The organism is Anoxybacteroides voinovskiense, assembly GCF_014196205.1.
Taxonomy (GTDB): domain Bacteria; phylum Bacillota; class Bacilli; order Bacillales; family Anoxybacillaceae; genus Anoxybacteroides; species Anoxybacteroides voinovskiense.
Map to the genome: position 1 here is coordinate 1 of NZ_JACIDE010000024.1, position 45,162 is coordinate 45,162.

Annotated in this window: 49 protein-coding genes; 33 read left to right on the top strand and 16 right to left on the bottom strand. The window is 45.9% G+C overall.

Translation table 11 applies throughout. The features are described from left to right. Positions 1-123 precede the first annotated feature (123 nt). From GGR02_RS13760 to GGR02_RS13770, 3 genes are all read left to right on the top strand, one after another. The gene (locus GGR02_RS13760) at positions 124-420 is read left to right on the top strand and encodes a hypothetical protein (RefSeq protein ID WP_229706230.1); all 297 of its coding nucleotides are present in this window, start codon (positions 124-126) and stop codon (positions 418-420) included. Continuing rightward, positions 411-797 carry a pepsin/retropepsin-like aspartic protease family protein gene (locus GGR02_RS13765; RefSeq protein WP_183185573.1) on the top strand — a complete coding sequence of 129 codons (387 nt, stop codon included), beginning with the start codon at positions 411-413 and terminating at the stop codon, positions 795-797. The genes GGR02_RS13760 and GGR02_RS13765 overlap by 10 nt, the downstream gene beginning before the upstream one ends. 132 nt (positions 798-929) lie before the next feature. Next, positions 930-1,712, top strand: coding sequence for an EAL domain-containing protein (locus GGR02_RS13770; protein WP_183185574.1), 783 nt, complete (start codon positions 930-932; stop codon positions 1,710-1,712). 23 nt (positions 1,713-1,735) lie between these two features. Here GGR02_RS13770 and GGR02_RS13775 read toward each other — a convergent pair whose 3' ends face one another. Beyond that, on the bottom strand, positions 1,736-2,962 hold the full coding sequence (locus GGR02_RS13775) for a Fic family protein (RefSeq protein ID WP_183185575.1): 1,227 nt from the start codon (positions 2,960-2,962) through the stop codon (positions 1,736-1,738). A gap of 139 nt (positions 2,963-3,101) precedes the next feature. Between GGR02_RS13775 and GGR02_RS13780 the strand changes: the two genes are divergently transcribed. The 4 genes from GGR02_RS13780 (at position 3,102) to GGR02_RS13795 (ending at position 6,675) form a co-directional block, all read left to right on the top strand. Further along, positions 3,102-3,320: a TMEM14 family protein gene (locus GGR02_RS13780; protein ID WP_183185576.1), complete on the top strand. Its 219-nt coding sequence runs from the start codon at positions 3,102-3,104 to the stop codon at positions 3,318-3,320. Between the two features lie 186 nt (positions 3,321-3,506). Next, complete coding sequence (locus GGR02_RS13785) at positions 3,507-4,823, top strand: radical SAM/SPASM domain-containing protein (RefSeq protein ID WP_183185577.1); 1,317 nt, start codon at positions 3,507-3,509, stop codon at positions 4,821-4,823. Positions 4,824-5,011: 188 nt separating this feature from the next. Then, entirely contained in the window at positions 5,012-5,974 is a 963-nt protein-coding gene (manA, locus tag GGR02_RS13790; protein WP_183185578.1) for a mannose-6-phosphate isomerase, class I, read from the top strand. A gap of 257 nt (positions 5,975-6,231) precedes the next feature. After that, positions 6,232-6,675, top strand: a complete 444-nt coding sequence (locus GGR02_RS13795; protein ID WP_183185579.1) for a VanZ family protein — start codon at positions 6,232-6,234, stop codon at positions 6,673-6,675. Between the two features lie 34 nt (positions 6,676-6,709). Here the strand turns inward: GGR02_RS13795 and GGR02_RS13800 are convergent, their stop codons facing one another. The 5 genes from GGR02_RS13800 to GGR02_RS13820 are packed head-to-tail and all read right to left on the bottom strand — an operon-like array spanning position 6,710 to position 9,660. Further along, a complete protein-coding gene (locus GGR02_RS13800) occupies positions 6,710-7,693 on the bottom strand; it encodes a Gfo/Idh/MocA family protein (RefSeq protein ID WP_183185580.1) in 984 nt (327 codons plus the stop codon). Further along, positions 7,693-8,088, bottom strand: a complete 396-nt coding sequence (gene gloA2, locus GGR02_RS13805; RefSeq protein WP_183185581.1) for an SMU1112c/YaeR family gloxylase I-like metalloprotein — start codon at positions 8,086-8,088, stop codon at positions 7,693-7,695. Before gloA2 ends, GGR02_RS13800 begins: the two co-directional genes overlap by 1 nt. Beyond that, entirely contained in the window at positions 8,085-8,279 is a 195-nt protein-coding gene (locus GGR02_RS13810) for a hypothetical protein (RefSeq protein ID WP_183185582.1), read from the bottom strand. The genes gloA2 and GGR02_RS13810 overlap by 4 nt, the downstream gene beginning before the upstream one ends. Then, a complete protein-coding gene (locus GGR02_RS13815) occupies positions 8,233-8,892 on the bottom strand; it encodes an NYN domain-containing protein (protein ID WP_183185583.1) in 660 nt (219 codons plus the stop codon). Before GGR02_RS13815 ends, GGR02_RS13810 begins: the two co-directional genes overlap by 47 nt. Positions 8,893-8,916: 24 nt before the next feature. Then, positions 8,917-9,660, bottom strand: coding sequence for a plasmid pRiA4b ORF-3 family protein (locus tag GGR02_RS13820; protein ID WP_229706231.1), 744 nt, complete (start codon positions 9,658-9,660; stop codon positions 8,917-8,919). A gap of 141 nt (positions 9,661-9,801) precedes the next feature. Between GGR02_RS13820 and GGR02_RS13825 the strand changes: the two genes are divergently transcribed. From GGR02_RS13825 to GGR02_RS17315, 5 genes are all read left to right on the top strand, one after another. Further along, positions 9,802-10,677 carry an ROK family protein gene (locus tag GGR02_RS13825; RefSeq protein WP_183185618.1) on the top strand — a complete coding sequence of 292 codons (876 nt, stop codon included), beginning with the start codon at positions 9,802-9,804 and terminating at the stop codon, positions 10,675-10,677. Between the two features lie 164 nt (positions 10,678-10,841). Beyond that, the gene (locus GGR02_RS13830) at positions 10,842-10,979 is read left to right on the top strand and encodes a hypothetical protein (RefSeq protein WP_183185584.1); all 138 of its coding nucleotides are present in this window, start codon (positions 10,842-10,844) and stop codon (positions 10,977-10,979) included. Between the two features lie 13 nt (positions 10,980-10,992). Then, positions 10,993-11,898, top strand: a complete 906-nt coding sequence (locus GGR02_RS13835; protein ID WP_183185585.1) for a TetR/AcrR family transcriptional regulator — start codon at positions 10,993-10,995, stop codon at positions 11,896-11,898. A gap of 10 nt (positions 11,899-11,908) precedes the next feature. After that, positions 11,909-13,486: an MDR family MFS transporter gene (locus GGR02_RS13840; RefSeq protein WP_221210866.1), complete on the top strand. Its 1,578-nt coding sequence runs from the start codon at positions 11,909-11,911 to the stop codon at positions 13,484-13,486. Positions 13,487-13,617: 131 nt separating this feature from the next. Then, the gene (locus GGR02_RS17315) at positions 13,618-13,722 is read left to right on the top strand and encodes a putative holin-like toxin (protein WP_221210867.1); all 105 of its coding nucleotides are present in this window, start codon (positions 13,618-13,620) and stop codon (positions 13,720-13,722) included. Positions 13,723-13,953: 231 nt separating this feature from the next. On the opposite strand, the gene GGR02_RS13845 is transcribed toward GGR02_RS17315, so the two are convergent. The 3 genes from GGR02_RS13845 to GGR02_RS13855 all read right to left on the bottom strand — a co-directional run bounded on the left by GGR02_RS13845 (position 13,954) and on the right by GGR02_RS13855 (position 16,935). Further along, a complete protein-coding gene (locus GGR02_RS13845; RefSeq protein WP_183185587.1) occupies positions 13,954-14,283 on the bottom strand; it encodes a DUF779 domain-containing protein in 330 nt (109 codons plus the stop codon). A gap of 55 nt (positions 14,284-14,338) precedes the next feature. Then, positions 14,339-15,859, bottom strand: coding sequence for an aldehyde dehydrogenase (gene adh, locus GGR02_RS13850; RefSeq protein ID WP_183185588.1), 1,521 nt, complete (start codon positions 15,857-15,859; stop codon positions 14,339-14,341). Between the two features lie 506 nt (positions 15,860-16,365). Further along, on the bottom strand, positions 16,366-16,935 hold the full coding sequence (locus GGR02_RS13855; RefSeq protein ID WP_183185589.1) for a hypothetical protein: 570 nt from the start codon (positions 16,933-16,935) through the stop codon (positions 16,366-16,368). A gap of 226 nt (positions 16,936-17,161) precedes the next feature. Between GGR02_RS13855 and GGR02_RS13860 the strand changes: the two genes are divergently transcribed. From GGR02_RS13860 to GGR02_RS13880, 5 genes are all read left to right on the top strand, one after another. After that, a complete protein-coding gene (locus GGR02_RS13860) occupies positions 17,162-17,656 on the top strand; it encodes a competence protein ComK (RefSeq protein WP_229706232.1) in 495 nt (164 codons plus the stop codon). A 71-nt stretch (positions 17,657-17,727) separates the two neighbouring features. Then, positions 17,728-18,153, top strand: a complete 426-nt coding sequence (locus GGR02_RS13865; protein ID WP_183185619.1) for a DUF1284 domain-containing protein — start codon at positions 17,728-17,730, stop codon at positions 18,151-18,153. Between the two features lie 86 nt (positions 18,154-18,239). Further along, positions 18,240-19,607 carry an aspartate kinase gene (locus GGR02_RS13870; protein ID WP_183185590.1) on the top strand — a complete coding sequence of 456 codons (1,368 nt, stop codon included), beginning with the start codon at positions 18,240-18,242 and terminating at the stop codon, positions 19,605-19,607. 178 nt (positions 19,608-19,785) lie between these two features. Next, positions 19,786-20,700 (top strand): processed acidic surface protein, encoded by a 915-nt coding sequence (locus GGR02_RS13875; RefSeq protein ID WP_183185591.1) that lies wholly within the window; start codon positions 19,786-19,788, stop codon positions 20,698-20,700. Further along, positions 20,697-21,212, top strand: coding sequence for a class D sortase (locus GGR02_RS13880; RefSeq protein WP_183185592.1), 516 nt, complete (start codon positions 20,697-20,699; stop codon positions 21,210-21,212). Before GGR02_RS13875 ends, GGR02_RS13880 begins: the two co-directional genes overlap by 4 nt. On the opposite strand, the gene GGR02_RS13885 is transcribed toward GGR02_RS13880, so the two are convergent. Continuing rightward, positions 21,192-21,632, bottom strand: coding sequence for a YwpF-like family protein (locus tag GGR02_RS13885; RefSeq protein WP_183185593.1), 441 nt, complete (start codon positions 21,630-21,632; stop codon positions 21,192-21,194). The genes GGR02_RS13880 and GGR02_RS13885 overlap by 21 nt on opposite strands. A 262-nt stretch (positions 21,633-21,894) precedes the next feature. On the opposite strand from GGR02_RS13885, the gene ssb reads away from it, so the two are divergent. Continuing rightward, positions 21,895-22,239, top strand: a complete 345-nt coding sequence (gene ssb / locus GGR02_RS13890; protein ID WP_183185594.1) for a single-stranded DNA-binding protein — start codon at positions 21,895-21,897, stop codon at positions 22,237-22,239. Between the two features lie 475 nt (positions 22,240-22,714). On the opposite strand, the gene GGR02_RS13895 is transcribed toward ssb, so the two are convergent. Then, entirely contained in the window at positions 22,715-23,125 is a 411-nt protein-coding gene (locus GGR02_RS13895; protein ID WP_183185595.1) for a helix-turn-helix domain-containing protein, read from the bottom strand. 192 nt (positions 23,126-23,317) lie between these two features. Between GGR02_RS13895 and GGR02_RS13900 the strand changes: the two genes are divergently transcribed. After that, on the top strand, positions 23,318-23,803 hold the full coding sequence (locus GGR02_RS13900) for a hypothetical protein (RefSeq protein WP_183185596.1): 486 nt from the start codon (positions 23,318-23,320) through the stop codon (positions 23,801-23,803). 145 nt (positions 23,804-23,948) lie between these two features. On the opposite strand, the gene GGR02_RS13905 is transcribed toward GGR02_RS13900, so the two are convergent. Both GGR02_RS13905 and GGR02_RS13910 read right to left on the bottom strand, forming a co-directional pair. Further along, positions 23,949-26,696, bottom strand: coding sequence for a DEAD/DEAH box helicase (locus tag GGR02_RS13905; RefSeq protein ID WP_183185597.1), 2,748 nt, complete (start codon positions 26,694-26,696; stop codon positions 23,949-23,951). Beyond that, positions 26,689-28,257 (bottom strand): hypothetical protein, encoded by a 1,569-nt coding sequence (locus tag GGR02_RS13910; RefSeq protein ID WP_183185598.1) that lies wholly within the window; start codon positions 28,255-28,257, stop codon positions 26,689-26,691. Before GGR02_RS13910 ends, GGR02_RS13905 begins: the two co-directional genes overlap by 8 nt. A 132-nt stretch (positions 28,258-28,389) precedes the next feature. Between GGR02_RS13910 and GGR02_RS13915 the strand changes: the two genes are divergently transcribed. Then, positions 28,390-29,535, top strand: coding sequence for a C40 family peptidase (locus tag GGR02_RS13915; protein ID WP_183185599.1), 1,146 nt, complete (start codon positions 28,390-28,392; stop codon positions 29,533-29,535). A 14-nt stretch (positions 29,536-29,549) separates the two neighbouring features. Here the strand turns inward: GGR02_RS13915 and GGR02_RS13920 are convergent, their stop codons facing one another. Further along, positions 29,550-30,494, bottom strand: coding sequence for an LCP family glycopolymer transferase (locus GGR02_RS13920; RefSeq protein ID WP_229706233.1), 945 nt, complete (start codon positions 30,492-30,494; stop codon positions 29,550-29,552). A gap of 141 nt (positions 30,495-30,635) precedes the next feature. Between GGR02_RS13920 and GGR02_RS13925 the strand changes: the two genes are divergently transcribed. The 9 genes from GGR02_RS13925 to GGR02_RS13965 all read left to right on the top strand — a co-directional run bounded on the left by GGR02_RS13925 (position 30,636) and on the right by GGR02_RS13965 (position 39,992). After that, positions 30,636-31,976, top strand: coding sequence for a UDP-glucose dehydrogenase family protein (locus GGR02_RS13925; RefSeq protein WP_183185601.1), 1,341 nt, complete (start codon positions 30,636-30,638; stop codon positions 31,974-31,976). Positions 31,977-32,049: 73 nt separating this feature from the next. Then, complete coding sequence (locus GGR02_RS13930) at positions 32,050-32,826, top strand: hypothetical protein (protein ID WP_183185602.1); 777 nt, start codon at positions 32,050-32,052, stop codon at positions 32,824-32,826. A 411-nt stretch (positions 32,827-33,237) separates the two neighbouring features. Then, positions 33,238-36,708, top strand: coding sequence for a hypothetical protein (locus tag GGR02_RS13935; RefSeq protein ID WP_183185603.1), 3,471 nt, complete (start codon positions 33,238-33,240; stop codon positions 36,706-36,708). 186 nt (positions 36,709-36,894) lie between these two features. Further along, positions 36,895-37,404: a JAB domain-containing protein gene (locus GGR02_RS13940; protein WP_183185604.1), complete on the top strand. Its 510-nt coding sequence runs from the start codon at positions 36,895-36,897 to the stop codon at positions 37,402-37,404. 12 nt (positions 37,405-37,416) lie between these two features. Further along, positions 37,417-37,710 carry a hypothetical protein gene (locus GGR02_RS13945; protein WP_183185605.1) on the top strand — a complete coding sequence of 98 codons (294 nt, stop codon included), beginning with the start codon at positions 37,417-37,419 and terminating at the stop codon, positions 37,708-37,710. A gap of 39 nt (positions 37,711-37,749) precedes the next feature. Further along, positions 37,750-38,001 carry a hypothetical protein gene (locus GGR02_RS13950; protein ID WP_183185606.1) on the top strand — a complete coding sequence of 84 codons (252 nt, stop codon included), beginning with the start codon at positions 37,750-37,752 and terminating at the stop codon, positions 37,999-38,001. Positions 38,002-38,408: 407 nt separating this feature from the next. Further along, positions 38,409-39,287, top strand: coding sequence for a tyrosine-type recombinase/integrase (locus GGR02_RS13955; RefSeq protein WP_183185607.1), 879 nt, complete (start codon positions 38,409-38,411; stop codon positions 39,285-39,287). 17 nt (positions 39,288-39,304) lie between these two features. Then, positions 39,305-39,700 carry a hypothetical protein gene (locus tag GGR02_RS13960; RefSeq protein ID WP_183185608.1) on the top strand — a complete coding sequence of 132 codons (396 nt, stop codon included), beginning with the start codon at positions 39,305-39,307 and terminating at the stop codon, positions 39,698-39,700. Further along, positions 39,693-39,992 carry a DUF960 family protein gene (locus GGR02_RS13965; RefSeq protein ID WP_183185609.1) on the top strand — a complete coding sequence of 100 codons (300 nt, stop codon included), beginning with the start codon at positions 39,693-39,695 and terminating at the stop codon, positions 39,990-39,992. The genes GGR02_RS13960 and GGR02_RS13965 overlap by 8 nt, the downstream gene beginning before the upstream one ends. 104 nt (positions 39,993-40,096) lie before the next feature. On the opposite strand, the gene GGR02_RS13970 is transcribed toward GGR02_RS13965, so the two are convergent. Next, complete coding sequence (locus GGR02_RS13970) at positions 40,097-40,525, bottom strand: hypothetical protein (protein ID WP_183185610.1); 429 nt, start codon at positions 40,523-40,525, stop codon at positions 40,097-40,099. Between the two features lie 501 nt (positions 40,526-41,026). Here GGR02_RS13970 and GGR02_RS13975 point away from each other — a divergent pair. Further along, the gene (locus tag GGR02_RS13975) at positions 41,027-41,455 is read left to right on the top strand and encodes a hypothetical protein (protein WP_183185611.1); all 429 of its coding nucleotides are present in this window, start codon (positions 41,027-41,029) and stop codon (positions 41,453-41,455) included. A 47-nt stretch (positions 41,456-41,502) separates the two neighbouring features. On the opposite strand, the gene GGR02_RS13980 is transcribed toward GGR02_RS13975, so the two are convergent. After that, positions 41,503-41,997: an arginine repressor gene (locus tag GGR02_RS13980; protein ID WP_183185612.1), complete on the bottom strand. Its 495-nt coding sequence runs from the start codon at positions 41,995-41,997 to the stop codon at positions 41,503-41,505. Positions 41,998-42,372: 375 nt separating this feature from the next. Here GGR02_RS13980 and GGR02_RS13985 point away from each other — a divergent pair, with 375 nt between their 5' ends. The 3 genes from GGR02_RS13985 to GGR02_RS13995 form a co-directional block, all read left to right on the top strand. Continuing rightward, positions 42,373-42,939: a hypothetical protein gene (locus GGR02_RS13985; protein ID WP_183185613.1), complete on the top strand. Its 567-nt coding sequence runs from the start codon at positions 42,373-42,375 to the stop codon at positions 42,937-42,939. A gap of 44 nt (positions 42,940-42,983) precedes the next feature. Beyond that, positions 42,984-43,520, top strand: coding sequence for a hypothetical protein (locus GGR02_RS13990; RefSeq protein WP_183185614.1), 537 nt, complete (start codon positions 42,984-42,986; stop codon positions 43,518-43,520). Positions 43,521-43,522: 2 nt separating this feature from the next. Further along, the coding region (locus GGR02_RS13995; RefSeq protein WP_183185615.1) for a DUF927 domain-containing protein at positions 43,523-45,162 on the top strand (1,640 nt) is incomplete at its 3' end.

Sequence of the window (45,162 nt, forward strand, 5' to 3'; positions counted from 1 at the left end):
CTTTTTTGCTCATCCCCCTTCTGTTCAAGGAATCCTCCCCTTGAAACATATGGAAGAGGATTTAGCTTCCTCCCACAAACATTTTACTCATACGAATTGGGAAGATGGGGGGTAGGTGATATAATGAAAAGAAAAAGGAAAGGAGACGAGCGAATGAAATGGGCGGAACTGAGGGAACGATATCCGAATCAGTTTGTGTTAGTAGAGGCGATGGCAGCTTATTCGAAAGATAAGAAACGGATGATTGAAGATGTGTCATTAATTGGACAATATGAGAGCGTGTCTTCTGCGTGGGAAAAATATAAAGAAATTCATCGAGCATTCCCAGAAAGAGAATTGTACATTTTTCATACGAGCAAAGAACAGATGGAAGTGGAAGAGCAATATTTTACAGGTATTCGGGGGAGCGTATGCAGATAAGAATGGAAAATGGTCTGCCTATTGTTTCTGTAGAAATGAAGCATGGTGGAAAATCTGTTTTTTTCACAAATGTATTATTGGATACCGGCTGTGCAACGACTATTTTTGATACAGATGCACTTTCACAAATTGGTATAGAATTGGATATTATTAACGGAAAAACAAAGAGGATGTATGGGGTAGGCGGGTATAGTGAGCTTTGTTATGAGCAAAATGTGAATCACCTCACGATTGACGGGAAGGAATTAGCATCGTTTTCTTTACAATTAGGAATGATTAGGGAATGGTATGGGTTCGATGGGATTTTAGGTAGTGATTTCATGCTTCGAGCGGGATTGATAATTCGGTTTAAAAATCTAACCGTTGAATATGAATAGGGAAAACGACGTTATCTAAAAGAAGCAAGGCGTTGTACACTTGCCACCTTTACTTTTCTTTTACCTTTTGTTTACGTTTGTATAATGTTGCTATGGTACAATAGTGCAACAAAGTGAGGGGAGCGTGGCAAGTTGACGCAGCAAGAAGAGTTTTATTCCATTTTAGCCGCAGGGAAGCTGACGGCATATTATCAACCGATTGTATCGCTTTCCGACGGGCGCATTTATGGCTACGAAGCGTTGGCGCGCGGTCCAGCGTCCAGTCAGTTGGCGATGCCAGACCAATTATGGGCAGTGGCGGAAAAAGAACAGCGGCTGTATGCGCTCGAAACGTTGGCACGGAAGCGGGCGGTAGAAGGGTTTGCGCGGGCGAATCCCGCGTGGAAGCTATTTATTAATTTGAACGCAAATGTTATTTATGATCCGCAGTTCACGCCTGGACAGACGTTAGCGTTATTGAAAAAACACGGGTTAACTCCAGAGCAAATCGTCTTTGAAATTACCGAGCGCCAGTCGATTTCGGACTTTACCGCATTTAAACAGGCGCTCAGCCATTACCGTTACCAAGGGTATAAAATCGCGATTGATGATGCGGGGGCGGGCTATTCATCGCTGCAAGCGATCGCTGAATTGCGCCCAGATTATATTAAAATCGACCGTTCGATTATTCGCGGAGTTGACCGTGATGACATAAAAGCGATTTTGCTCGAAACGATGGCAGTATTTGCGGGAAAAATTGGCTGCCAATTAGTCGCCGAAGGAATCGAAACATTGGCGGAATTAGAGGTCGTCACCGCACTTGGCGTACCGCTCGGTCAAGGATATGTCTTTGCTCGGCCGCAGCCGGGGCTGCCTTCCATTTCGGCGGACACGTTGCGCTGGTGGATAGGAAAGAGGATGGAGGCAAGCGGATAACCCTCCATCCTGCATAGATTTTTCTAATATTGGCTCGCGAGCGTTTCGCTAAGGGTAATTTCCATCGGTTTTCGCTTACGGAACGAAATCCAGCCGGCCTGATGAAGTTCATCTAACGCTTTTCGCACAAGATATTCCGTTTTCCCGGTCAAGGAGAGAAGTTCTTTTTTCGTCAGCCCTTTTCCGGCGATGCCGAAAATATCGCTTTGTCCTAAGAAGAATACGATGTTTTTTTTCGTTTCGTCTTCCATCTTCAGTTTTTCCATTAACGCATATAATTTCGTCATTTTTTTCTCTTTTTCTGCTAAGTCTTCTAGTACTTCATGTTGTGCTCGGTCGATAATGTGAAAAAACACTTCGCAAAAAAAGGTAAGCTCTCCTCGATTGTGCGGGTGATTGGCTTCGGAAAAAGCATCATAATACAACTGTTTTCGTTGATTTGTTGCGTACGAGAGTGTGAGCGCCGTTAAAAAATCTAATTCTTGCATTAAATACATACTGCTTATATAGCGGGCGGTTCGTCCGTTTCCATCATAAAAAGGATGGATGTAGCCGAAATAATAATGCGAGATAGCAATTTTGTATAACATCGGGGACGGGTGTTCACGGAGGAAGCGAATAAGCTGTTGGAGCTTTGTTTGAATGGCTTTCTCTGGGTACACGCCCCGATGAATGATTTTCCCGGTAGCGGTGACGACATCAACAGCCTGTTTACGGAACAATTCGCCATCGAGCGCGTCTCCCGGCTTTATTTCCTCGCGAACGAGGCGATCGTAAATGGTTCGAATGTCTTTTACCGTCTCGAGTGCGGGGACATCGCCCGACAGCAAGTGAAAATAAGCGTTCATTAAACTAAGGTGACGGACGTTTCGTTTTTTGGCTGTTTCTTTTCGTACGATAATTTCAATGACCGTTTCCATCTCTCGTCTTGTGCTGCGAATGCCTTCGATTTCGTTTGTGCTTAATAGTTCGTCAATGAGTTTTGTTTGAATATATTGTTGGATCGCAATCGGTGGAAGGCGGTGCACAATCGTTTGAATTTGCTTGCTCTGTTTCGTCAGTTGTTCGTGCAATACGTCTAGTTGTTGATGGTTGACGTAAAAGCATGAAAATTCGTCATTGCTTTTATAAGGTTTAATCGAAAGCGGCAAATGAACCGTCCCGTAGCTGTTTACACGTTTTTCCCATTCAGCAAAGTAGCGCTCCGGTGCTTTATAATATAATTTAGAAAGCAGTTCATACATATACATTCCCTCCCCCTTTCATAATGATTCCCGTTTATCTCTTATAATATAATTAAAAAATAGCGATATTTTTTTATTTATGCAAGAATGTTAAAATAATATAATGAAAAATGCACCGTTTTTTAAAAATATAGGGGGAGAGTATGTGGAGAAAGTGTTAATGATTGCGATTGCGCTTTTGTTGGTTATTGGCATGGTTCGTGGATTTATTGGTCATCATTCGACGGCAAGTCTGATGCTTTTATTGTCGCTTATTACGATGATGAACAGCATTCGGATGCGAGAACAAAACAAAACGAGGAGCTATGTCTATTTTTCTTGCAGTTTGGCATTGGCGGTTGTAGCAATCATATGGTTCAAATGACAAAAGCTTCGTGCAATATGCGCGAAGCTTTTTGCATGTCAAATTTTTTTCGAAAAAACGCCACCTAATCGTCACGAACTTTAAGCAAGGAAAGCGAATGCATTTTTTACAATGAAGGTTGTGACCGATGTAACAGAAGGACAATGGGTGTTTTGCGTATGATGAGAAAAAAGGAGAGTAAGCAACATGAATTGGGTTCCATCGCGATTTAATGCAATCGCAGAAACGGAAGAAGGGGAACTAGTCGTTTACAATAGCTATACTGGCGCGATCGGGACGGTGGCGCTAGAGGAAAAACAAGCGGTGTTAGCAGCGTTAAGAAAAGGAGTTCGTGGGGAATTAGGAGAAGTCGAGCAGACGCTTGTCGATTGCGGGTTTCTCGTTCCGGAACAGACGGATGAAAAAAGGCGTGCGCAGTTTTTGCATCAAACGCTGCATCGAACGGATACGATGCATGTCATTATTTTGCCGACAGAAGCGTGCAATTTTCGCTGTACATACTGCTATCAAGATTTTGCACACGGCAAGATGAGCCGAGAAATAGTCGATGGGGTGAAGCAGTTTTTGCATAAAAAAATGCCGAAGCTGGAACATTTGACGGTCAGCTGGTTTGGCGGCGAGCCGTTATTAGCGCTTGATGTCATCAAAGACATAAGCGGGGAAATCATTGAATGGGCAGTTGCGTACGGGGTGACGTATCAAGCGGAAATATCGACAAACGGCTATTATTTATCAAAAGAGACGATGCGGACGTTATTAGCATACGGCGTCAACCGGGTAATGGTGACGCTTGACGGAACGAAAGAGGTGCACGATACGCGCCGCATATTGGCGACGGGTGGTCCGACATATGAAACGATTTTGCACAACTTGCGAGCTATTCAGACGCTTGCCGAGCCGTTTGAGATCTATATTCGCGTCAATTTTGATGAAGATAATCTGGCGCAAATTCCGCCATTTTTAACAGAACTCTCGCATTATTTTGCCGGTGATGCTCGCTTTCAGCTGTTTTGCCGCCCGGTCGGAAAATGGGGCGGGAAAAACGACGATCTTTTGCCAATTTGCGACCATCGCACAGCGGAGCGGAAAATTTGGGAGTTTACCGAGCAAGGGATCAAGCAAGGGCTAGCGATGAGCGCGGTGATTGAATCGATGCTTATGCCGTCTGGGGCAGTGTGCTATGCAGCAAAGCCTCATTCGTTTGTCATTGGGGCGAACGGCCGAGTGTATAAATGTACGTGTTTTTTAAACGAAGAGTATAACCATGTCGGCTGGCTGCAAGCGGACGGCACGATGGCACTTGATTACGACAAGCTAGCGCTATGGGTGACGTCAGGCGAAGAGCAAGATGAAACGTGCCAAGCATGTTTCTTCCGCCCAGCTTGCCAAGGCAACCATTGTCCGCAATACCGCCTTCGAAAGAAAGAACGTCCATGTCCGTACGAAAAGCGAAAAATTAAGCAAGTATTGCGCACGATCGCGCAGAAGGAGGTGAACCAATGAAAATTTTACGTCCGGCAGTATCTCCAGTCGCTGCTTCTAACACAGGCAGACTATCCAAATCTGTCCCAGGGAACTTAAAATAAGCAACGAAAGGAACCAGCAACACGGCTGGTTCTTTTTTCTAGCCTTTTCCGCCATTTTTCTAGTAAAATAAGAAAAAAGTTCCGTTATTTGAAAGGAGACTATTCATGAACCACACACCGCTTTTTCTTACTCCGGTGTTTCAAGAACGGATTTGGGGAGGGATCCGTCTTGCGGAGCAGTTTGGTTACCGCATTCCGTCAGAGCGGACGGGGGAATGTTGGGCGATTTCGGCGCATCCGAACGGGCCGACGATGGTCAAAAACGGCCCGTTTCAAGGGAAGACGTTAAGTGAACTATGGGGGGAACATCCCGAGTTATTCGGCCATTTTCCGTCTGACCGCTTTCCGCTATTGACGAAAATTTTAGATGCGAACGCGGACTTATCAGTGCAAGTGCACCCGGACGATAATTATGCGCGTACATACGAAAACGGCGAATTAGGGAAAACGGAATGTTGGTACATTATTGACTGTAAAGAAGGCGCTGAACTTGTCTATGGGCATCAGGCGAAAACAAAAGAAGAGTTGCGGGAAATGATGGAAGAAGGGCGATGGAGCGATTTGCTTCGCAAAGTGCCGATTCGCCCAGGGGATTTCTTTTACGTACCAAGCGGAACGGTGCATGCCCTTTGCGAGGGGACGCTTGTTTTGGAAACGCAGCAAAGCTCGGATACGACGTATCGCATCTATGACTACGATCGCACCGATGAACATGGCAAAAAACGCGAACTGCATCTTGCGAAAGCGCTTGATGTCATTACCGTCCCGCATGTAGACGTCCAATGCGAGCGCCAAGTAACAAAAACAGACGGGGCAGAAATTACGACATTTATTGACAACGAATATTTTCTCGTGCAAAAGTGGGATATTACAAACGAATGGGCAGTAGAACACACGACAAGCTTTTTATTAGCGAGCGTTCTTGCTGGAGAAGGCGAGCTTTCGACAGCGGCTGAAACGTATCGGTTAAAAAAAGGCGACCATTTTCTCCTTCCGTATTCGTTTGCGCCGTTTACGATAAAAGGGAATCTGCAGCTCATCGTTTCCGCGCCTGCTTGGCCGGTATAATAAATATTGCCGCCCATTTGTTTTTTTCGACCGTAAGTATTATTTTTTTGCGCTCTCTTTTACCGCGCGGACGATTTTGAAGCCGCAGCCGCATAGAAGGGAATGTTTTAAGCGGCGGGCGGGCTGTTCGCATTGTGGGCAAATAACTGGTGCCATTAAGGTACCTCCTTTTGCAATGAATATGTTAAAATCATTATATACGATTTATTTTTAAAATCAATATCATTTTATAATTATTTTAATTTTAGGAGTTCGATATGAGTCAACGCATGCGATGGGTTCTTGTGCTTGGATGGTGTATAGTGATTTATTGCTTTAGTGAGTTTTCGGTCTTTACCGGAGCGAATACGGAACGACTTTTGCGCCATCTATTGGCGTATTGGCCATTTGGGTCGCAAGGGGATGGCGGTGCTTCTCCGCTTAATTTTCTCGTTAGGAAATCGGCGCATTTATCCGCGTTTGGCATTTTAGCCGTTCTTGTGTTTCAAGCCCTCCTTCCACGGCGATGGGCGTATATTGGTGCGTGGGTTTTTGCGGCCGTTTATGCGGCAACGGATGAATGGCATCAGTCGTTTGAGCCGGGGCGGACGGCTGCGGTGACGGACGTGGCAATCGATGCGTGCGGGGCGCTTATCGCGCTATGTATTGTCTTTAGTGTGCGGCGCGTTCAACGCTTCAAGCGAAACGAATATTCCGCTTAACAAAAAAGAGGGGGGCGAAAACGAATCCCCTCTTTTATTTATCCGCCGGAAAGACGATGCCGGTTTGTTTGCGCGCTTCTTCCATAATTTCGGCGACGATGAGCGAATGGGCGTGCGAATTGATAGTAGATTCTTTTTTCCCGCTTTGAATGACGTCTGCCCATTCTTTTGCTTCATAATACATTGGATGCTGCTCTTGCGGGACGGTAATGTCTTCTGTCCGGCCGTCGCGGTAGCGAATTTCGACTTTCGTCGGCGTATGAATCGCATCGATCAGGATGCTTCCTTCTTCCCCTTGAATTTCTGCTGGGACGTACGAATTGGCAATTTTTGAGTACATGACGACCGCATCCATCTCTCCGTAATCTAGGACGATGCTTCCTTCACCATCGACGCCAGAAGAAAGCATGACGCTATTTGCTTTGAGCGACTGCGGCTTGCCAAATAAGACGACGAGCGGATATAGGCAATAAATGCCGAGATCCATTAAAGCGCCGTTGGAAAACGCCGGATTAAAGGCGTTTAATACAATCCCTTCTTTGTACGCATCATAGCGCGACGAATATTGGCAATAGCTTGCGAAATAGCGGCGGATGTTGCCGATTTTCGGCAAGTGCTCGCGAATCGCTTGAAAGTTTGGCAGAAGCGTCGTTTTGAGCGCCTCCATCAATACGACCCCGTTTTGCCGTGCGGCTTCGACCATGGCGCGCCCTTCTTTTGTGTTCGAGGCAAACGGTTTTTCGCATAAGACGTGCTTGCCGTGTTGTAAAAGAAAAATCGCCTGTTCGGCATGCAGCGCATTTGGGCTCGCGATATACACGGCATCTACCTCTTTACTAGCCGCCAGTTCTTCTAAACTTGTAAAAATGGCTGGCGCCCCTGTTTTTTCGGCAAAGTCTTTTGCGGTTTCTTCCGTCCGTGAATAGACTGCAGATAGCACAAGCTCCGGAACATTGCTTGCGGCGCGAATAAACTCTTGCGTAATCCAATTCGTGCCGATTGTCGCGAATTTAATCATCAGTATTCACTCCTTGTTTCGTATAATTCAAGTGGCAAGTCGTCTGGGTCGCGGAAAAACGTAAACCGTTTTCCGGTAATCGGGTCGATGCGAATCGGCTCCACCGCAACGCCGTGTGTTTGTAAATGGGCAACTACCTCGTCGATGTTGGCGACCGCAAAGGCAACATGCCGCAGTCCGCATGCTTCCGGCTCACTCGGTCGCTTCGGCGGGTGTTCAAACGAAAATAGCTCTATTTGTACATCGCCTGCGCGTAAATCTAATTTATATGATTTGCGCTCTGCACGATACTGTTCGTGCAACACGCGAAAGCCGAGGACGTTTGTGTAAAAATGCTTGGACTGCTCATAATCGGAACAAATAATGGCGATATGGTGAATCGTCGTAACGTTCATCTATCTTCTCCTTTTAAGACGGCTTGTACAAAGCGGTGTTCCCGTTGCAGTCGACAGGCGGTTGTCGGATAATCGGGCGCTTCCGGATTAGGGACGGAGTATGTATCGATGCAACCGCAGTCGAGCACATCTGTCAACGCATCACTAATTTCTGCCGCCGGATATTTTTCGACAAGTCGTTTGCGAAACAAATTGAGTCCGATAAATTCTTTTTTTTGTCGTTCGTTCTAAATGGTCTAGCGTTTCAACGACGATTTTTGCCCATGGGTTAAGAAACAATCGCTTCGTTTTTTCTTCCCGCTCACTCATAGTGATTTTCCGAAGAATCGGATGATGGAACTCCAGCGGATAAAAATAGTCCGCCATCTCAACAATTAATTTGTTCGTATGGCCAGCAAATCCAACAACATGGATGGTTTTTCCATTAATTTTTAGACGTCGGATGACGTGGCGCAAATCCCCATCTCCTGAGATAATCAAAAAATGGTTGATATGAGCATATTGGTACATGGTATCTAAAATGTCTAGCGACAGTTCAATATCGGTCGAACCTTTTAAATATTGAAACGGTGTTTTCGTGACGACATGTTTTGGCTGAATGCCTAAGTTCATTAATTTTGTCTGTTTGCCCATCTCGCCTTTATCAAAATCGGCATACGCATAGATGTTCGTCACTTTTCCGTGTGGGCGGGCGAGTTCATGGACAAAGGCGGCCAGCTGTTTGTAATCAATGGCCGCCCCCGCTTCTTGTTTTGCGGTTTTTTCTAAATTTTCAAGATCAATAAACACGGCAAAAAAGTTCATGCGGCTTCATCCTTCGCTGTCTTTTTAGAAAAACACAATCGTTTGGAGCTGCTTGTTGACTTCGTCGATGTCGAAATGCTCTGGGTCGTATGCGCCGCCGTACCATTCCATAAACTCTTCCATTTCTTCTTTTGTTCCGTTTCCTTCGATTAAGTCGGTCACTTCCATGTAGCCGTAAATGCCGCCGACGTCTTCTGGCGGACAGGCACGCTTGCCTTTCAAACAAACCGGGTGGCGGAACGGATCGGCCGTCGTTTCAATTTTCTCGAGCGTAACAAGATGCACCCAATTGTCGCCAAAATCATACGTATAGGTAAACTTTTCGCCTTCCTTTTTTATAAACCTCGACAGCTCTACCGTGCGAGCATCGTATTTTTCCCGCCAGCCGACGAATGAGAAGCCGTACTCTTCATCCGGAATGTCGATGACGATATCGTTAATTTCAAACTCATATAAATGGTTATTTTCCCAACCCATCGCAATTTGGATGATGTCATGCAGCTGATCGAACGTAATATGGCTAGGGACGACGATGCGCCGCCACACGGGTGGACGGATGCCTTTTAAAGCGATTTTGAACTGATAAAGCACGGTCGTTTTTTCGCCTTGCTTTGGCATTGGCTTGTTCCGTTTGGCGATTGCTTGCAGTAAATAGTCGCGATTAATAATAGCATCTAATTGCTGTTTATATATGTCTGGCAATTGTTCATATGCGTCTGACCGTTGAATAACATCGACAACCGTTTGTAACAATTCCTCTCTCCGCAATGTTTAAGCCCCCAAACTAATAAAGAATGATACGTTTATTATACATGCCGTCACTAGTTTTTACCATACTGTTGCATCGATGGTTGCAATATTTGTGGTACAATGGAAGAGGAACATTTGGAAAGAAAGCGAGGCGAAAGCATGTATTTAGGAGCAATTGAAGCAGGAGGGACGAAATTTGTTTGCGCCGTCGGCGATGGCGACGGAAACGTCCATGAGCGCGTGACGTTTCCAACGACGACGCCGGAAGAAACGTTCGAGCACGTGATTGATTTTTTCAAACGGTATGATGTCGAAGCAATCGGCATTGGCACGTTCGGACCGGTCGATTTACATCGCGAAAGCCCGACGTACGGCTATATTACAAGCACACCAAAGCCGCACTGGTCAAATGTGAACTTCGTTGGTGCCATTAACGAACATTTTCGCGTTCCAATCGGTTTTGACACGGACGTAAATGCCGCCGCCCTTGGCGAACAGTTATGGGGAGCAGCAAAAGGGAAACAAAGCTGCATTTACATTACGGTCGGGACAGGCATCGGCGTTGGGGCGATTGTCGAAGGACGGCTCGTACACGGACTACTGCATCCAGAAATGGGGCATATTTTGATTCGCCGCCACCCAGACGACGAATTTGCCGGCAGTTGCCCGTTTCATCGGGATTGCCTAGAAGGGATGGCTTCCGGTCCTGCGATTGAAAAACGGTGGGGGAAAAAGGGTATCGAGCTTTCCGACCGCACGGACGTATGGGAACTAGAAGCGTTTTATTTAGGACAAGCCATCGCTCAATACATTTTAATTTTATCGCCGGAAAAAGTGATTGTCGGCGGTGGGGTCGCCCATCAGCCATCGCTACTTCCGCTTGTCCGCCAAAACGTCTTGGACTTTTTAAACGGCTATGTCCAGCATGACGCCATTTTACACCATATCGATGATTACATCGTCCGTCCAGGGCTAGGTGATAATGCAGGGATTTGCGGCGCGCTTGCCTTGGCAAAACAAGCATTAGAAAAATAAGAAACGGTGACCGTTCGCTCAGCGAAAGAGCGGACGGTTATTTTTTTGACTATTTGGTCATATTTTAATTTGAACAAATGGTCAATTTATTTGTTGATAAAATATGAACATGTGGTTATAATAAAAATGACTAATCGGTCATGACCGGAATCGAGGTGCGTGGGATGAGGAAAAAAAGAAAATCACCGAAACAACTTGTCGAGCAGCTGCAAAAACATGGCGTGCATGCAGAGCTAGTGAAACGGCCGAACTGGGCGCTGCCGCAGCCGACCGAAGGAAAAGCGCAGTCGCCTGTACAGTAAGCGAGGGAGAACGATGGCAAAGCGACGAAAAGAAAAATTTCTCGAAACGGCAATGAAGCTTTTTGCGGAAAAAGGATACCACACCACGTCGATTCAAGACATTGTCGAAGCGTGGGGCATTTCAAAGGGAGCATTTTATCATCATTTTTCGTCAAAAGAAGAGTTGATGCTTGAAATCGTCCGCTATCATTTCGAAAAGCTGATGGCGCCGGTAGAAGAAAAACAAAAACATCAGCCTCCGCGTGATGCGTTCATTGATGAATTGACGAAGAAATTAGAAGGCATTTTAAAGCATAAAGACTTTTTCCAAATGATGATGGTCGAACAACTCCCGAAAATTAATGCCGATATTCAGCGCTATTTGTATGCTCAACGAGCGCGCATGTTTCGCTGGTATTGCCAACGGTTAATCGACATTTACGGAAAAAAAATAGAAAAACATGTGTTTGATGTTGCGGCAATCGTCAACGGAATTTTTCGCGAATACCTTTTTTATATGATGGTTAACCAAGAAATGTTCCGTGCCGATGCGATTGCTCGCTTTATTGTCCGACAAATGGATGCGATTGTCGCGCATTTAGGGGAAGAAGAGCCGCTGTTAACTGAAGCGGCGATGCGCTGTTTTGCCGATATGGCTGAACAAGAGCACAGGGAGCGAAAGGCGAAAATTTTTGAAAGCATTGCGCAGTTAAAGCAGCAACTTTCCACGCTCCCGCTCGATAAAAAAACACACCACCAATTACATGCGGCGTTGGATACGTTAGAAGCGGAGTTTTCCCAAGAAGAAACAACCCCGCGGGAGTATGTTGTCAAAGGCATTCTTTTATATATTGACAACCAGCAGCTTCCGTCATTAGCGGACGCGTTGGTGTCGTTAACAAAACTTGTTCATGAGTATATGACACATGACGAAAGATAGGGGCGATATAATGTCAGAAACGATTAAACACCGTCATTTATTAATTACTGGGCTTATGATTGCCATGCTATTTGGCGCGCTCGACGGAACGATTGTTGGAACGGCGATGCCGCGCATTGTCGGGGAGCTTGGCGGACTAAGCGTCATGACGTGGGTGACGACCGCGTACATGTTAACGTCAACATCGATTGTGCCGATTGCAGGGAAATTAGCCGATTTATTAGGGCGCAAAGTCGTTTACGTTTCGGGATTAATTATTTTCATGGTCGGTTCGGCCCTTTGCGGAATGGCGCACAATATGACCGAGCTTATTATTTACCGCGGCATGCAAGGCATTGGCGGCGGGATTATGATGCCGATGGCGATGATTATTATCGGCGATTTGTTTACTGGAAAAGAACGGGCAAAATGGCAAGGGGTATTCGGCGGTTTGTACGGGCTTGCCTCGATTTTAGGACCGCAAATTGGCGGCTGGATTGTCGACCATTGGAGCTGGGAATGGGTGTTTTACATTAACCTTCCTGTCGGCATTATTGCGACGATTTTTATTGCGATGGGCTTGAATAAGCACGTGGCGAAAGGGCCGGTGAAATTTGACGTTCCTGGTATGGTGACGATGGTTGTCGGCGTGGTGAGTTTACTGCTGGCGTTGACGTTTGGCGGCGATAAATATGCGTGGACGTCATGGCAAATCATCGGCTTATTTGTTTTATCCGCCATTTCGTTCACTACGTTTGCGTTCGTAGAACGAAAAGCAGAAGAGCCAGTACTGCCAATTCATTTATTTAAACATCGGACGTTTGTAGTGTTAAACGGCATCGGCTTTTTAATGAGCGTTGGGATGTTTGGCGCGATTATGTTCGTTCCGCTCTTCATGCAAGGGGTCGTTGGCGTTAGCGCGACGCAATCAGGGACGATTATGACCCCAATGATGATTACGATGATTATCGGTAGCATTCTCGGCGGACGACTCGTCTATAAAATTGGCGTCAAACCGCAGTTGATTGCGGGGATGGTCATTATGGCGTCTGGATTAGGGCTGCTTAGCACGATGGATATAGATACGACGCGCTGGACGGCAACGCTATATATGATTGTGCTCGGGCTTGGCGTCGGGCTTGTCATGCCGCTATTGACGCTTGTTTTGCAAGAAACGTTCCCGAAATCAGAAATGGGTGTAGTAACGTCGTCGAGCCAATTTTTCCGTTCGATTGGCGGGACGTTCGGGATGACGATTTTAGGGGCGGTCATGAACCACCGCTCAAGCACGTTGTTAGAAGATCGGCTCATGCCGCTACTAACATCGCTTCCACCGCAGGCAAAAGCGATGGTCAACCAGTTTTCGCATATGATTCACGACAACCCGCAAAGCTTATATTCGGCATTATTAAGCCCGAAAGCGATGGCAAGCATGCCAGCGCAGATGAAACAGGCGCTCGTGCCGATTTTAAAACAATCGCTTGTTGATTCGCTTCATTCCGTCTTTTTATTCGGGCTTGTCTTTGTCGCTTGCGGCGCGGTATTAACATTCGTCTTGCGCAAAATCACCCTCTCCGAACAAAATCGGAGAATGAAAGAAAGTGCGTGAAAAACGGAAGAGAGCGTGTGATGCGCTCTCTTTTTTATGGTAGAGAGTATGCAGAAAATGTTACAATATATTAGCAACTACATAAGCAGGGGTGAGCGGTTGACCACTTCCCGATGAAGGGAGGTGGAGAAATGACGACATACGAAGCATTAAGCTTAATTGCTCAATTCAGCCTAGTGCTAATAGGAGTGTTGACATTAGTAATCACGATGGTCGTCTATATAAAAAAGAAGTAACCGCTCTCCCACGACCAATGGATTAAGACGGTTACTCCTGTTTAGTGACCACTAATTCAGTGAGGTCAGCCGCTCTTCTCGCGGCATGTAGTTGCATTGATCGAGTGTTTGTTGCACTCGATCTTTTTTATATTATGCTCTTCTAATCGTTATTATATACGAACTAGAACGTGTATTCAATGTTTATCATTGCTGACCGAGAAATCGGCAAGGAACGTATTTGCTTTTGTTTTAATCAAACACCCTCGATCGTGTAAGAAAGCGCACGCCTTCTGGTCCTTCTAATGAAAACATGCCGCCTCTGCCAGGGACGACGTCGATGATGAGCTGCGTATGCTTCCAATATTCGTATTGGGCGGCGGAGATATAAAACGGGCAGCCGCCAATCTCCCCGAGAAGAACGTCGGAATCGCCGATCATTAGCTCCCCTTGTGGATAGCACATCGGCGAACTGCCGTCGCAGCAGCCGCCCGACTGATGAAACATAAGCGGACCGTATTTCGCCTTTAATGTTTCGATGAGTTGTAACGCCGCATCGGTGGCGATGACTTTCGGTTGCATCCTCTCCACTCCTTTTTAAAAAGGCAGCGTGCTGTTGCGCGCTGCCTCGTTAATTTTAGAAGAATCCTAGTTTTTTCGGCGAATAGCTGACGAGCAAGTTTTTCGTTTGTTGGTAATGCTCGAGCATCATTTTATGCGTTTCGCGGCCGATGCCGGACATTTTATAGCCGCCGAACGCTGCATGCGCCGGATACGCGTGGTAGCAGTTTGTCCAGACGCGCCCAGCTTGAATGCCGCGGCCGAAGCGGTAAGCGGTATTGATGTTGCGGCTCCAGACGCCTGCCCCTAAGCCGTACAACGTTTCATTCGCGATAGCGAGCGCTTCGTCTTCATCTTTAAACGTTGTGACCGAAACAACTGGCCCGAAAATTTCTTCTTGGAAAATGCGCATTTTATTATGCCCTTTAAAGACGGTCGGTTGGACGTAATAGCCGCCGCTTAGTTCGCCTTCTAAAAAGTTGCGTTCGCCGCCGATAAGAAGCTCTGCCCCTTCTTGTTTGCCGATATCAATGTAGGACAAAATTTTCTCTAGCTGTTCCGACGATGCTTGCGCTCCGATCATCGTTTCCGTGTCGAGCGGGTTGCCTTGCTTAATTTGTTTGACGCGCTCAAGCGCCCGTTCCATAAAGACGTCGTAAATGGATTCATGGATAAGGGCGCGCGATGGGCATGTACACACTTCGCCTTGGTTTAAGGCAAACATCGTGAAGCCTTCGAGCGCTTTATCGAAAAATTCGTCGTCTTTTTCTGCGACGTCAGGGAAGAAAATGTTTGGCGATTTGCCGCCGAGTTCGAGTGTGACAGGGATGATGTTTTGTGATGCATATTGCATAATTAACCGTCCGGTCGTTGTTTCGCCAGTAAACGCCACTTTGGCGATGCGCGGGTTTGACGCGAGCGGTTTTCCAGCTTCTAAGCCAAAGCCGTTGACGACGTTGACGACGCCTTTTGGCAACAAGTCTTCGATGAGTTCGATAAGTACGAGGATCGATGTTGGTGTTTGTTCTGCCGGTTTTAGGACAACGCAGTTTCCAGCTGCCAACGCCGGTGCAAGTTTCCATGCGGCCATTAAAATCGGGAAGTTCCACGGAATAATTTGTCCAACAACGCCGAGCGGTTCTTTGAAGTGGTAAGCGACGGTGTCGTAATCGAGTTCGGCTAGCGAGCCTTCTTGTGCGCGAATGCAGCCAGCGAAGTAGCGGAAGTGGTCAATCGCAAGCGGGATGTCAGCTGCAAGCGTTTCGCGAATTGGTTTGCCGTTTTCCCATGTTTCGACGACGGCAAGCAGTTCGAGGTTTTCTTCCATGCGGTCGGCAATTTTGTTCAAAATGCGCGCCCGTTCGGCGACCGATGTGCGCCCCCATGCTTCTTTTGCTTCGTGCGCGGCATCGAGCGCTAGTTCAATGTCTGCGGCTTTGGAGCGCGGCACTTCGCAATATGGAAGCCCGGTGACTGGCGAAATGTTTTCGAAATATTCGCCGTCGACTGGCGGCACCCAGTTTCCCCCGATAAAGTTTTCGTACCGCTTTTTAAACGTGATGAGAGAACCAGGTTGTCCAGGTTGAGCATAAATCATCCAAATTCCCCCTTTGTTTTTATATAGCACTAGTAGGAGGGGGATTCCCCCTCTACCAGTCGCCTTCGCTTTTCTTCTTGTCTAGCTCCGGCTCCTAGCTGCTCGGGGGGCAAATAACCTTCCCCCTCGAGGTGGCGAGCACCTCTCCGGGGGAAGAACATTCGCCCCGTCGCAGCTAACCAGTCGCCTTCGCTTTTCTTCTTGTCTAGCTCCGAACGAACATCCTCCTCCGCGTTTGCTTTCTCCGTCGACGTGCACGCACGTCTCGTCGAAAGCTTCCGCTTCCGTCGGATGTTTCCTTGGCTACGCCAAGGACCGTTCTTCGCTTTTCTATGTGTATACGCTTTCAAAGGAAGCGTATACAAAATATAGTGAAAATTTCTCCCCAAGCAATATCGTATCATTTTCTTGATAAGGTTGTCAAAAGGTTCATCGCCATTATCTAATCTACTCGTCCGCTTTTTTGGATATGACACTTTCACGAAAAAAAGCTGGCGGTTGCCAGCTTAATAGTCTAACTCAAGCCCGTCTAACAGCAAGCTTGCATACGCACCGCTTAAGCGGTGGAACGCTTCAAGGACATCTTCTCGTTCGGCGTCAAAAAAGCCTTTCATCATCGCTTGATTTTCCTCATGAATAAAGCTTAAAATGAAGTCCGTTTTAATGCGATTGGCGACTAACACCGCGCAATACGAGCGCTCGAGCTGCTGTTTGCGCGCTTTTTGATCGGCAATTTGCGCAAAATGTGCCTCATAGCGGCCGACGATGTTCGGAAGTTCGTCGTGAATGCGCGCTTGCGCTTCCTTCAACATCTTCTCCACCGCAGCGGCAGGTGGGAAAGTCCGGCTTTCTAGCACCGTTTGAAAAATTTGCTGCAACGCATACGTCGATTCGGTCGCAAACGCGACGTTCGTTACTAACACGTGCATATAGTCGTCTTCGTTCGCGGTATCGATGCGCATTTTCATAATCACTTCAAGCACATCGGAATGGATTTTTTCTTTCGTCCAATCGCTGACAAGTTGCTGAAGCAACACCGATAACACTTGTCCCATTTCTTCTTTCGTTATACTCATTCGTCATTCCCCTTACTTGTAGTCTAGCTACCTTTAGCATGCCATTTTCATTGACAAGAAGTCAATGACGAGAAAAGAAAAGATATGTCGAAATAGAAAAAATAATGACTAAATTTGAAATTTTTGTATAATAAAAGAGAAAGGGGGGCAAAGGCCCCTTTCAAAAACCGAACATATGTGCTAAAATGGGTGTAAAAAAATGGACGAGGGGGAATGGACGTGCAGTATGAAATTAAAGAAACTACGCAGGCGCTTGAGCCGACGTACAATGAGCGGGGAGAATTGTGCACGATCCGTTCATGAAACGAATGCCACGTACACCGTTGCAGCCTCCCCTTTACGCATCGTCGAACATAGCTGCATTTACTACGGTTGCGCTTACGAAGGAAGGCTAGAAGCTGCCAAACTGATTTTAGGCTTAAAACAAATGGTTCCCATTTGCGTCAGCAACGCTTTACGACTCTACATCATGCCAACATGCTCCCCAGACAGCGACAAATGTTTTTGGCTTGCCATACGCCACATCCACCACATCGAGCCGTACCGACAGAAAAAAGCAAAAGTCATTCTCGCCAACGGCACTTCCCTCATCATTGACGCACACCGAGATACGCTTGAAGCGCGACGGGCGAAAACGACGCTCCTTTATTATACGCTTGAAATGCGCTGCGGCATTTATAAAGTCATTGAGCAAAAATTCCCGCTTTGGCGGCTTTTTTAAACACTGTCCCATCATGTGGGCAGTGTTTTGTCATATAATTAGGTTAAGAGACAAGGAGAGGAGAAATGAGAGTGAAACCGTTGCGGTTGCGAGGGCATCATTTATTATGTGTGCACGGGTTTCGCGGCATGGGATATAGCCCATCGTTTGTGGAAAAAATGAAAGAAATTGTCCGCGATATTCGCGAGGAAGAAAAAGAGACGCTCATTCAAGTCGTCGTCGCGCTTGATGAGGCATGTTTTTCTTGTCCGCACCACGGCGAATCAACATGCCAAGCCGACACTACTTCCAACGACCACGTCGTATCGATGGACAAAAAAGTGCTTACTCATCTTGGCTTAGAAGAAAACGCTGTATATTTAAAATCAGAACTACTTCGTCTAACGGCAAAAAAGGTGCGTCCGGACGACTTAGATTATTTATGCGCCAATTGTTCGTGGCTTTCGTACGGCGTCTGCAAAGAAGGGATTGCTCATTTGCGGCAAAAAAATGAGTGAATTATCAGAAATTACTTCTTCCCCTTTCCAAAAAGTGTGGTATGATAAGAAAATATAAAAAGAATTTTACGGAAAGGGTTTTGTCAATGAAAGTAGCAAAATTTGGGGGGAGTTCGGTCGCTAGTGCGGAACAGTTCCGCAAAGTGGCGTACATTGTTCAGTCAGATGTGGAACGGCGTATCATCGTCGTATCTGCGCCAGGGAAGCGGTACAAAACGGATACGAAAGTAACCGATCTATTAATCCAGCTCGGGGAAGCTGCCATCCATGGAGAGCCAGTCGAACCGTTCATCGAAACAGTGGTGGGAAGGTATGTCGATATCGCGGATGGATTGGAATTGTCTGCCGCTGATTTCATCGAGCAGATGGCAACAGACTTGCGGAAAAAAATCGAAACGTATCGCCATGACCAATCTCGGTTAATGGATGCGTTAAAGGCGAGCGGGGAAGACAATAATGCGAAATTAATGGCGCTTTATTTGCGCCATATCGGGCTTGATGCGCATTATGTCAGCCCGAAGGAAGCGGGCATTCTCGTGACGGACGAACCAGGCAACGCGCAAATGTTGCCAGAGTCATACGAAAAGCTGCGCGAGCTAAAACATCGTTCCGGCGTGCTTGTCATTCCAGGCTTTTTCGGCTATTCGCTCAACGGGCATATTGTGACGTTTCCGCGCGGCGGCTCGGATATTACGGGTTCGATTGTCGCTGCTGGCGTCGGGGCGGACGTGTACGAAAACTTTACGGATGTCGATTCGATTTATTGCGTCAATCCGTCCATTGTAGACAACCCACGCCAATTAAAAGAAATTACATATCGGGAAATGCGGGAGCTGTCGTATTCTGGCTTTTCTGTGTTTCATGATGAAGCGCTTGAACCGGTGTATAAAGCGCGCATTCCTGTTTGTGTGAAAAATACGAACAACCCAGAAGCACCTGGGACATGGATTGTCGCCCAGCGCGACCATCGCGACCAGCCGGTAGCGGGGATTGCGAGCGACACGGGCTTTTGCAGCATTAACGTCAGCAAATATTTAATGAACCGCGAAATCGGCTTTGGCCGCAAGCTATTGCACATTTTAGAAGATGAAGGGATTTCGTACGAACATACCCCGTCCGGGATTGACAACATGTCCGTCATTTTGCGGGCAAACCAGCTCGAAGGGGAAAAAGAGCGGCGCATCGTCGACCGCATTCAGACGGAATTGCAAGTGGACGATATTCAAATTGAATACGGGCTTGCGCTCATTATGGTCGTCGGCGAAGGGATGGAACGCGCTGTGGGGGTTGCTGCGAAAGCAACGGCCGCCTTTGCGAAAGCAAACATTAACATCGAAATGATTAACCAAGGCTCGTCCGAAGTAAGCATGATGTTTGGGGTGAAAGAAGAAGTCGTCGACCAAGCAGTAAAAGCGCTATATGACGCCTATTTTTCGAAACAGCCACTCTCTTAAAAAGGGAGTGGCTTTCTATACAGGAACAAGGCTCTGTCTAGCTTCAAGCGCCATAAGGTGTTTCCTCCTCGAACCTATGCGATCTTCGCTGATAGAAAGGCGCTTTACACATTCCTTACATAATGAGGAAGAAAAATGAAAATACTACCATTGTCTAAAGGACAATGGAGGGATGCTGATGAGAAAGTGGATAGTTTCCGTTAGTTTGTTACTTGTTTTCTGTCATTCGTACCACGTGAGAGCAGCGGTTCGCATGGCGGACATAGAGCCGTATGTTCGCGAGGTTGGCTGGACGGAAATGGATTTGCAGCGCTATTTGCTGCAGTATCATCGGACGCTTGCCGATTTTGCGACGAAAGAAGAGCTGAAGCGATGGCTCGGTCCGCCGGTGACAGAAGCTGGCGTGGAGCGGTTATTGCAGCGCTATCAGTTGACGGAAGAACAATTGGAGGCGCTGCTTGGTCAGTTTGGTGAAACAATACAAGATTATACATGGATGAACGATTTAGATACGGCCGTCCGCTTTTATTTGCGCACGTATGAACACATGCAGCGCGTGCATGATGCGCTTTCGTCGTTGGAATTTACAGAAGACGAGGCGAAGCGGCTGTTTGACCATGTGCGGGCGCTTCCGGCGAACGGCAAACGCGAGTTGCAAGCGCAAGCAACGCGGTTAACAGACGGGAAGAACGACCTAGAAGTGCTTGCCGACGTATGGCAACAGCTGTTGCGTACGCTTCAGCTAAAAGCGGATATGTACATCGTGGCGACCGGACAGATGAAACCGGTGTCTGCTCGTGAACTGCTGGAACGAAACGCGCGTGACGAAGACGTATGGATTGCGTTGTCGGACGAAGAAGGGATGCGGATTATGGACTTGCAGCTGCCAAAGCGCACGAATGTCGTCGATGCGATGATTGAAACGGAAAAAGAGCTACTTACGGCAGGGCAGCTAGCGTATGACATGAAAGGAACTCTATATGGGCAAAAAATGGCAAATACCGCCTCGCCGTACGTTGCGAATATGGTATGGGGAGTGGTCTTGTTATTCATCGGATTATTTCTTTTTCGGAAAAAGAAGGTGGTGCGATGAAACGGACTTTCGCTTGTTTGTTTAGCGCGGCTGGGATTTGGTTGATGAGTTGGAACGGGTATTCGTATTGGCAAGGGGTTCATGCTACTGTCTCGTCGACGGTAACAGCGTCAGGAACAGTGCTTGGCACGCTCACAATCCCAAAACTTTCGCTTGTTTTGCCGATATATGAAGGAACAACGGAAAAAGAATTAAAAAAAGGGGTCGGACATGAGCCAAATAGCGCTATGCCAGGAGAAACGGGGAATGTTGTACTTTCTGGCCATCGCGATACAGTGTTTCGCAAGCTTGGGAAAGTCGAGGTAGGGGATGAACTTGTTGTCGAAACAGCAGCTGGTCGGTTTCGATATGTGGTAAAAAAGGTGCGGATCGTCTCGGAAAACGACCGCACCGTTCTTGTCGATAAGCCGCGCCCGACGTTGACGGTGACGACTTGTTATCCGTTTCAGTTTATCGGCGATGCCAAGCAGCGGTATGTGCTCGTGGCGTATTTAACGTCCGTTCACCATTGATTCTTTCATCCCGCGCCGTTCGTGGAGCTGGTGTTTAAATTCTTTTAATAGCGCTTCGCCTTGCAACCCTTGTTCAACAAGTCCGGCTAACACCGTTTCCGCCCAATCCGTTTTGTTGCGGACGATGTGCCCGTCCATTAATACGCTTGCTCGGTCGTTCATTGGGGTAATCGAACGAACGGAAGCGATGACGTTGGCAGGATCGTTGTTAATATTGGAAATGACGACTTGCAGGCGAAATTCCGCATGTTCATTTTGCAGTTTGGCGAATAGTGGTTCGTATTGTTTATCGATATATGTTTCAATAAGCCAGCGGTTTTTATCGTCTTCTTTATTAATAATGAGCCCATCGATCAGCGGTATGTCTTCTTCTATTTCATCGCGGACGACTTGGAGCCCGACAAGCTTGAACGTTTTCATTGTACCACCTCGTCAACGTTGTCTTACTCCTCATTATACCATATCGATGTTGGAAAAAGAAAAGCGGGGGATAGACAAACTTTGCGAAAAAAAGTGGTGATTCGTGCGAAAATTGAATTTTCTCGCGAATTTTGCTTCTTTTTGTCGGTTTTTGCGTACAAAAAGAACGAAAATCAATCAGAAAATTGAAAAATAGAGATTTTACGGATTTTTTTCCATCGTTTATGATAAAAACGAGAAAGAAAACGAAAGGGGGAATGGAATGATTAATCAAGTCGTGCTTGTCGGGCGTTTAACGAAAGACCCAGAACTTCGCTATACGGCCGATGGCGCAGCCGTTGTGAACGTGACGCTTGCCGTGAGCCGCAACTTCCGCAATGCGGAGGGGGTCGTCGATACCGATTTTGTCCATTGCACGCTTTGGCGGAAAGTGGCGGAAAATACCGCGCACTATTGCCGAAAAGGGTCGATTATCGGTGTAACGGGCCGCATTCAGACAAGAAGCTACGAAAATCAAGATGGGAAGCGGGTACATGTGACCGAAGTCGTCGCGGAGTCGGTTCGATTTATGGGTGGAAAAACGACGGCGTGGGTTGCGCAAGAGTAAGTCCTTTCTTTCGTAGGGAGCTGTCTAGCTCCAAGCGCCATCGGTTCAAGGCGCTTCCTCCTCGGTGGGGCTTTGTGCGATCTTCACCGATAGGCAGTACTTTGCACTTTTCTTATTCTTTCCCCAACTATTCCCCAAGAGAGAGTCGTATCCTCCATCGTCCCCACGATTGCCAGCCCCTAGCGGCTGGTGTTTTTTATCGCGCGGGCCAAACGCCCGCGCACAATCGCCATCGCTTTTCGGTGATGTCTAGCTACGAACTAACATCCTCCTCCGCTTCTGCTTTCGCCGTCGACGTGCACGCACGTCTCGTCGAAAGCGTGCGCTTCCGTCGGATGTTTCCTTGGCTGCTCCAGGACCGTTCTTCGCTTTTCTTGATTGTCTAGCTCTGGCTCCTAGCTGCTCGGGGGGTCAAATCACCTTCCCCCCTCGAGGTGGCGAGCACCTCTCTGGGGGAGTTCGTCCCATCGCTTTTCTATTCCACCAAGCGCATGAATTCTTTCATAACAGCGATGACAGCGGATTCAATATGTTTTCGTTTTTTGGCAGGAAGCTGAGCAAGCGAGTGGAGCGCTTGTTCCATGTCGGGATGTTGCTTTAAGTAGTCGATAATATCAAGCATCGTTTCGTCGACTTTGTCTGTGGCATACAGGCGGTTTACTTCGCGCAGCAGTTGTTGTTTCGATGGTCGTCTGCCGATTAAAAAATCGATGCTCACATCGTATAAGTCGCTCAATTTTTCCAACGATTGCAAATCTGGAAGCGTCTCGCCTGTTTCCCATTTGCTAATTTGTGAGCGCGACATATTTAATCGCTGCGCCACGTCTTCTTGCGTCCAGTTTTGTTGTTTCCGCAAATATTTCAGATGGTCGGCTAGTTTTGTCATTTTGTTCACCACAACTTTACGAATTCCACCGTACATTAAACATATAAGATGAAGCCAACCATCTACGTTCGATTTCAGAACAAACGATTATTTGTCAAAAACAAGAACGAAAAGCGCGATTCGACAACTTTTTTATCCACCGTTAAATTGTTAAAATGTAAAAAAATGATAAATATTTACGAATGGGAGAGGATGAAAGTGAATATTTATCTTGCCGATTTAGTCATTCGCCAACAAAAAGGAAGAGGCCGTCGCTGTACATATCACATCTTTATTAAAGAAATGAAACACCCGATTTCGCTTCGGCTCGCCACGATTACGCGCGCGAATTTTACTGATTCGCTTCACTTTTTGCGGCGAAAAGAAGAAACCGTTGTGGTGATGGAAGGGGATGTGCGATTTCGCCAAATTGCCTGCCATGCGAACGCCCAGCTTTATTTTTTGTTTAAATCGGTCAACCAGCGATATATGTTCGTGTTAAAGCTCGACTTAGAAAAACGTACGGTTACGATCACTTCCCACGAATGGAGCGACCGTCAACAACAGTACGTCCCTCTTCGCACGAATGCGCTTCTCATGATTGAACGTCAGCTCATCTATGACATCCTCCAGTCGCTTTCCATTTGCAAGAATGAACGAGTGTCCTATCTTTTTACATCACCTGTGCGCAAAAAATAAAAGGGATATCAACGATACCCCTATTGTCGTAAATGTTGTTTTGCAGCTAGCTTTTTTGCCATTTGTTCGCATAATTTTTCCCAAAGCGTTTTATTTTCCGTTTCTTTTTGCTTTTTCGTTCGCTTCGTTTGTTTTGCCATCGTTGTTACGCTCCTTTATGGGCGAGTGCTGGCAGGGCAAGCAACTCGCGCAATTCTTCGTTCGACAGCTCGGTAATCCACGCTTCGCTTTGGATGATTTCTTCATTGAGCGATTGTTTGCGCTCAATCATTTCATCGATTTTTTCTTCGAGCGTCCCGACGGTAATTAGTTTATGCACGTGCACAAACTTACTTTGTCCAATGCGGTAGGCGCGGTCGGTCGCTTGATTTTCCACCGCCGGATTCCACCAGCGGTCAAAGTGGATGACGTGATTGGCAGCGGTTAAATTAAGCCCTGTACCGCCTGCTTTGAGCGATAAAATAAAGATGCGGAACGCTCCGGTTTGAAATTGCTCGATCATTCGGTCGCGCTCTGCTTTCGGGACGCTTCCGTTTAAGAACGAAACAGGCTCACCAAGTTGTTCGGTCAATAGCTGTTGCATCATTTCGCCCATGTGGATGTATTGCGTAAAAATTAAACAGCTTTCGCCTGCTTCGCGAATTTGCCGGACGAGTTCAAGTAACTTTTCGAGCTTATACGACCGTTCGAGCACGTTGTCTGGCGTTTGCTCTTTCAAATAAAGCGCCGGATGGTTGCAGAGCTGTTTTAAGCGGTTCAACATTTGCAAAATCAAGCCGCGTCGCTCGAACGGGTCGGCTTGTTCGATGCGCTCGAGCGTCTTTTGAACAAGCTCTTCATAGAGCGAGGCCTGTTCGGCGGTGAGCGGACAATATTCTTTTTGCTCGAGCTTGTCTGGCAAATCAAGGGCGATTGCTTCATCCGTTTTTGTCCGCCGCAATAAAAACGGGCGAATCAGTTTTTGCAAAACAGCGACTTTTTTCGCGTCGCGCTCTTTTTCAATCGGTGTGGCAAACCGGCGCTGAAATTGCGTCATGCTTCCTAAATAGCCTGGATTGAGAAAATGGAAAATGCTCCAAAGTTCGCTCAATCGGTTTTCCATCGGCGTACCGGAGAGAGCAATTTTATGCCCGCCTTTTAGCTTGCGGATGGCCCGCGCTTGTTTCGTATGGGCGTTTTTAATGTTTTGCGCTTCGTCTAAGCAAATGACATCCCATTCGACCATCGTTAGCTCCTCGGCATCTAAATGGGCTAGGCTATAGGAGGTGAGCACAAGGTCGGCTTCTTTCGCTGCTTGTAAAAACGCCTCCCCTTTGGCGCGAGTTTGCCCGTGATGGATATAAAGCCGCAAAGACGGCGCAAAGCGGGCGCATTCTTTTTGCCAGTTGCCAAGGACGCTTGTCGGGCAAATCAAAAGGGCTGGTTTAGTTGGTTGTTCATGGTCGCGAACGTATGTGAAATATGCAAGCATTTGCACCGTTTTGCCAAGTCCCATATCGTCCGCAAGACAGGCGCCGAGGCGGAAGCGGCGCAAAAACAAGAGCCAATCGACGCCGCGCTGCTGGTACGGGCGCAGCTGCCCGTGGAACGAGGCAGGAATTGGCACGGACGGAATGTGGTCGATGTTCGTCAACTGGCGCACAAGCGTTTCAAAGCTACGGTTTAATTCGATGGTAACATCGTTCCACATTTCTTCGTCATCGCCTTCGATCGGTTCGTTTTGTAAAAAGGCTTGCTGCAAGACGTCGCGAATCGGCAGCCCTTCTTCTTTTGCTTTTTTCATTAATGTTTGCATCCGTTGAATGAACGCCGGGTCAAGCTGAATCCATTGTCCGCGAACGCGCAGTAAGCGGCGTTTTTGCTCGACAAGCGCCGCAAACTCTTCTTCGCTTAGCTCAACGCCATTCGTAGCGATTTTCCAATCAAAATTCACAAGCGCCTCAAGCCCGAGCAGCGAAGCTCCTGTTTTTGGTGTCGATTTGACCCGCGCTTTTAACGTCATTCTCGCTTGTTTGACCGTTTCCCACCAAGACGGCAACAAAATGCGCACGCCTGCTTCCATCAATTGCTCGCTTGCTTCCGATAAAAAGCGCCACGCTTGTTCGTCGGTCAATTCCTGTAACAGCATGTCTTCTTCGCCGCGCAGCCACGGAACGACTGCCATCGAGCGCTGCTGGGCGCGCAACACCGCTTGTTCATACGCTTGCCATGGTTCAGGGATATCGTCTTGTTGCCAAACGTACGTTTCGTTTTCATCATTGGCAATCAGTACCGTTTCTAGCGTCCACCGATCCCCTTCTTCCGGTTCGACTAAATGAAGGGCGACCGTGAACGGCGGCGCTTCTTTTATCCAACCAATGTCATATAGCCAATCATCTTCGTAAGTGAGCCAATACGGAATGTCGGTTGCCACCAGCGGATACGTGCGCGTAATCGCTTCCCACGTTTCGTTTAGTTCGCTGTCGCGGGAGATCCAGTCTTGAATGGCGAGCGACCGCCATTTTTTAAGGAACGGGTCTTCGTCCGTTTCGTCTTTTTGCTTCCAGCCAAACGCCCCGTTTTTCCAAGCGGAGAAGTCTGGCATGATGCGGCGTTCGCGAATGTCGGAAAGAATCGTGTTTGCCCATTGCTGAAAGAGGGAAGCGGATTCGTCCCATTCGATGCCCATGAACGAATTGCCAGACGATGCGAAAAACGTGACCGCTTCCCATGGCGAGAGCACGACCCCTATATGATTGTCGATCGTTCGTTCCACTAGAAACGTCCCGTAAAAGCTTTCTTCATGCCAAAGAAACGCCCCCGTTTTCCATTCGTAAAGCGGGGCATCGCCATAAACAAAGAACGCTTGCTCTCGGTCAAGCCACCGGCACATAAGCGTATACGTACTAATCATGAAGCAACTTTCCTTTCTGTAATTCTTCTTGAAACGCGCGAAGCCGTTTCGTTTCCTCACATAGCCGGTCGCGGTAGTCGCGCCATGTGCCGTATCGGCCGAGGGCGCGGTAAGCGGCGCGAATCTTTTTTAAATAGCGAACCGCTTCTTTATAGCTTGCGCGGTTTTTGGCTCGGATCCGTTCATCGACAGCACGATGGTACAGCGGCAAGAGAAGCGAACGATCGCGTTTTTCAATCATCGATAAAAATGGACGATGAATCGTTTCGATGTCAATGCCGGCGATTATATGCAGCTCGACCCATTGTTTATATTGCTCGTTTTCTAGCAAATAAAAGCTATAAGCGGAGGCGCTGTATGGCAAGAGCGCTTGCAGCAGGCGCTCATACCATGTGCTGTCGTTCGTTTCATTCGTGTATCGGCTAGCAACTGCCAACAGCTTGTGAGCGACATCGCCGCGAAAACCGAGCGGTGCCTCTAACAATAGCTCTCTCGTGACGATGACTTCCCACCATAGCGCCATGCGCGTCCAATGCTTGCGGTTAGCGAGTTCGTTTAGCCAAAAAAGTACGTGCGAGATTAGCGGGGCACGCACGTTTTCTACTAACGGCGGAATGTCGCAATCTTTTTCATGCAAAAGCGCAAGTTGAATAAGCGCAAGCCGCTGGGCATCGGCGAGCGGTTCATGGGCGCGCAATTCGTTCGTTTCTTGCGCCAGCCATTGTTCGCCAAAGAGCGTGCGCCAGACGAGTCCGTAGACGCGAATGCACCACTCTAAATAAAGATTTGCAGAACAAACCATTTTTTGCACGTATTGGCGGCATTCGTCAAGAAGCGACTCATTCGTAACCGGCTTTCTCTCTAAAAGTGCACATTTTTGCTGGATGACGTTCACAAAATCCGCGATCGCAGAATCCCAAAATGTCCGTTGATACGTAGAACGCTGAAACGGTTCGCTATATTCGATGAGGCGTTCAAACGTAAACAGCGCCGCGTGTAAGTGATATAGCCATTTTTCTCCGTCTTGATAAGGCACTTTCTCGATAAGCGACGGAAAAAAACGGTAGCACAAATAATGGGCGAACCAATAATCCGACGGCCGATGCCGTTGTAAAAAGTAATGGAACGACTGTTCAAATTGTTTCTCCCAGGCATCGATGGAAGCAGCAGGTACAGCTTGCTCCTGGACGATAGTTGTTCGTTTTGGCGCTGCTTCTTGCCGTTTTGTATTCCATTGGCGGACAAGGTCGCCGACTTGTCCGACGTTGGCGTATAAATAAAAAAAGAGTGCGAACAAGTGTGGACAAAAATAAGTGCTCGAGCATTGGCACTTGCTTTGCGACAGCTGAAAAAGGTCAAGCACCGGCTTGTACACACTTCGGTCGAGCACGTTTGCTTGCACGACATCTTGTTCAATTAATTCAGCGTTATACACAAACCCTTCCCGATACAATTTTAAGCCTCTTTTCATCGCAGTTTCATATAACGGGAAGGAAAGTTCTTGCTGGATTTGCCGAGCAGCTTGATCTAAAACGGCTTTGGATAAGCTCGTTTGCAGCAACGTTCTTCCTCCTTTGGTCATTTCTTTTCTATCATTCTCGTCACTTTGCCGAATACTTATACAAAATTATAACAAAAGTCGTGTTCATTGAAAAAGAAAGTTTCGTTATACTAAATGAGAGGAGGGAAAGCGATGGAGAGGAAAACGAAACAACTCATCTTCGCATCGGTTGTTGTGTCGGCGCTTTGGTTGGCACCAACCCCTAGCCAAGCGGCGGAATGGAAACTTGGCATGAGCCATCCGCAAATTAAAGAAGTGCAAACGTTATTAAAAGCAAAAGGCTTTTTTACATACTCAACTGCCACCGGCTATTTCGGGACGATGACGGAGACGGCGGTGAAAAAATTTCAAGCGTCTGTCCGCTTGCCGGTGACGGGCGTCGTTGATGCGAAAACGTACGCGGCATTAAAAGCGGCGGCTGCGAACCAAAAAACAAGCACGAACCCTTCTGCTAAAACGAAACCGGATACAGTCGCAACGGAATGGAAGGTTGGGGCGTCTGGCGAAGCGGTGAAGACGCTGCAAGAGCGTCTCAAAGCGCTCGGCTATTTTACCTATTCGCAAGTGACCGGTTATTTTGGACAAGCTACCGCCGAGGCGGTGAAAAAGTTTCAAAAAGACGTAGGGCTTGCGCCGACAGGCATTGCCGACCGTCTAACGATTGCGAAGCTCGAGGAAGCGCTGGCGAAAAAGACGAAGCCTGCCATCTTGTTAACGATTGGTGCAAGCGGCGAGCAAGTAAAAGCGGTGCAAACGAAACTGAAAGCGCTCGGGCATTTTACGTATCCAGAAGTGACTGGCTATTTTGGACAAGCGACGGCTGAGGCGGTGAAAAAATTTCAAGCGAGCGTCCAATTGCCAGCGACGGGCATCGTGGACGATGACACCTACACGCGCCTTTTGCAAGCGCCAAAAACGTTCGACCCGATGGAGCTTGTTGCCGACGCCGCACCGCTATTAGGAAAGCCGTACGTATGGGGCGGGCAAACGCCAGACGGCTTTGACTGCAGCGGATTAATCGTCTATTTATTCCAAAAACAAGGGATTACACTGCCGCGTACGGTTGTAGCGATGTGGACCGCTGGCGTAAGTGTCGATGCACCAACGGTTGGGGACGTTGTCTTTTTCCAAACGGAAGGCGATACGGTGTCCCATGCCGGCATTTATATCGGCAACAACCAATTTCTCCATAGCGGCAGCTCGACCGGCGTGACGATTAGTGCGTTCAACAGCCCGTACTGGAGCGCCCGTTACGTCGGGGCGAAGCGGTATTGGTAGTGCAAGCAGGCGCTCTATTGGGGGAGCGCCTTCGTTTTTCTAGGCGATAGTGGGGTGATTTGCAAATGCGCTTTTAGCTGATTCGACACCAACTGCCGCTCTTTTTCTCGAATGATGACGTAAAAGACGCCGTTTATTTTCGTGCTTGTTCCTGCTAGGTGCAGCTTTTCGACGTTTGTGTGCGCTTGTTTATAATGCGTATAAATCGCTTTCATTTGTTCGAGCGTCAAATTCGTTTTCACGTGCCGTGCGATGGCGCGAAGTACGTCATCGTAAGCCATCACCGCTGTCGCCCCTTTTTGCATGACCGCTTCCACGATTTGCTTTTGCCGATCTTCCCTTCCAAATCCACCGCGCGGGTCGTTATACCGCATGCGCGCATATTTTAGCGCTTTTGCCCCGTTTAACGTAATGCGCCCTTTCGGAAACGTCGTCTTGTCGTACGTAAACGCAAACGGATTATCGACCGTAATGCCGCCAACCGCATCGACAATGTCGCGAAACCCGTTCATATTGACTTTCACGTAATAGTCAATCGGAATATCAAGAAACTGTTCGACGGTCGCTACTGTCATCCCAACGCCGCCAAACGCATACGAATGGTTGATTTTATCGAGTTTTCCTTTGCCGACAATCATGGTGCGCGTATCGCGCGGAATGCTCACCATTTTCACCGACGGCTGATTCGGATTGACGGTCACGACCATCAGCGAATCGGCACGCCCGCGGTCGCCTTTTCGCTCATCGACGCCGATGAACAAAAACGAAATCGGCGGCAAGCGCTTTAACTCCACTGGCGCTAGTCGCTTCATCGGCGCTGGGCGCTTGACCGGTTCATGAATTTGTTGGGCGGTTTTTGTAAGCTCACGGTAAAGAGACTGACGATACAGATAGAAACTGCCGATACTAACGATCAACACAAGAATAAAAACGCCAATCCACTGTCTTTTTTTCCGCACATGCCGCACGCTCCTTTTTCTCTAGCATGCGACTCCCTTCTACAAATGATTCTTTAGAGAAATGAAAATGTTTTCCAACTGCCAAAAAAGGGGGCAATCGTGTAAGATAGAGTTAGGAAATGAACGGAGAGGAGAAACGTGATGAAAATTGCCGTAGCAGGAACGGGATACGTCGGGCTTGTGACAGGTACATGCTTGGCGGAAATGGGACAGACGGTCGTTTGTTTTGATGTGCAAAAAGAAAAAATAGTGGCATTGCAGCAAGGGCGATCCCCTATTTACGAGCAAGGGCTTGAACCATTAATCCAAAAGAACATGAACGCTGGGCGATTGTCGTTTACCGCGGACGAAAAAGAAGCTTACGGAGAAGCGGATATCGTCTTTCTTGCCGTCGGTACGCCGGAAAAAGAAGATGGCTCCGCAGATTTAACGTATATGGAAGCCGCTGTTTTTTCGATTGCGAGAACTATGACAAAAGATATCGTGCTTGTGACGAAAAGCACGGTGCCAGTAGGAACAAACGAGCGCATTCGCGCGCTGATGGAACGGTGGAAGCCGCCGTTTTTGCGGACAAGCGTCATTTCCAATCCGGAATTTTTGCGAGAAGGGTCAGCGGTTCATGACTGGTTTTACGGCGACCGCATTGTCATCGGCGCAAGCGAAGCGGACAAAGAGGCGGCAGAATTGCTTTCTCGTCTATATGAACCGCTTGGCATTCCGATCGTTCGAACGGATTTAGCGAGCGCGGAAATGATTAAATACGCTTCCAATGCCTTTTTAGCGACGAAAATCAGTTTTATTAATGAAATTGCCAACATTTGCGAAAAAGTAGGGGCGACGATTGACGATGTCGCTTACGGAATCGGGCTGGACAAACGAATCGGTTCGCACTTTTTGCAGGCGGGCATCGGCTATGGCGGTTCTTGTTTTCCGAAAGATACGAAAGCGCTCGTGCAAATCGCAGGCAACGTACAGCACAAATTTGAACTGCTTGAAGCGGTCATTCAAGTCAATAACCGCCAGCAAGCATTATTAGTAGAAAAAGCGAAGCAGCACATGTCGTTGCGCGGCAAAAACGTCGCATTGCTTGGGCTAGCGTTTAAGCCGAACACGGACGATGTGCGCGAGGCGGCGTCGCTTGTCATCGCAAACCGACTCTTGGCGGAAGGAGCGCATGTCGTCGCCTATGACCCGATTGCGACCGATAACGCCAAAAATCACTTGCCTTCTACTATTCGGTACGCTTCATCCGTGACGGAAGCGATTCGCGGGGCGGATGCGGCGTTCATCGTCACCGAATGGGACGTCATTAAACAAACACCGCTTTCTGTCTTTCGCGAAAAAATGCGTACCCCTATTATTTTCGACGGCCGCAACTGCTATTCGCTAGACGAAGCAAAACAAGCGAATGTGACATACGTCTCCATCGGGCGTGCTGAAGTCGTGGCGGAGGGGTGTGAAGTAAAAAAAGGAAAATATTAATGAAAAAACTATTTCCTGTTTTCGTTTGTCCGCTTACAATAAATGTATGATTTTATTTTTGGGGGTCAAACTAATGAAAAAATGGATGGCAAGTTTTATCATGGCGTTCGCTGTTGCGCTTAGTGTGTTTGGTTATAGCCACACCGCCGAAGCGAAAGTGCTGTGGGGCAATTTGGAGTTAAAAAAAGGGACGATTGGGAAGGTTGTTGTCGTGAAAAACACAACGCTTTACCAGTGGAAGCAAAATAACATGCAAGCAGTTCGCGCATTGAAAAAGGGGCAGCAATACCGCGTCTATAGCACGAAAACGGTAAAAGGTGCGTTCTTTTACGGCGTCGGCAACGGCTTGTACGTGCAAAAAAATGCGAACGTCCAGTACGTGGCGCTTTCGTCGCAGCAATTTACAACGTTAGTCAAGCAAGCGTTAAAAGGGGAGTATACGCTCGTAAGCGGGCAAGAGAAGGTGTCGTTTGTCATTGAAAAGCAAGACGGGAACGAGCTGACAGGCTGGTATTTTTATGACGAAAAAGATCCATTGCCTCTCGAAGGAACGGTCGATGGGAACGTTGTGACATTACGGGCGTATTTCGATGACCGGTATGGACAAATTTTAAACTCAGTGTCGTACTTGCAGCAATACAACGTGCCGCAGACGGAAATCGAAGAAGTAGCGAAACAGCTGATGAACAACGACGATTATTACATGCAGTTTCAATTTACGATTCAAAACGATCCAGAGCAGTTTGCTGGGCAGTTTCGTTTGCCGGATTTATTTATCGACGACCGGTATGATGTGACTGGAGTCGTGCTGAGCGATCCGTTTTCTGTGCAAGTGAAAAAGCTAGATTAAAAGACACGAGGTTCGCGTTGGCGGGCCTTTTCTTTTAGTGAGAAAAAAGCGAGGATATTTTTTTTGCAAAAAAAGTTCTCGATGTGCAAACGGAGGCATATAGATGTAAGGTGTGCATCGTTTTGTCATCGTTTTGTAATGAATTTGTAACCGTTTCGATAAGAGAATTGACGAAAAAATTTGGATTTAAGACTAGAAATTACGAGAAAAATGTATTATTATAGTAAACGTGGAGCGATGGGGAACAAACATCAAGATATAGCAACAGACGCACCATTTACTTCTATTGCCTAGTGATAGGTTAATAGGAATGTTTTGACCCCGTTAAACCTTTTAGGCAATGATTTTACTAATCTTTGTTTAGTACTCATTGCTCTAAAGTTTAGATAAAGAAGGGAGACGTACTACTCTATGGACAAAAAGAAAGCTATTAAACTAGCAACAGCAAGTGCAGTTGCTGCAAGTGCGTTCGTCGCTGCAAATCCGAACGCTTCTGAAGCGGCTACTAACGTTGCTTCTGTTGTAAGCCAAGCAAAAGCGCAATTTAAAAACGCTTACTACGCTTACAGCCAAGTAACAAGCACTGGTCAATTTGCGGACATTAACAAAGTTTATGCAGAGTACAACAAAGCGAAAAAAGCATACGCTGATGCAGTAGCATTAGTGAAAAAAGCAGGCGGCGCAAATAAAGACGCATTGCTTGCGGACTTAGATGCTACATACAACGAGTACGTAGCAAAACGCGTTGTCACTTACCTTGACGCATACAACTATGCAGTGAAATTGGATGCAATGCGCAAAGACTTGCAAGCTGCGGTTGATGCGAAAGATCTTGCAAAAGCAGAAGATCTTTACAACAAAATTTCTTACGAGTTGAAAAAACGTACAGTCATTTTAGACCGCGTATATGGCCAAACAACTCGCGACTTGCTTCGCTCTCAATTTAAAGCAGCTGCACAACAACTTCGCGACAGCTTAATGTATGACATCACTGTTTCTGTGAAGTTGAAAGCTGCTGAAGAAGCAACAAACAAAGGCGACCTAGCTGCAGCAGACGCAGCATTAAAAGCAGCGCAAGACGCATTAGCGAAAGCAACTGCGTTCAAAACAGAACTAACTACAAAACAAGCAACTGTACAAGCTGCTTACGAGGCGAAAGTAACGCCGAAAGTTGAGAGTGTAAGTGCGATTAACGTTAATAAAATTAAAGTAACATTCAGCAAAGCAATTGACACTACAAAAGCTAAATTCGAAGTTAAACGCGGTACAGTTACTGAGGATGTAAAAGTAACTTGGAACGAAGCTAAAACTGAAGCTGTACTTGAAAAAACAGCTGGTAACTTCACGCCTGCTGATTACACTGTAACTGTTTCAGGTGTAGACGGTCTTCAGAATGCTACTAACACTGTAACAGTACAAGCTGAAGAAATTAAACAAATCGTAATCAACACTACTCAGCTTCAAAAATCAGCTACAGCTCCGATTGCTGTTGACTTTATCAACCAATATGGTGAAAAAGCAACAATTTCAGCAACTGATAGCAAATTATTGATTACGGCTTACGACAAAACAAAAGGTGTTTCTCTTTCTCCTGTAGCAGGTAAATTCCAATTAAATGCTAGTGGGGCAGACCTTAAAGACGAAGTTGTTGTAACTGTTATGTACAATGGCGTAACAGCAACTAAGACATTAACGGTTGTAAACCCTGCTACAGTTGGTTCTGTAACTTTAGGTCAAGCAGTATTACCAACTGGAAAAACGATGTTTACTCCATCTGGTACAAAAGATGTTGAGTTAACATATACTGCTAAGAATACATTAGATGAAAATTACACATTAACTGCTTCTGATGTATCTAACGGTGCAGTACAATTCTTATCTTCTGACTCTAGCATCTTAAATCCAAGCGACATTTCAATTGACGCTAACGGAAAAATTAAGATTGCTAAGTTCGGTAAAGCTGGTACGGTTACATTAACAGCGTTCACACCAGCTACAGGTGCGGTATCTAAAACAACTATCGAGGTTAAAGAAGATGCAGGTGCACCATACTCTGTAACATTAGGTAAATCAACAGCTTCATTTGCTGCTGGTTCTACTAACCCAATCTATGTTGATTTATCTGTATTTGATAAATACGGAACAAAAATCGACGCAAAAGACTTAAAAGCTTCTGATTATACATTTACTTCTGATAACAAGACTGTGGTTGATTCTAGCAACATTTCTATTGAAACAACTGCCGGAAGCAACTATGGTAAGTTAAAAATTGTTCCTGTTGCTGGGGCAACTAAAGGAAGCAGTGCATTAATTACTGTAACAGTTAACGGTACAGGTCAAAAAGCTACATTAACATTAAGCGCAAGCGATGCTGCTGTTCCAACAGCTATTGATACCAAAGCAAATACTACTGTAGCTACTAACATGGTTGTTGGCGGTACACAAACATTAAGCTTTGATGTGAAAGACCAATATGGTACTGTTGTAGGTGCAACATCTGGTTATACTGTTGAGTATTCTACAAGCGATTCAAGCGTTGTTGCAATTAACGGTGCAGAAACTGGAGATGCTTTAGACTCTGCTAATGTTAGCATTACTGCTGTTAAAGCTGGTTCTGCAACAGTTAAGGCTACATTAAAGAAAAATGGTGTAGCAATTGCAGAAAAAGCATATACAATTAATGTACTTGCTAACGATTCTACGAAAGTAACTTACAGCATTCCAACTATCGCGCCAGTTTATAAAGGTCAACTTAACACTGCATTAGCTGGTGGTGTGACTATTACTGGTGCAATCGATACAGATGCTGAAAAAGCAGCTGCTGTTGCTTCTGGATATGCTGAAGAAGTTGTTATCAACGCAACAGACGCTTCTGGTAATGTTGCTCAAGTGCCTGCATCCGCTGTTGTAAGCGTAAGCTTAACTCAACCTAAAAAGGCTGATGGAACAGCAACTACAGGCGCACTTGACTACTTCCAATACAATGGTAAATATTATGTGTACACTAAAACTTTATTCGTTCCTGCTGATTTCCAAAACGGTAACAGCACAGCTGACTTAAAAGGTAAAATCAGCTTTACAATCAATGCTGATGATGCTGTAAAAGTAGTTTCTCAAGACATTACAGTATCTAAAGATGATGCAGTAGCTCAGTCAGTTGCATTCAAGGATAAAGCTTGGAACGATGCAAGTGCTAAAGATGCAGTTGACGTAACTGAGCTTACACTTGATAAAGCTGCAGATTATGCTACTGCTGGCGGCAAAAAAGTATTCGTTTGGGCTAAAGACCAATTCGGTGGATACACAGCTGCGGCTGAAACATTAACACTTGCAAATGTTGATGGTGTAAACAATATTAGTGATGATACTGTAACAATTGCTTCAAACGGTGCAATTGCTATTGCAGATGCAAGTAATAATACAACATTCACTAAGAACAATGCTAAATTCCGTTTGATTGCTCAAGCAGGTTCTCAAACTGACTTTGTAACATTCACAGTTGCTGATGGCGTACTTCCAACAGCTGCTGCGACTGGTGCAGTTTCTGTAAATCAAGCTACAGCTGGAACTTACGCAGCTAATGATACAATTACAATCAAATTCAGTGAAAAAGTAAAAGTATCTAACCTTGTGGGTACTAATGGTGTACCTCAAAATATTTCTATTGCACAAGGTACAGCATCAAATACCCCAAACCTAGATGCTTCTACTATCGCAGCAACAGATGCTGACAACAACGGTTATGCAACAACTTTTGTAATTACACTTAAAGGTTCTTCTTTAAGTGTTGCGAAAGATAATAAACTTGTTGTAACTGCTAATAAAGTTGAAGATGTAGCTGGCAATACTGCATCTGCTAATGTTGAATTCGTATTACCTTAATTGCACAACTAAAGTTTAAATCATATAGAAAAGCTCTGCGGAGAGAAAGCTCTGCGGGGCTTTTCTTTTTGCCCAAATCTGTATCGAGCTTGATTTCAAATATATATTATGATTTTGAACCTACAGTCATAAAGCCTCAATTCCTTTCGGGGAATTGGGGCTATTTTTGTTTTAGGAGGGAAAGGGATGAGCAAGTATCAAACCATCAACCACCAGCAGCTAGAGTTGCTAGAAAGGGAGGTGCCTGCCAAGCAGCCAGCGAAGCGCGTCAATATTGTAAGCCTGAAGCTCGTTCGTGAGTCTAGCGTGCTGTACAAGGAGCGCCAAATCAAGTCTCCGGAAGATGCGTACAGGCTGCTGAAGCCGTTTCTTGTGGAAGCTGACCGCGAGAAGTTTGTCGTTGTCTGCCTTGACACGAAAAATCAGCCGACAGCCATTCACGTTTGCCATGTCGGGAGTTTGAATGCAAGCATCGTTCATCCACGCGAGGTGTTCAAGTCGGCGATTTTGGCAAATGCGGCGTCGGTGTTAGTCGCGCACAATCATCCATCGACCGACCCGACACCGTCAAGAGAAGACATTGAGGTGACAAGAAGGCTCGTCGAGGCAGGGAGAATTGTCGGGATTGAGTTGTTGGATCATGTCGTTGTTGGTGGGGAACGGTTTGTGTCGTTGAAAGAAAAAGGGTACGTGTGAGGGGGAAGAATCATGCTCGAATGGTTTATAGAGAAAATGAAACGTGAGTTTGGCGTGGAAGTGAAAATGGAGGAAGCCGGGTACGAATCGTATGCGTTTGACCATGAGGAGATCGATGACTTACTCATTCCTGCCGAACATGTGGCGAAATTGCCAAATCCGCTCTTATTAGAGGCGTTCATGTATGTGGATGCAGAAGGGATTGAGTGGATTGCTGGTGTGGTCGTTGCGGAAGAAACGAGAGAGAGGTTGTACGAAGTGTGGATCAAAGACGGAAAGCGAATCGGTTATACGATATATGTGTGAAACTGGCAATATGACGGTGAAAGGAAAGGGGAAGAGAAAATGGCAAAGTACCATCGCATCCTCATTAACGGAGAGCCGTACTACCGAGAATACAGGTATGGGTCAGATAGCTATGGGGAGATGCTTAGCGAAGAAGAACTTGTTCACATGTTGTTGGAGGAGGTGGTGGACGAAGAGATTGACATGAACGAAAGGGAGATTGAATCCGCTTTGCGCCGAATTCCAGATTATCAAGATCGCCACATCCTGCAAAACTACATCCGCTATTTAGAGCGAGTCCATCGGGAATAAAATGAACTCCCGACATTTCTGTTGCCAAACTCCCGACAAAACAAAACATGTTCCAACGATCGCTGGTACGTTCGATGTGTGCCAAGACATCTCCAGCATTTTCGCGCCAAACAACTCATGACATTATGATATAACTGTCGGGAGTCGGGAGGGAAAGGAGGTGAAAAAGACATGTGGGAAAAAGTTGTTGCGACCATTGTGGTGACGGTTGCCACCGAAGCGATGAAACAATGGATGAACGAAGGACAATAAAAAGGAGGAATGACCGATGAAAGTATTTCCGTGTTCTTGCCTATGCAAGCAATCGTGCCCTTTATGTACGGGGAAAACCATCATTGACATCATCAAACGATGACACTATGGATGAATGAGGTGTCCATCGTTTTTTCTGTTTTAGGGGGGATTTTGTGCAAGATTTACTCCATGCATTTAAGCAGTGGCTCATTGAAGAAGGGAAATCGCCGAAAACGATGGAGTCGTATGTCGGGGATGTGGCAAAGTTTCAGGCGTATATGGTCGAGAAGGTGGTTGATTCACGTCAGCCGCTTTCTCGTTTTTCTTTCGTTCGTTATAAGCAACATTTAATCGACAACGGCTATGCGGTGGCGACGATCAACAAAAAAATCAACAGCTTAAAAGTGTACAATGACTTCCTGCAAAAGAAGGGAATCGTAAGCGACAGTTTCATTCAACTGAAACGCGATCGCATCTCGATTGCCGCTGGAAGTGAACATGTCGTGACGGCATTGTCGGAACAACAAGTCGAAAAGCTGTTGTTTTATGTCGAGGATCAGACAAAAGTAAGCCAACGGAATAAACTGATTGCTTACTTATTGCTTTATACAGGCGTGCGCGTGTCGGAGTTGGTGAACATTAAACGAGCCGACATTGATGCTTTAGCCCGTACGCTCACCGTTCGCGGCAAAGGCGGGAAAGTGCGCGAGATCACGTTGCGGCAAGATGTGCTTCACGTCATGAAACAATACGAACAAGGCGAACGAGCGAACTCACGTTTTGTCGACAGCGACTATTTGCTTGTGAGCCAGCGAGCGCCAAAGATGCATCGCGATGCGGTCAGGGAGTGGCTAGCGAACGTTTCAAAGGAACTCGGATTTCACTTGCATCCGCATTTGTTTCGCCATACGTTTTGCACGCGCTTGTTGAAAAAAGGAGTCGATTTAACAACGGTCAGTAAATTAGCAGGGCATAGTACAGTGAACATGACCGCAAGGTTTTACATTCAAACGACAAGACAGGAAAAGATGGATGCTGTTCAGCTATTGTAGGAAGGGGAAATGGAACGATGAAAGTCATTCAATGTGTCAATGACATCGAGGCATTAAAAGCATACAGGCGGGCACCACAGCCGCTCATTCAAGCGATCGAGCAGGATTTCATCGATCTTTACGAAGCAAGTGGAAAAGAAACATCGCTGCTTGCTTTCTTCTTGCCATACGACCAAGCGCTCATTTTACTAGAAAAAGAGGATGACGTCATGGCGCAGGTAGATGACCCATTTACGTTGGAATATGTCGAAAGACATCATCATGGAGACATGGCATTTTACCGCATCGCGAAACGATGGGGGCATGAGTTTCAGCTATTTTATACGCTCGTTGGCATACATGATGAATCGACGGAACAATGGCTGTTGGAACAAGCCGATTGGAACGAAGGAAGAGGGGATTTTTATGTTTGAACGATACAAGCCTCGTTATATGACACGTGCGGTCGCGGACACATTAAGTGAAGAACATCTACAGTTCATCCTTCGGTATGTGGATGAAAGGAATGAGCAAATGACGGATTATTTACAAATATTCGAGTTTTACGTGGAAAATAACGAACAATGGCTCGTTCAACGGCAAGAACAGCCAGAGCGAGAAACGCCGGTGTTTGTGCCGCTGGAAAAAGCCCTTCCCATCGAACAGACGGTGTGGGTGATGGATCAACAAGACCATGTCATCGTCTTATTTCCGAGTTGTTATTGATTAATATTAGCGAATAAAGAATGATACGTTCTTGGAAATGTGGGATGAGGTCAAAGCAGAAAGAAGCATTTGACCTCATTTTTTTTTGCCGCTTATTTTGCCGATTATTCGGTTTCGTTTTTATGATGACGGACTAATTCGTCCAGAAAGGAAGAAATATCAGGAATGACCCCTTTTTCCTTGAGCGCTTTTAAGTAAGCGATCGTTTCTGGCAACAAATGTGCTGTAAATTTGACACGTTGTTCTTTATACGTCGTTCCTGCTTCTTTTTTTGGTCGCCCTCTGTTGTCTTTATACCCTTTTTTCTTCAATTCCTCCTTTGCCATCTCTATGCGCCGCTCGAGCGACTGCATTTTGTAAGCGATTCGCTTCTTTTCGAATGCATCACTTTCCGTTTCGAATGCTTTCTTTAACGCTTTCCATTCGGACAAAAACTCTTTTTGTTTTTCCAACAAGTGTTCGATTTGTTTCTTTTGCTTTTTCTCATATTGTTCCAAGTCGAACGCTCGCTTGCGTGGGTTGGTTGGTCTCAATTTAATCATTCCTTTCGCGATGTCTTAATTTATTGTTTTCATTTTTTGGTCGACTGGAAAATCCAAAATGTGCCTCATTTTGTGCATGGACAGAAACATTCGCATCGCATGTTTTTTCGGTCGACCGAAAATGGGAAGCAGGAGGGGAAAGAACGATGGGAGTCATGGACATTTGTCGTTTGTGGATTCAAGAGAAAGACGAATCAAAAGATGCATCAAGCCATCGTTTTTTTGCCCACAAGAGAAACAACTAGGCAAAGAAGGAGGAGGTGTTGCTTTTTTGCATGTTCAACTGCAGGAAAGAGCGAAAGGACGATGAATGGATGGCTTGGTTGCCGTTTTGTTTTTTCTTTTTTTGTTGATAAAGACACCTAACATAACATTAATGTGTTTACGTTTACGTCTACGTACACGAAAACGGCGACATGGACGTTTTTGTGCACCTGTACGCAAACGTCGCGCATGACCATTTCATTTTAGCAGGGAAAGGAGCATACACGTATGGAACATGACATTGGTTATGACGGAACGAGAGGAAAACGAAGCCATCATCATTTGAAGCGAACGAGGGAGGACGATTGGAACACGCTTGAATTCGGGGACGATGAGGAATATGAGTTGGAATATGACGAAGAAGAGGTGGAATGGGACGAAGGAGAAGAAGCAACCGAGCATGAATCTTTCACGCAAGCAAGCAGCAAATTCAGCACAACGAACGATCAAGCATTCGTCTTGAATGGGAAGCCGCTGATGTTGAAAGAAGCAACAAAGAAAGCCACTTTTGCGGAAACACACGTGCGAGTGACGACATACTTAGAAAAAAACATTTATCAAATCATCCAAATGCTGAGAACACACAACCAGATCGAATCGATTACTAAATTGATCAACGACAGCGTGAAAGAGTATTTGATGAAGAAGTACCAATAGGAAAAGGACGATTCGTCCAGATGCGCCGAGTGACTTCGAAGGGAGAGTCACTCGGTTGCGGTTGTTTTGCGTTTCTTCGTTTTTTTCAATTTGTCTATTTCTTTCAATAGTTTTTTACGACTGTCGACACTTGATGGATAGATGACAAGAAAATTTGAGTTTGTCACGAATCCGATAATATCTTCTGGGTACTTATTTGACAGCAATTTTCCGATCATTGCCTCAGCATTTTCGGATGTCTTAATAAAAATAGGGTGTGCTGGTATCTTACCATAATCTGTAACATGGTGTTTTAAAACAAAAGGAAGCAATGTTTGATTCACTTTCGTGATATGTTGTTTACCAAATACATAAACACCCTGATCACTTTTTATAATATTTAGTTCCTTAAAGTCTTTACTAATTATGCTCTGTGTAACTTTGTCAAACCCTCTCTCTTTTAGTGCTTGGATAATGTCTTTTTGACTCACCATGTTTTCGGATTTAATTATTTCTACAATAGCATTTTGTCTTTTCTTCTTTGTTTCGTTGCTTCTAGGCATGGAAATTCACTCCTTTCAAAAAAATTTTTTTTAATGGGGCGCGTATATAGGTCTTGGATTATTCTATTTCTATCATTATCGTTTGACCGATAGTACGAGCACCCCCTCGCGAGAAGCCTTTTTTCAATTTCATACAAAAAGAATATGAATTGATTTAAAAGGAATATTATCAATTTAGAATGTATATTATACACGTTATTGATGCTATTGACAATACCTTTTTTCGTCATTTAATATAATGGTTGAAAGGAGGGCGATTTTGCTTGGTAGAAATAAGGATAAAAGTGGAAGATTAATAGGCGGAAAACAAATCTAAGGTACTATGAAAACCGAGAAGATGATGATATTTTCCAAAACAAAATGGAGGTGTGAATGATGAAGGTTAATGAACAAATGAAAACAGAAAAAAACGAGAAGGAGGTGATCGAGTTGGAACAAATGCATGACATGGAGGAAGACGACCATGAGTACGAGATGCAAACAGATGATGAGGGAAGCGATCAAGAAATAGCGTGTCAACAAGACGAAAATGAAGATGTGGCTGGAATGGTTGGGCTTGAGGGCTTCAAACCTGCCAATGCTTTACATGAACAACGAGCCCCTAAAACAGGTGCTGGTGCGTTGTCCATTGTGTTTACACCGAGAAATGGGAAACGTTTCGTTATTGCTCGGCATGTGATTGAAAACCTAGGTAATCCAGAAACGGTACAAGTGGCTTATTCAGATCATGCAATAGCGATTGCTGAATACATCGGGGAAGAATTTACGAATTATGTGTTGAAAGCAAGTGGTTCCAAACGGGTCATTTATTCAGCTCATTTAGTGGAGCTATTAATAGAGTGCTGCGAATTGGATTTTAGTAATCGTACAACCATTACCTTTTCAGATGTATCATACCAGACACACAACGGCAAAAAGGTTGCGATTATTTCGATGAAATAATCTAGCATATATAAAAAATGATAGAAATGAATGGAGGAATACGTATGAATTTTACAGGTAATATCCATACAACTACATCGGCAAGTCTCAACCACAATGGAAGAATACGCATGAAGTTGGCATGGGGTGCCAATACACCGACGAATTTTGATTCATCACAATTACATCTTTGTCATGACGTGAAAATTAATGTGTGGAAAGATACCATTCAAACTGATAATTTGGAAGAAATTAATAGATTGTGTAAAAGGATCGAGAGAAAAACTCCGTATGCGTTAACGAAAGTGTCTTTTGAGGAAGATATGCTGGTCATTCAATTACATGGTGTGGAACCATTGAACCCGTCATTAACGTTACAGGAAGTAAGTTCTGCTTGGCATCGTGTGCAACATGCGTGCTTTGAAACTTTTCCTATTCCAGAGACTGAATGGGTAGTTCAAGTTACGACTTCCCTGGAAACTATGTGGGGATTTTTAGATAGAATAGGCAAAAAATCGTTACCAACGAAATTAGCACGTTGGTTTGTACATCAACAAATGGAATATGATAGTTCTCCTATATATCAACCGAAAGGATGGTAACCATGAACAACCAAGTACCAAATGGCAATAACCAAGTACAAAAACAAGCGAAAAAACAAAGCACATCGAACATAAATTATTACGGTAGGGAAAAAGATTGGGTGTTATCGACAAATGGTTTATATCAAAAAATTGAGAATAAGCATGGTGAGAAACAATGGATTCGCATAGCTAATTATACGGAGATACAAAAAATTCGCCAAAATATCGAAACCAAAGACATTACATTAAGTATCAAATACTATTATCACGGTCAATACCACGAAATAGAGATTGCAAGAAGTCAGTTAAACCCAAACGATTTCGTTAAATTAAATGGAAAAGGAATAGATGTATTTCATAATAATGTAAAAAAGGTTATAGAATTCCTACGCATTCAAGAAAAAAAAGCCCCATACGAATATGCCCATTGCGGTATGGGGTGGACACAGATAGATCACCGTTTGTGCTTCAAACATCATCATATCATAGGCTTGGCGGCTTTTCAATCAAATTACGAAGGAGCGTACTGCATTGAACCACGTGGAACGCTGCAGGGGTGGTTAGACATCATTCATTCAGAAGTCATCGGGAACACGCATTTGGAATTAGCATTAGCCTTTGGTTTTTCTGCCCCTGTGGTCGGGTTACTTTCTACACAATCGGGCAATGATGTAGATACCTTGTTAGTTCATGTGTATGGAAACAGTTCGAAAGGCAAGACGACCGCTGCTCAAGTAGCGGTCTCCCCTTTCGGTAAACCGAGCCGACAGGGCAATGGATTGATTAAAAGCTGGAATGCTACACATAACGCCATTGTTGCTTTGCTTCGTGGCAATTATGGCGTACCGATCGCTCTTGATGAAGCGTCGATGAGTACCATAAAAGATTTTTCCCCTTTAATCTATATGTTCGCGGAAAACCGTGAAAAGGAGCGGTTAAACAAAGAAGGGGGATTTCGTGAACAACACACGTGGGCGACGACACTGATCTCAACCGCTGAACATTCGTTGTTTCAAAAAACAAATAAAAACGATGGCTTGCGCATGCGGGCGTTTGAGTTCGGAAACATCACATGGACAAGCTCTGCGGAAAATGCCGACGCGTTGAAAAAAGGACTGAATGAACATTACGGACATGCAGGGATTCATTTTGTGCAATATTTGCTTCAGCTAGGATTGGAACAGGTCATGGAACGGTGCGAGAAGTGGAAGGTACATTGTGAGAACACCTTGCCGAAAAGCGATTTCATTTCGCGGGTGTCGCAAAAGTTTGGGATTCTTCTCGCAACTGCGGAAATGGTGAAGGAAGCGTTTGATCTTCCACTAAACATTGATGGGATGATGCAAGTGTTGTATGAGGTGGAAGAACAAGCAGCAAAGGAACGTGGAATTGGCGAACAAGCATATGAATACATCGTTCATCGCATTTTGCAACATTTGAAATGTTTCCGTATGGATAAGAAGCCATTTGAAGGACACGAGTGTTGGGGGAAAATTTCCTACCCGAAACATGCCCAAAGTAATCAGGTCGAAGTGGCTATTTTCCCTCATAAGTTTAAGCAGTTATTAGAGGAAGGCAGTTTCAGCGATCCGAAAACGGTGTTAGAAGAATGGCGGGAAAAAGGATATTTAAAAGCAGAAAAAGGAAAGTACACGAACCG

Coding starts and splice junctions, on each gene's coding strand:
- GGR02_RS13935 (WP_183185603.1), top strand. CDS start 33,238: ATGGACAAAAAGAAAGCTATTAAACTAGCAACAGCAAGTGCAGTTGCT.
- GGR02_RS13915 (WP_183185599.1), top strand. CDS start 28,390: ATGGAGAGGAAAACGAAACAACTCATCTTCGCATCGGTTGTTGTGTCG.
- GGR02_RS13875 (WP_183185591.1), top strand. CDS start 19,786: ATGAGAAAGTGGATAGTTTCCGTTAGTTTGTTACTTGTTTTCTGTCAT.
- GGR02_RS13795 (WP_183185579.1), top strand. CDS start 6,232: ATGAGTCAACGCATGCGATGGGTTCTTGTGCTTGGATGGTGTATAGTG.
- GGR02_RS13975 (WP_183185611.1), top strand. CDS start 41,027: ATGGAACATGACATTGGTTATGACGGAACGAGAGGAAAACGAAGCCAT.
- gloA2 (WP_183185581.1), bottom strand. CDS start 8,088: ATGAACGTTACGACGATTCACCATATCGCCATTATTTGTTCCGATTAT.
- GGR02_RS13835 (WP_183185585.1), top strand. CDS start 10,993: ATGGCAAAGCGACGAAAAGAAAAATTTCTCGAAACGGCAATGAAGCTT.
- GGR02_RS13985 (WP_183185613.1), top strand. CDS start 42,373: ATGAAGGTTAATGAACAAATGAAAACAGAAAAAAACGAGAAGGAGGTG.
- GGR02_RS13940 (WP_183185604.1), top strand. CDS start 36,895: ATGAGCAAGTATCAAACCATCAACCACCAGCAGCTAGAGTTGCTAGAA.
- GGR02_RS13785 (WP_183185577.1), top strand. CDS start 3,507: ATGAATTGGGTTCCATCGCGATTTAATGCAATCGCAGAAACGGAAGAA.
- GGR02_RS13880 (WP_183185592.1), top strand. CDS start 20,697: ATGAAACGGACTTTCGCTTGTTTGTTTAGCGCGGCTGGGATTTGGTTG.
- GGR02_RS13905 (WP_183185597.1), bottom strand. CDS start 26,696: ATGATTAGTACGTATACGCTTATGTGCCGGTGGCTTGACCGAGAGCAA.
- GGR02_RS13885 (WP_183185593.1), bottom strand. CDS start 21,632: ATGAAAACGTTCAAGCTTGTCGGGCTCCAAGTCGTCCGCGATGAAATA.
- GGR02_RS13930 (WP_183185602.1), top strand. CDS start 32,050: ATGAAAAAATGGATGGCAAGTTTTATCATGGCGTTCGCTGTTGCGCTT.
- GGR02_RS13945 (WP_183185605.1), top strand. CDS start 37,417: ATGCTCGAATGGTTTATAGAGAAAATGAAACGTGAGTTTGGCGTGGAA.
- GGR02_RS13900 (WP_183185596.1), top strand. CDS start 23,318: ATGAAAGTGAATATTTATCTTGCCGATTTAGTCATTCGCCAACAAAAA.
- adh (WP_183185588.1), bottom strand. CDS start 15,859: ATGATTTATGCTCAACCTGGACAACCTGGTTCTCTCATCACGTTTAAA.
- GGR02_RS13800 (WP_183185580.1), bottom strand. CDS start 7,693: ATGATTAAATTCGCGACAATCGGCACGAATTGGATTACGCAAGAGTTT.
- GGR02_RS13815 (WP_183185583.1), bottom strand. CDS start 8,892: ATGAACTTTTTTGCCGTGTTTATTGATCTTGAAAATTTAGAAAAAACC.
- GGR02_RS13855 (WP_183185589.1), bottom strand. CDS start 16,935: ATGAGTATAACGAAAGAAGAAATGGGACAAGTGTTATCGGTGTTGCTT.
- ssb (WP_183185594.1), top strand. CDS start 21,895: ATGATTAATCAAGTCGTGCTTGTCGGGCGTTTAACGAAAGACCCAGAA.
- GGR02_RS13760 (WP_229706230.1), top strand. CDS start 124: ATGAAAAGAAAAAGGAAAGGAGACGAGCGAATGAAATGGGCGGAACTG.
- GGR02_RS13840 (WP_221210866.1), top strand. CDS start 11,909: ATGTCAGAAACGATTAAACACCGTCATTTATTAATTACTGGGCTTATG.
- GGR02_RS13980 (WP_183185612.1), bottom strand. CDS start 41,997: ATGCCTAGAAGCAACGAAACAAAGAAGAAAAGACAAAATGCTATTGTA.
- GGR02_RS13765 (WP_183185573.1), top strand. CDS start 411: ATGCAGATAAGAATGGAAAATGGTCTGCCTATTGTTTCTGTAGAAATG.
- GGR02_RS13895 (WP_183185595.1), bottom strand. CDS start 23,125: ATGACAAAACTAGCCGACCATCTGAAATATTTGCGGAAACAACAAAAC.
- manA (WP_183185578.1), top strand. CDS start 5,012: ATGAACCACACACCGCTTTTTCTTACTCCGGTGTTTCAAGAACGGATT.
- GGR02_RS13830 (WP_183185584.1), top strand. CDS start 10,842: ATGAGGAAAAAAAGAAAATCACCGAAACAACTTGTCGAGCAGCTGCAA.
- GGR02_RS13860 (WP_229706232.1), top strand. CDS start 17,162: ATGAAATTAAAGAAACTACGCAGGCGCTTGAGCCGACGTACAATGAGC.
- GGR02_RS13775 (WP_183185575.1), bottom strand. CDS start 2,962: ATGTATATGTATGAACTGCTTTCTAAATTATATTATAAAGCACCGGAG.
- GGR02_RS13825 (WP_183185618.1), top strand. CDS start 9,802: ATGTATTTAGGAGCAATTGAAGCAGGAGGGACGAAATTTGTTTGCGCC.
- GGR02_RS13950 (WP_183185606.1), top strand. CDS start 37,750: ATGGCAAAGTACCATCGCATCCTCATTAACGGAGAGCCGTACTACCGA.
- GGR02_RS13960 (WP_183185608.1), top strand. CDS start 39,305: ATGAAAGTCATTCAATGTGTCAATGACATCGAGGCATTAAAAGCATAC.
- GGR02_RS17315 (WP_221210867.1), top strand. CDS start 13,618: ATGACGACATACGAAGCATTAAGCTTAATTGCTCAATTCAGCCTAGTG.
- GGR02_RS13870 (WP_183185590.1), top strand. CDS start 18,240: ATGAAAGTAGCAAAATTTGGGGGGAGTTCGGTCGCTAGTGCGGAACAG.
- GGR02_RS13925 (WP_183185601.1), top strand. CDS start 30,636: ATGAAAATTGCCGTAGCAGGAACGGGATACGTCGGGCTTGTGACAGGT.
- GGR02_RS13845 (WP_183185587.1), bottom strand. CDS start 14,283: ATGCAACCGAAAGTCATCGCCACCGATGCGGCGTTACAACTCATCGAA.
- GGR02_RS13990 (WP_183185614.1), top strand. CDS start 42,984: ATGAATTTTACAGGTAATATCCATACAACTACATCGGCAAGTCTCAAC.
- GGR02_RS13965 (WP_183185609.1), top strand. CDS start 39,693: ATGTTTGAACGATACAAGCCTCGTTATATGACACGTGCGGTCGCGGAC.